The 54968-nt window shown below is 69.1% G+C and carries 52 protein-coding genes and 1 pseudogene (1 of these 53 running past the window's edge); 34 read left to right on the forward strand and 19 right to left on the reverse strand.

The annotated features are described in order from the left end of the window. The 3 genes from ACWEPL_RS13720 to ACWEPL_RS13730 all read left to right on the forward strand — a co-directional run. On the forward strand, positions 1 to 1439 hold the 3' portion of the coding sequence (locus ACWEPL_RS13720) for a tetratricopeptide repeat protein (RefSeq protein ID WP_452436287.1). It extends 34 nt beyond the left edge of the window; the window shows 1439 of its 1473 coding nt (coding positions 35-1473); its start codon lies beyond the left edge, outside the window; its stop codon occupies positions 1437 to 1439. After that, a complete protein-coding gene (locus ACWEPL_RS13725; protein ID WP_452436288.1) occupies positions 1436 to 1798 on the forward strand; it encodes an ASCH domain-containing protein in 363 nt (120 codons plus the stop codon). The genes ACWEPL_RS13720 and ACWEPL_RS13725 overlap by 4 nt, the downstream gene beginning before the upstream one ends. A 301-nt stretch (positions 1799 to 2099) precedes the next feature. Beyond that, positions 2100 to 2573 carry a hypothetical protein gene (locus ACWEPL_RS13730; protein WP_452436289.1) on the forward strand — a complete coding sequence of 158 codons (474 nt, stop codon included), beginning with the start codon at positions 2100 to 2102 and terminating at the stop codon, positions 2571 to 2573. Positions 2574 to 2695: 122 nt separating this feature from the next. Here ACWEPL_RS13730 and ACWEPL_RS13735 read toward each other — a convergent pair whose 3' ends face one another. Beyond that, the gene (locus tag ACWEPL_RS13735) at positions 2696 to 4609 is read right to left on the reverse strand and encodes an SUMF1/EgtB/PvdO family nonheme iron enzyme (protein ID WP_452436290.1); all 1914 of its coding nucleotides are present in this window, start codon (positions 4607 to 4609) and stop codon (positions 2696 to 2698) included. Positions 4610 to 5363: 754 nt separating this feature from the next. On the opposite strand from ACWEPL_RS13735, the gene ACWEPL_RS13740 reads away from it, so the two are divergent. The 4 genes from ACWEPL_RS13740 to ACWEPL_RS13755 all read left to right on the forward strand — a co-directional run bounded on the left by ACWEPL_RS13740 (position 5364) and on the right by ACWEPL_RS13755 (position 10420). Then, entirely contained in the window at positions 5364 to 8093 is a 2730-nt protein-coding gene (locus tag ACWEPL_RS13740) for a pyridoxamine 5'-phosphate oxidase family protein (protein WP_452436291.1), read from the forward strand. A 307-nt stretch (positions 8094 to 8400) separates the two neighbouring features. After that, positions 8401 to 9069 carry a wax ester/triacylglycerol synthase domain-containing protein gene (locus tag ACWEPL_RS13745; RefSeq protein ID WP_452436292.1) on the forward strand — a complete coding sequence of 223 codons (669 nt, stop codon included), beginning with the start codon at positions 8401 to 8403 and terminating at the stop codon, positions 9067 to 9069. Then, positions 8951 to 9415: a WS/DGAT domain-containing protein gene (locus ACWEPL_RS13750; RefSeq protein ID WP_452436334.1), complete on the forward strand. Its 465-nt coding sequence runs from the start codon at positions 8951 to 8953 to the stop codon at positions 9413 to 9415. Before ACWEPL_RS13745 ends, ACWEPL_RS13750 begins: the two co-directional genes overlap by 119 nt. 165 nt (positions 9416 to 9580) lie before the next feature. Continuing rightward, complete coding sequence (locus ACWEPL_RS13755) at positions 9581 to 10420, forward strand: universal stress protein (protein WP_452436293.1); 840 nt, start codon at positions 9581 to 9583, stop codon at positions 10418 to 10420. A gap of 156 nt (positions 10421 to 10576) precedes the next feature. On the opposite strand, the gene ACWEPL_RS13760 is transcribed toward ACWEPL_RS13755, so the two are convergent. Then, a complete protein-coding gene (locus ACWEPL_RS13760; RefSeq protein WP_452436294.1) occupies positions 10577 to 11254 on the reverse strand; it encodes a helix-turn-helix domain-containing protein in 678 nt (225 codons plus the stop codon). Between the two features lie 125 nt (positions 11255 to 11379). Here ACWEPL_RS13760 and ACWEPL_RS13765 point away from each other — a divergent pair, with 125 nt between their 5' ends. Together ACWEPL_RS13765 and ACWEPL_RS13770 are read left to right on the forward strand one after the other, a co-directional pair. Further along, entirely contained in the window at positions 11380 to 12225 is an 846-nt protein-coding gene (locus ACWEPL_RS13765) for a universal stress protein (RefSeq protein WP_452436295.1), read from the forward strand. A gap of 97 nt (positions 12226 to 12322) precedes the next feature. Next, entirely contained in the window at positions 12323 to 12979 is a 657-nt protein-coding gene (locus tag ACWEPL_RS13770; protein WP_452436296.1) for a CBS domain-containing protein, read from the forward strand. Here ACWEPL_RS13770 and ACWEPL_RS13775 read toward each other — a convergent pair. Next, positions 12957 to 13625 carry a response regulator transcription factor gene (locus tag ACWEPL_RS13775; RefSeq protein WP_452436297.1) on the reverse strand — a complete coding sequence of 223 codons (669 nt, stop codon included), beginning with the start codon at positions 13623 to 13625 and terminating at the stop codon, positions 12957 to 12959. The genes ACWEPL_RS13770 and ACWEPL_RS13775 overlap by 23 nt on opposite strands. Positions 13626 to 13812: 187 nt before the next feature. Here ACWEPL_RS13775 and ACWEPL_RS13780 point away from each other — a divergent pair, with 187 nt between their 5' ends. Continuing rightward, positions 13813 to 15483, forward strand: a complete 1671-nt coding sequence (locus ACWEPL_RS13780) for a GAF domain-containing protein (RefSeq protein WP_452436335.1) — start codon at positions 13813 to 13815, stop codon at positions 15481 to 15483. A 57-nt stretch (positions 15484 to 15540) separates the two neighbouring features. Here ACWEPL_RS13780 and ACWEPL_RS13785 read toward each other — a convergent pair whose 3' ends face one another. Next, the gene (locus ACWEPL_RS13785; RefSeq protein WP_452436298.1) at positions 15541 to 16221 is read right to left on the reverse strand and encodes a CBS domain-containing protein; all 681 of its coding nucleotides are present in this window, start codon (positions 16219 to 16221) and stop codon (positions 15541 to 15543) included. 249 nt (positions 16222 to 16470) lie between these two features. Here ACWEPL_RS13785 and ACWEPL_RS13790 point away from each other — a divergent pair, with 249 nt between their 5' ends. From ACWEPL_RS13790 to fdhF, 6 genes are all read left to right on the forward strand, one after another. Further along, on the forward strand, positions 16471 to 16758 hold the full coding sequence (locus ACWEPL_RS13790; protein WP_452436300.1) for a hypothetical protein: 288 nt from the start codon (positions 16471 to 16473) through the stop codon (positions 16756 to 16758). Positions 16759 to 16968: 210 nt separating this feature from the next. Next, positions 16969 to 17493: a hypothetical protein gene (locus tag ACWEPL_RS13795; protein ID WP_452436301.1), complete on the forward strand. Its 525-nt coding sequence runs from the start codon at positions 16969 to 16971 to the stop codon at positions 17491 to 17493. Between the two features lie 292 nt (positions 17494 to 17785). Then, entirely contained in the window at positions 17786 to 18559 is a 774-nt protein-coding gene (locus ACWEPL_RS13800; RefSeq protein ID WP_452436336.1) for an STAS domain-containing protein, read from the forward strand. Positions 18560 to 18909: 350 nt separating this feature from the next. After that, entirely contained in the window at positions 18910 to 21672 is a 2763-nt protein-coding gene (locus ACWEPL_RS13805; RefSeq protein ID WP_452436302.1) for a cation-translocating P-type ATPase, read from the forward strand. Positions 21673 to 22001: 329 nt separating this feature from the next. Beyond that, the gene (locus ACWEPL_RS13810; RefSeq protein ID WP_452436337.1) at positions 22002 to 23612 is read left to right on the forward strand and encodes an NAD(P)H-dependent oxidoreductase subunit E; all 1611 of its coding nucleotides are present in this window, start codon (positions 22002 to 22004) and stop codon (positions 23610 to 23612) included. Then, the gene (gene fdhF, locus ACWEPL_RS13815) at positions 23609 to 26284 is read left to right on the forward strand and encodes a formate dehydrogenase subunit alpha (protein ID WP_452436303.1); all 2676 of its coding nucleotides are present in this window, start codon (positions 23609 to 23611) and stop codon (positions 26282 to 26284) included. The genes ACWEPL_RS13810 and fdhF overlap by 4 nt, the downstream gene beginning before the upstream one ends. Here the strand turns inward: fdhF and ACWEPL_RS13820 are convergent. Then, on the reverse strand, positions 26279 to 27118 hold the full coding sequence (locus ACWEPL_RS13820; protein ID WP_452436304.1) for a universal stress protein: 840 nt from the start codon (positions 27116 to 27118) through the stop codon (positions 26279 to 26281). The genes fdhF and ACWEPL_RS13820 overlap by 6 nt on opposite strands. A gap of 149 nt (positions 27119 to 27267) precedes the next feature. Here ACWEPL_RS13820 and ACWEPL_RS13825 point away from each other — a divergent pair. After that, positions 27268 to 27465: pseudogene (locus tag ACWEPL_RS13825) on the forward strand (ATP-binding cassette domain-containing protein); the annotation flags it as partial. Between the two features lie 479 nt (positions 27466 to 27944). On the opposite strand, the gene ACWEPL_RS13830 reads toward ACWEPL_RS13825, so the two are convergent. From ACWEPL_RS13830 to ACWEPL_RS13870, 9 genes are read right to left on the reverse strand one after another with little or no spacing between them, the layout of a single operon-like run. Then, the gene (locus ACWEPL_RS13830) at positions 27945 to 29417 is read right to left on the reverse strand and encodes a hydrogenase large subunit (RefSeq protein WP_452436305.1); all 1473 of its coding nucleotides are present in this window, start codon (positions 29415 to 29417) and stop codon (positions 27945 to 27947) included. Beyond that, positions 29414 to 30862, reverse strand: coding sequence for a proton-conducting transporter transmembrane domain-containing protein (locus ACWEPL_RS13835; RefSeq protein ID WP_452436306.1), 1449 nt, complete (start codon positions 30860 to 30862; stop codon positions 29414 to 29416). Before ACWEPL_RS13835 ends, ACWEPL_RS13830 begins: the two co-directional genes overlap by 4 nt. Further along, positions 30862 to 31521, reverse strand: coding sequence for a hypothetical protein (locus ACWEPL_RS13840; protein WP_452436307.1), 660 nt, complete (start codon positions 31519 to 31521; stop codon positions 30862 to 30864). Before ACWEPL_RS13840 ends, ACWEPL_RS13835 begins: the two co-directional genes overlap by 1 nt. A gap of 14 nt (positions 31522 to 31535) precedes the next feature. Then, positions 31536 to 32480, reverse strand: coding sequence for a respiratory chain complex I subunit 1 family protein (locus ACWEPL_RS13845; protein WP_452436308.1), 945 nt, complete (start codon positions 32478 to 32480; stop codon positions 31536 to 31538). Next, positions 32477 to 34510 carry a proton-conducting transporter transmembrane domain-containing protein gene (locus ACWEPL_RS13850; RefSeq protein WP_452436309.1) on the reverse strand — a complete coding sequence of 678 codons (2034 nt, stop codon included), beginning with the start codon at positions 34508 to 34510 and terminating at the stop codon, positions 32477 to 32479. Before ACWEPL_RS13850 ends, ACWEPL_RS13845 begins: the two co-directional genes overlap by 4 nt. Next, a complete protein-coding gene (locus tag ACWEPL_RS13855; protein WP_452436310.1) occupies positions 34507 to 34989 on the reverse strand; it encodes an NADH-quinone oxidoreductase subunit B family protein in 483 nt (160 codons plus the stop codon). Before ACWEPL_RS13855 ends, ACWEPL_RS13850 begins: the two co-directional genes overlap by 4 nt. A gap of 50 nt (positions 34990 to 35039) precedes the next feature. After that, positions 35040 to 35408: a helix-turn-helix domain-containing protein gene (locus ACWEPL_RS13860; RefSeq protein WP_452436311.1), complete on the reverse strand. Its 369-nt coding sequence runs from the start codon at positions 35406 to 35408 to the stop codon at positions 35040 to 35042. Continuing rightward, entirely contained in the window at positions 35405 to 35752 is a 348-nt protein-coding gene (locus ACWEPL_RS13865; protein ID WP_452436312.1) for an ArsR/SmtB family transcription factor, read from the reverse strand. The genes ACWEPL_RS13860 and ACWEPL_RS13865 overlap by 4 nt, the downstream gene beginning before the upstream one ends. Next, positions 35752 to 35952 carry a hypothetical protein gene (locus ACWEPL_RS13870; RefSeq protein WP_452436313.1) on the reverse strand — a complete coding sequence of 67 codons (201 nt, stop codon included), beginning with the start codon at positions 35950 to 35952 and terminating at the stop codon, positions 35752 to 35754. Before ACWEPL_RS13870 ends, ACWEPL_RS13865 begins: the two co-directional genes overlap by 1 nt. A 199-nt stretch (positions 35953 to 36151) precedes the next feature. Here ACWEPL_RS13870 and ACWEPL_RS13875 point away from each other — a divergent pair, with 199 nt between their 5' ends. From ACWEPL_RS13875 to ACWEPL_RS13895, 5 genes are all read left to right on the forward strand, one after another. Continuing rightward, positions 36152 to 36520 (forward strand): STAS domain-containing protein, encoded by a 369-nt coding sequence (locus tag ACWEPL_RS13875; RefSeq protein WP_452436338.1) that lies wholly within the window; start codon positions 36152 to 36154, stop codon positions 36518 to 36520. Positions 36521 to 36631: 111 nt separating this feature from the next. After that, a complete protein-coding gene (locus ACWEPL_RS13880) occupies positions 36632 to 37003 on the forward strand; it encodes an STAS domain-containing protein (protein WP_452436314.1) in 372 nt (123 codons plus the stop codon). A gap of 276 nt (positions 37004 to 37279) precedes the next feature. Further along, on the forward strand, positions 37280 to 37768 hold the full coding sequence (gene crcB, locus ACWEPL_RS13885; RefSeq protein ID WP_452436315.1) for a fluoride efflux transporter CrcB: 489 nt from the start codon (positions 37280 to 37282) through the stop codon (positions 37766 to 37768). Next, on the forward strand, positions 37765 to 38127 hold the full coding sequence (locus tag ACWEPL_RS13890; RefSeq protein WP_452436316.1) for a DUF190 domain-containing protein: 363 nt from the start codon (positions 37765 to 37767) through the stop codon (positions 38125 to 38127). Before crcB ends, ACWEPL_RS13890 begins: the two co-directional genes overlap by 4 nt. Next, a complete protein-coding gene (locus ACWEPL_RS13895; RefSeq protein ID WP_452436317.1) occupies positions 38124 to 38489 on the forward strand; it encodes a fluoride efflux transporter FluC in 366 nt (121 codons plus the stop codon). Before ACWEPL_RS13890 ends, ACWEPL_RS13895 begins: the two co-directional genes overlap by 4 nt. Positions 38490 to 39241: 752 nt before the next feature. Here ACWEPL_RS13895 and ACWEPL_RS13900 read toward each other — a convergent pair. Further along, a complete protein-coding gene (locus ACWEPL_RS13900; RefSeq protein ID WP_452436318.1) occupies positions 39242 to 39946 on the reverse strand; it encodes a universal stress protein in 705 nt (234 codons plus the stop codon). Positions 39947 to 40205: 259 nt separating this feature from the next. Here ACWEPL_RS13900 and ACWEPL_RS13905 point away from each other — a divergent pair, with 259 nt between their 5' ends. Continuing rightward, on the forward strand, positions 40206 to 42797 hold the full coding sequence (locus tag ACWEPL_RS13905; RefSeq protein ID WP_452436319.1) for a GNAT family N-acetyltransferase: 2592 nt from the start codon (positions 40206 to 40208) through the stop codon (positions 42795 to 42797). Positions 42798 to 42805: 8 nt separating this feature from the next. On the opposite strand, the gene gap is transcribed toward ACWEPL_RS13905, so the two are convergent. Beyond that, a complete protein-coding gene (gene gap, locus ACWEPL_RS13910) occupies positions 42806 to 43789 on the reverse strand; it encodes a type I glyceraldehyde-3-phosphate dehydrogenase (protein ID WP_452436339.1) in 984 nt (327 codons plus the stop codon). 186 nt (positions 43790 to 43975) lie between these two features. Here gap and ACWEPL_RS13915 point away from each other — a divergent pair, with 186 nt between their 5' ends. Further along, entirely contained in the window at positions 43976 to 45361 is a 1386-nt protein-coding gene (locus ACWEPL_RS13915) for a bifunctional aminoglycoside phosphotransferase/ATP-binding protein (protein ID WP_452436320.1), read from the forward strand. Positions 45362 to 45372: 11 nt separating this feature from the next. Here ACWEPL_RS13915 and ACWEPL_RS13920 read toward each other — a convergent pair whose 3' ends face one another. Continuing rightward, positions 45373 to 45642, reverse strand: coding sequence for a DUF1876 domain-containing protein (locus ACWEPL_RS13920; protein ID WP_431934547.1), 270 nt, complete (start codon positions 45640 to 45642; stop codon positions 45373 to 45375). Positions 45643 to 45841: 199 nt separating this feature from the next. Between ACWEPL_RS13920 and ACWEPL_RS13925 the strand changes: the two genes are divergently transcribed. The 10 genes from ACWEPL_RS13925 to ACWEPL_RS13970 all read left to right on the forward strand — a co-directional run bounded on the left by ACWEPL_RS13925 (position 45842) and on the right by ACWEPL_RS13970 (position 54170). Further along, positions 45842 to 46786: a universal stress protein gene (locus ACWEPL_RS13925; RefSeq protein ID WP_452436321.1), complete on the forward strand. Its 945-nt coding sequence runs from the start codon at positions 45842 to 45844 to the stop codon at positions 46784 to 46786. 48 nt (positions 46787 to 46834) lie between these two features. After that, positions 46835 to 47269: a hypothetical protein gene (locus tag ACWEPL_RS13930; RefSeq protein ID WP_452436322.1), complete on the forward strand. Its 435-nt coding sequence runs from the start codon at positions 46835 to 46837 to the stop codon at positions 47267 to 47269. Positions 47270 to 47412: 143 nt separating this feature from the next. After that, positions 47413 to 48144, forward strand: a complete 732-nt coding sequence (locus tag ACWEPL_RS13935) for a hypothetical protein (RefSeq protein WP_452436323.1) — start codon at positions 47413 to 47415, stop codon at positions 48142 to 48144. A 34-nt stretch (positions 48145 to 48178) separates the two neighbouring features. Next, the gene (locus ACWEPL_RS13940; protein WP_452436324.1) at positions 48179 to 49444 is read left to right on the forward strand and encodes a V-type ATPase 116kDa subunit family protein; all 1266 of its coding nucleotides are present in this window, start codon (positions 48179 to 48181) and stop codon (positions 49442 to 49444) included. Beyond that, a complete protein-coding gene (locus tag ACWEPL_RS13945) occupies positions 49429 to 49770 on the forward strand; it encodes an ATP synthase subunit C (RefSeq protein WP_452436325.1) in 342 nt (113 codons plus the stop codon). The genes ACWEPL_RS13940 and ACWEPL_RS13945 overlap by 16 nt, the downstream gene beginning before the upstream one ends. 6 nt (positions 49771 to 49776) lie before the next feature. Then, positions 49777 to 49989 (forward strand): V-type ATP synthase subunit F, encoded by a 213-nt coding sequence (locus ACWEPL_RS13950; protein ID WP_452436326.1) that lies wholly within the window; start codon positions 49777 to 49779, stop codon positions 49987 to 49989. Positions 49990 to 49994: 5 nt separating this feature from the next. Further along, positions 49995 to 50498, forward strand: a complete 504-nt coding sequence (locus ACWEPL_RS13955; protein WP_452436340.1) for a V-type ATP synthase subunit E family protein — start codon at positions 49995 to 49997, stop codon at positions 50496 to 50498. After that, positions 50486 to 52162 (forward strand): V-type ATP synthase subunit A, encoded by a 1677-nt coding sequence (locus tag ACWEPL_RS13960; RefSeq protein WP_452436327.1) that lies wholly within the window; start codon positions 50486 to 50488, stop codon positions 52160 to 52162. Before ACWEPL_RS13955 ends, ACWEPL_RS13960 begins: the two co-directional genes overlap by 13 nt. Continuing rightward, on the forward strand, positions 52159 to 53532 hold the full coding sequence (locus tag ACWEPL_RS13965; RefSeq protein WP_452436328.1) for a V-type ATP synthase subunit B: 1374 nt from the start codon (positions 52159 to 52161) through the stop codon (positions 53530 to 53532). The genes ACWEPL_RS13960 and ACWEPL_RS13965 overlap by 4 nt, the downstream gene beginning before the upstream one ends. Further along, the gene (locus tag ACWEPL_RS13970; RefSeq protein WP_452436329.1) at positions 53529 to 54170 is read left to right on the forward strand and encodes a V-type ATP synthase subunit D; all 642 of its coding nucleotides are present in this window, start codon (positions 53529 to 53531) and stop codon (positions 54168 to 54170) included. The genes ACWEPL_RS13965 and ACWEPL_RS13970 overlap by 4 nt, the downstream gene beginning before the upstream one ends. On the opposite strand, the gene ACWEPL_RS13975 is transcribed toward ACWEPL_RS13970, so the two are convergent. Further along, complete coding sequence (locus ACWEPL_RS13975; protein WP_452436330.1) at positions 54118 to 54660, reverse strand: pyridoxamine 5'-phosphate oxidase family protein; 543 nt, start codon at positions 54658 to 54660, stop codon at positions 54118 to 54120. The genes ACWEPL_RS13970 and ACWEPL_RS13975 overlap by 53 nt on opposite strands. A 2-nt stretch (positions 54661 to 54662) precedes the next feature. Next, on the reverse strand, positions 54663 to 54968 hold a 306-nt coding region (locus ACWEPL_RS13980), incomplete at its 5' end, for a BON domain-containing protein (protein WP_452436331.1).

Here is a 54968-nt window from a genome sequence, read left to right on the forward strand (position 1 = left end):
AGCGGATTCGCTCCACATTGGCTGTCCTGCGGCCGAATCGATGGTCATTGTTCCGAAATGAGCCCTGTGCGGCAGTCGGTGGAGGACGACAATCAAAGACGGCGAGGGCACGCAAGGTGATGACCATGGACTGGCCGGCACGCATCCGGGATGAGCGTCAGGCGCGTGACTGGGACGTGCACAGCACCGCCCGGCGCCTACGGGAGGCCGCCGGAGACGAGTCCCTCCCCGATCACGATTCGCTCGTCCGTGCCATCCGCCGCTGGGAGTCCGGCAAGGTCGCCACGATGACCGAGCGCTACCGGCTGCTGTACGGCCGCATCTTCTCCCGTGATGTGAGAATGCTGTTCGGCCCCCGTGAGAACAATCAGGAAGAAGACACTTCGCGGGAAGAGGCAGAACCCACGAACCGACGTGACGCACTCAAACTGGGCCTGGCCGCCACGCTCGGTCAGGTGCTGGGTGAGGCTGCCGACGAGGCGTTGGAGTTCACCCGCCGTGCGAACACCTCCGCCGTCGGCCGCGGCACCCTGGACCACCTCCACACCGCGGTCTGTGACATCGCAGGTAGCTACTTGCGGCGTTCCCCGGCGGCCCTGTTCCCTGTGGCCCGCCTGTATCGACGCAGGGTGGACCAGCTCATCGCGGGCCCCCACACCCTCAAGGAGCAGCGGGAGCTGTTCGTTTACGCCGGGTGGTTGTCGGAGATCCTCGCTTGGCTCGCCCACGACCTGGGCGACCCCATGACCGGCGAGGCGTACGCCATTGACTGCTTCGAGCATGCCGACCAGGCGGGACATGACGAGCTGTGCGCCTGGGCGGCCGACGCGATGGCCTCCATCGCCCTGCACGCCGATCAACCGTCACGCGCCGTCTCGGCCGCGCTGCGCGGCCTCGACCGCGTGCCCACCGGTCACCCGCTGGCGGTACGGCTGCACGCCCAGGCATCCCGCGGCCATGCCCGGCTCGGCAACCGCGACGACTTCCAAGACAGCTACCAACAGGCCAACGACCTGTGGAACGCCCTGCCGGCCCGCACTCCGACCCGGCCGGACGGCATCGACACCGGGCCTCTGGCCGCCTACGCGATGACCACCTACACCGCTTCGTCCTACCTCTGGCTCGGCGATTACGAACAGGCACGTCACCATGCCGAGCGTGCAGTCCGGGCCCACGAGGCGACACCGGCCGGCCAGCGCTCGCTCAGCCGCGAAGCGATCGCCCGCCTGGACCTGGGCATCGCGCTGGCACACCTCGGCGCTCTCGACGAGGCGGTCGCGCACGGGGTGCGTGCACTGGGGTCACCTCGGATGGTCACTTCGGTACACGCGCGGGCGGCTGACCTGGATACCGTCCTTGTCGCGAAGTATCCCGGAACCGGCCAGGCCGCGGAGTTTCGGGCGGCTCTGGTCGCCACGCGGGTAGGAACGACACCATGAGCGAGCCTGACGCCGCCCCCGCCCGGCGCGAACTCCGTATCCGTAAGCCGTACTTCGATTTGATCGCCTCAGGGGTCAAAACCGTGGAGGTGCGGGTCGCGTACGCCAGGATGCACAAGATCCAGCCCGGCCAGGACCTCGACTTCGTCTGCGGTGAAGAGCGGTTGCCGGCGCAGGTCGTCCGGGTGGCACGGTACACCTCCTTCGAGGAGATGCTGGAGAACGAGGACCCGATTGCAATCGGCGGCGACCTCGGCAAGAACCCTCAGGAACTGCTCGCGGTCATCCGGAGCATCTACCCACCGGAGAAGGAACGCCTTGGCGTCCTCGCCATTGGCGTGCAGAGGTCCGTCCTTTAACCCCGCAGATCGGCATGATCAAGCTGTTCTGCATTCGTGGAGAGCGCTTGACGGACAGTCCTGCCTGGGAACTTCTCTGTCCCTGTGAGGACAAGGGCAGGTCGGGGTCGTGTCCGTGAGTGTCCGGCATTGCCATCCTGCCGTCCGGGAGCAGGGCCGCTTTGCTAGACGAGATGCTTTCACCATTGCGCGAACCCACACCCTGTCTCGTTTCCACTTCGAGCGAAGAATCGATAACTCCGCGTAGCGGAGCCTGTCTCATTGCCGTCATTCGAGCCGCCGGAAACGGGCGGTGAGCAGCATGTACTCGGAGATCGGCAAGCGGGTGACGATCGCAGACGCGTTCCACAGTCATTGGCAAACCCGCGCTTACAAGGATCAGCTCGTCGGACGCGAGGGCGTGATCGTCGCAGTGCTGCGCGATGGGAACGTCGCTTTGGTGGAGCTGGACGAGGATGGGCTGCCCTTCCCCGCAGGCGTGCGCCGATGGTCCTTCCGCTGGGATGACCTCCACGTAGAGAGTGCGGCGACCGCGCCCGATCGACCTGCCATCAAGTACAGGGCAGGCTTCACCTGGAAGAGGCGGCAGGCCGTCCAGCACGCAGTGCCATCAGGGAAAGAGATTGCCCTGTGCGGGCAGACCGCTCGTCCGCTGCCGATCTGCGGTTGGTCACTGACTTTCTCGTTGACCGTGGACCGGGCATGCCCGATCTGCGTCCAAATGGCGGAAGCGGCTGGTCAGCGCGATGATGCGAGAGACGTCCTAGTCTCTTAAGGAGGTCCGCTCGGTGACAGCCGCACGGTGGTGACCTTGTACTGCAGGCACGACGTGACCCTGTCCGCGAGGCCGGAGGTGAGGGTTGGCACCGGACAGGCAGCCGGCGGGCGGCAACGCGATCATCGCGCTGGAGCGCTGGCCCCAGTGGTGTTCGTGGCCAGTTCGGCGCCGAGCTGCTTCACGATGGCGCGCGCGGCGGATTTGCGCAGATTGGTGTGGACTGGGTCGTATCTGATCAATCGGATGCCCACGTTCCGCCGAGAGCTCGAATGCGGGATCAGCGGTCTGAAGTGGGTGGAGTACGACCACTTCGGCGAGCTGCTGAAGCAGCCGCCCGCCAGCCGGAAGTCACCGAGGCGGGTGCCGTTCACCCGCCACTCCACGAGCTCGTGGACGTTGCCGCAGCAGTCGTGGACGTCGTGGCGGGACGCCCCGGGCGGCCGGCTACCGACGGGTTCGACCTGGTAGTCGGTGCGCCTGCCGCCGTAATAGAGGTTCGCCCGGTCGGGTGTGGGCCGTTCCGGTCCCCACGGGTAGTGCTTGTCCAGCGCCGCGCACCCGGCGAGGGCCAGCCATTCCGCCGGCGTGGGGACGGCCCACACCCACGGCGAGCCCGGGTCCAGCTCGACACAGCCCATGATCAGCTCGTGCAGGAATGTGCGCAGTTCGGCCTCGGTGCTCCGGCTCCCGGTGCGGGGGAGATCGATGATGTACGGCTCCTTGAGGGCGGGTAGGCGGAGGGACCGATTTGGGAGGACGGTGGCGGCTTCCGCGTTCTTGAGGGGGAAGCACATCGCCTCGAATTCGTAGGGGCACACGCCGTCGATCTTCGGAATCGGGACGATTTCGGTCTGGAACGCGGTTGGTGCCGGGGCGAGGCGATGGGACGCCAGGGACTTCGCCTTCCTCACCGCCACCCGCATGTCCCAGGCCGTCTTGGCGGGAAGGCCTTGCTCGTGGGCTTCCACAGCGTGGCGGATGGCGGACCAGAGGGACAGGTCATGGGGGACGACCTGCTGTAGCCAGCGCATGAACGTGTGGAATCGGTCGGCGTGCGTCCCCGCCCATTGGGCGAAGTGATCGAAGATGTTCTCGACCGGCCACGCGGAGGCCTCCGCATCGTGCTCACGCAGGAACTCCTCGAAGAGCACCTCCCAGGTTCGCCGAACCAGTTCCAGGTTCGACGATGGGTCCATCAGGATCTGTCCAGTCTGCTTGACGAGCCACTGAAGGTCGCCGGGGCGTGCCCGGTAGAGGGTCATGTCCGCGGCCAGCACCGCCCAGAAGTCGGTGGCGGAACGTACTGGTATGGAGAGTCCGCGGAAGGCGGTCACCAGCTCGGCGGTTATCCCGGATTCCGTCAGGTAGCCCAGGGCCGACGGCAGAGCGGACAGGCCCTTGTCTGACCGGACGGGACCCAGGCCGCGAAGGATGAGCTCGGAGGGGCCGAGGCTCTTCTGTGGCTCCTTCTCCGTGTCCTTGGCGTGGGTTCTGGTGCGCGGCTGGTCGAATTCGATCACCCATGTGTCAAGCTTGATGCGCAGGTCCGCGGCTTGGGTGCGATGAATCCCCGGCGTGCTGCCGACTCCATTACGGAAACCTCGGGAAGGTGCTTCGGGTTTGGGGGCGAGAACTTCGGTGGTGGGCAGTTCGGGGAGAACTGTCGAGTCCGCGGTGGCCTCGTCCTGCATGGATGTCGGCGAGAGCATCGCAACGGAGGTGCCGGATCTGGCGATCCGCTTGGCTCGGGCCACGTTCTCCCATGCATGCATCCACTGGGCGATGTAGTCGGGCGGCACGCCGCAGCCTACGACGAACGCATGGAAATGGCGCTTGCTCGGCACCACGGCACCGCTAGCGATCTTGTGCGTGTGCGATTTGGACATCTCGTACCTGACGTGGCTGTGGATCTCCCTGACCGACCTTCCCGAGACGGTGTAAAGCTCGACCTGGAGGCGCTTCAACGCGTCCTCGGAGGTCACGGCCGCGGGATCGAAGTCCAGTTCGGTCTGCAATTTGTCGCTGTCGTCCACGCGGTTTCCTGTCCACGATCGTCCACGGGAATCCACAGACTAGACAAAAACGCCCACATGCGCGTCAGTGTCGTCCAAACCACTTCCAGGCCGGCGGTGGCCGCGGCTTCTCTGGAGGCGTCACTTCAACGACAAGGAGGCGATATGACCGAGCAAGGCCCGGACGCGGCACGCTACTGGCGGATTCGGATCGTTCTGGAGGTCCTCAAGACGGGGTTCTGGCTGCTGTTTTACGCAGCGCTCTGGAACGGCTGAGAGCGGATTTGGGGAGCAAGGTCACGCGGGCGGCAACCTAGTTGACGAAAAATACGTGGTAAACAGCCACGTGGAGCGATGGCCTACCTGCCCCTTTGACAGCCTCACATGGCGCACCGCCGAGCGCCTGGCCTTACGGGCGCGGCGCGGTGTCAGAGGCTGTCCGAATAGGGTTTCACGGTCGCCGATCTCGGCGAGGCCCAGGTCAAGAAGGCTGTCATCGACCATCACGACGCGTCGTGATGGTCGATGCGCCACAGCAAGCTCGGCAGCCGCCAGTTTCGCCAAGGTGTGCCGCCACCATCAGGCGCAGAGCTGCCGCAGGCCTCCTGGCCTGGGCATCAACCCGCCATCCCGCTGGAGCCTGCCTACCTGGGCATATAAGCGGAGTTCTACGCTTCAGCGGCAGTGCGTTGGGCCTGGCCGGGGAGGGCTGGTCAGGGCTCATGTGGGTAGCGGCCTGGATGCGAGCGGCTTTGACCTCGCCTGTGGGGTGGTGATGAACGCCTGGACGCTCGTATACGACGGTCTCGATCTTAGCCGAGAGGGGCTGAGAGAGGCGCTGTGCACGCTCGGCAATGGCAGGTTCGCCACCCGGGGCGCCACCCCGGATGGTGAGTCGCGCACGCCGGGCACGTACGTGGCGGGCTGCTACGACCGCCTCGACTCCGAGGTCGCCGGACGCACGGTGACGAACGAGGACATCGTCAACCTGCCCGACTGGCTGCCGCTGACGTTCGCCACGCCAGGATCGGAGTGGTTCCGGCCCGAGCGGGCCATGCTGCTGGCCTACCGACACGAGCTCGATCTGTGGCACGGTGTGCTGGTGCGCGACCTGCGCTGGCGCGACGGCGAGGACCGGGTCACGCGAGTGCGGCAGCGCCGCGTCGTGTCGATGGCGGACCCGTACCTGGCGGCCCTGGAGACCACGTTCACCGCCGAGAACTGGTCGGGACCGATGCGCGTGCGCGCCACCCTGGACGGCCGGGTGGCGAACCAGGGCGTGGCCCGCTACCAAGACCTGCGCGGCGACCACCTCACCGGGCACGCCACCGGCTCCGAGAACGACGTGGCCTGGCTGACGGCGAGCACCCGGAGCTCACACATCACCGTGGGACTAGCCGCCAGGATCGACGCGGATGTACCTGGCGCGCAAGTATGTCCAGGCCTCGACCACGTCTCCTCCGAACATGTGCTCAACCTGGCTCGAGGCGATCCCACTACGCTCACCAAGATCGTGACGTTGACAACCTCGCGCGACCCTGCCAGCCACGATCCTCTCTCGTCGGCGCTCAGTCGTGTATGCCACGCGCCATGCTTCGAGGAGCTTCTGGCCCGTCACGCGGCAGCGTGGGAGTGGTTGTGGGGGTGCGCCCGGCTCGACGTGAGCAGCGCAAGAGTGTCGCAAGCCGTCCGCCTGCACATTTTCCACTTGCTCCAGACGCTCTCCCCGCACACCGCCGACCTCGACGTGGGCGTGCCCGCCCGCGGCCTGCACGGGGAGGCGTACCGGGGGCACGTGTTCTGGGACGAGCTGTTCGTGCAGCCGTGGCTGAGCCTGCGCTTCCCCGAGGTCTCCCTCGGCCTGCTGCGCTACCGCTGGCGGCGGCTGCCGGAGGCCAGGGCCGCGGCCAGGGCGGCCGGGCACGAGGGCGCCATGTTCCCGTGGCAGAGCGGCAGCGACGGCCGGGAGGAGACCCCGGCCCTGCACCTCAACCCGCTCTCCGGGCGCTGGCTGCCCGACCGCTCGCGCCTGCAGCGGCACGTCGGCCTGGCCATCGCCTACAACGTGTGGCAGCACTTCCTGGCCACCGGCTCCATGCCGGCCTGGTGCGCGGAGCTGCTGATCGACATCGCCAGGTTCTTCGCCTCGCTGGCCGTGCCGTACGGCGATCGCTACGAGATCCGCGGCGTCATGGGGCCCGACGAATACCACGACGCCTACCCCGGCGCAGATGTGCCAGGGCTGGCCAACAACGCCTACACCAACGTCATGACCGCGTGGCTGCTTATGCGCGCCCGCGACACCGCCGCGCTGGCACCGGACCTGAGGCCCACGGCGGACGAACTGGCTCGCTGGGACGACGTCAGCCGACGCCTGCGGGTGGACTTCCACGACGGCGTGATCAGCCAGTTCACCGGCTACGGGGACCTGCTGGAGCTCGACTGGGAGCGCTACCGCGGCGTGCGGCGCCTGGACCGGGCGCTGGAGGCCGACGGCGACGACGTCAACCGCTACAAGGCCTCCAAACAGGCCGACACCCTCATGCTCTGCTACCTCCTGACCGGCGACGAGCTGACCGGCCTCCTGGAACGGCTCAGCTACCCGGTCGGACGCGGGCTGATCTCCCGTACCGTCTCCTACTACCTGGCCCGCACCAGCCACGGCTCGACGCTCAGCGCGGTCGTGCACGCCTGGGTGCTGGCCCGCTTCAACCGGGCGCAGTCCTGGAGATTCTTCACCGAGGCCCTCTACAGCGACATCAAGGACGTCCAGGGCGGCACCACCGCTGAAGGCATCCACCTGGGCGCCATGGGGGGCACCTTGGACCTCCTGCAACGCTGCTACCTGGGCCTGGAGCTGCGGCCGGACGGGCTGCGGCTGGATCCGCTGCTGCCCGGCCGGCTCGGGGTACTGTCCATGCCGATCCGCTACCACGGGCGCCAGATCTTCATCGACGCCGACCACCACGAGGCACGCGTGAACGGCACCGTGCGCCGTACCTACACGCGAGGAGACACGATCATGACTGGCACCGGAGATCTCGGACGCGGCGACCAGGACCGTCCGCCCGCGCAGGGTCCCGCGATGGCCAACCCGACGATGGAGGCGCTGGACCCGGAGGAGTGCCTGCGGCTGATCTCGCCGGGCGGGATCGGGCGGGTGGCGTTCAGCGGCTCGCGCGGGCCCACCGTGCTGCCCGTCAACTACAAGCTGCACCACGGCGTGATCGTCTTCCGCACCGCGTCCGGCGGCCCGATGGATCAGGACCTGCGTTCGGGGCTGGAAGGGGTGGACATCAAGATCGCGTTCGAGGTCGACAAGATCGACGAGGCCAACCGCGAAGGGTGGAGCGTCCTGGTGCAGGGGCCCGCCCATCACCTGACGGCGGAGGAGGTTGAGGAGGTGGCCGACGCGGGCGTCACGCCCTGGGCGGGCGGCGAACGCCGCCTCTACATCCGCATCGTCCCCCATCAGATTGCGGGCCGCCACATCCACGGCATGTAGCCACTGACCTGAACGGGGCGCGCCCGCCTAACGCTGGGCGGAGAGCCAGGTCCTTGGCCATGCCCGCTGGGGACTTATGGCCCTGGGGTCGTCAATGGCGCTCAAGGTGGGATGAGGAGAAGAGAGGAGACCGACGTCACACTGCTGGCTGTCAGCTGGCACAGGCGCGGGGGCATCTGTTCGCCTTAGCCAGCTAAGGATTTCCCGTCATATTGTGCCGTGGGGCGTGGTGCGGGAGTGAAAGATCTGCCGCCTGGCTGCGAGCCATCAGCTGCAACAGAGAGTCCGGCCGGCCTGAGGTGGAAACATGCGGCAGCTCAGCGCGTTGGACGCGCAATTCCTCAACTTCGAGACCACCACCAACGTCGCGAACGTCGGCGGACTGGCCGTGCTTTACAAGGACCTGTCCAGGGAGAAGGTCCAGCACAGGCTGGCGGAGCGGATGGCCGGGGTTCCGCAGCTACGGCAGCGCCTGGTCCGCGTGCCTCTCGGCCTGGACCACCCGTACTGGGCTGACGACAGTGAGGTGGACCTGAACTATCACGTCCAGGAGCTCACGCTGCCCCCTCCTGGTGACGATGTGCAGCTGGGCAAGCAGGTGGCCCGCCTGCACGAGGGTCGGCTGGACCGAACTCGCCCCTTGTGGGAGATGTGCCTGATCCACGGCCTGGCTGGCGGCCGCTGCGGTATCTATACCAAGGTCCACCACGCCGCCGTCGACGGGCTGACAGGGGCGGAGGTGCTTGCCGCGCTGATGGATGGCCCATGCGGCCCTGCCGGAGATCCCTTTGGTCGCAGGCGTGCCGTTTTCCGTGCGCAGCCAGGAGGGCATGAACGAGGGCAACCAGGTCACCATGATGATTACACAATTGCCCACGCACGTGGACGACCCCTGCCGACGGCTCGAACTCGTGAGCGAGGCGATGCGGCAGATCAAGGAACGGTTCGCGCTGACGCCCGCATGCTTGCTGCGTGACCTGAGCGAGAGCCTGCCCGCCGCCCTGAACGGCCTGGCCGACCGCGCTGCGCTTGATCTTCTGGGGCGTACGGTGCCGCCTGTCAACGTGGTCGTATCCAACATTCCGGGCCCGCAGTTCCCGCTACGGATCGCCGGAGTCAGGCTGCTGGCGCACTACCCGGTGTCCGTGGTCACCGACGTGAGCGGCGCCGTGAACGTCACGGCCTTCTCCTACAACGGGCGCCTCGACGTCGGGTTCACCGCCTGCGCGGAACTGGTTCCCGACGTCTGGACCTTTCCCGGCTACCTGCGCGAGGCCCTGTACGAGCTCAGTCCAAGTCCGAGGAGGGCAGGGCGGGCCTGAGTCACCGATAGGCATGGCTCGACGGGGTCGACGCCGCACCCGATCGGCGAGCCGACGTGTCTGAGGACCAAGGTCACCCCCATCCGGGACTTCGTGCCCGGGTGTGGTGAGTTCCGCTGTCGCGAAGGTGGAGTGGAGAAACCTGACACGTGAAGGTGAGGCGTGATGGCAAGTCACATTGTGGTCGGTGTGGACGGGTCCGCACCCGCGACCGCGGCGGTGGAGTGGGCCGCCGCCGACGCGCAGCGCCGAGGTCTGGCTGTGCGGATCGTGCACGTGTGCGAGCAGTGGCCGCACAGCGAGAGCACCGAGTACTGCGCCGGTGCGCTGGAGGCCGCCGCTGGACGAGCCCGTGAGCTCGCCAGGAGCATGCAGGTCACGACGGAGATGCTCAAGGGCAATGTGATCGATGATCTGATCGCGGAGTCGAGGTCGGCGGACAGCCTGGTGGTGGGCAGCAGAGGGCTCGGCGGGTTCGCCGGGATGGTGCTCGGCTCGGTCAGCATGGGCGTGGCCGGGCACGCCGCCGGACCGGTCGTCGTCGTCCGCGCCCGCAGCACGCTGCCGCATGACAGGGTCGTGGTGGGCTACGACGGCTCCGGGCACTCGGAGGCGGCCATGGCTTATGCCATCGAGCAGACCAGGGCTCGAGGGGCGCAGCTGCATGTGGTGTCCGCGTGGCAAGTGCCGGCGTTCTCTTCGTACGCGGTCACGTACAGCAGTCTGCTCGAGGACATGGTGCGGGAAGAGACGCGCACGGCGCGAGAGCGGGTGACCCCCTGGCGCGAGGACAATCCCGATCTTGTCATCACCGACGAGCAGCCGTGCGAGCACCCGGTCAAAGCGCTGACGGATGCGGCCCGGACAGCCGATCTAGTCGTGGTGGGCTCACATGGGATCAGTGGGTTCGCCTCGGCGGTGCTGGGTTCGGTCAGCCACGGCGTGCTGCACCATGTGACCTGCCCAGTCGCGGTGGTACGGCCGCGCACGAAGGAGGAACCATAGCCGTCGAATCGCTTGCCGCCGAACAAGCGATGAGCGATGTCCTGATGGTGGTCAGGCCGGACGAGTCGCCGTTGATCGCCTGGGGCCGGGTACGCCGCACTGACGCTCGGCGTTTCCGGGCCACTGAAAGGCCGCTGAGGTGATCATCGGATCCCCTCAAAGACCGTGGATGCGGCGGCCCGTGATCTGGTGCGGGACGATGCGGATGTAGAGCTGACGCTCGCCGCCCGCCCATGAGGTGACATCGGCCTGGGTAGCCTTCTCCACCTCGTCCTCAGGCACGTGGTGGGCGGGGCCCTGGATGAGGACACTCCAGCCCTCCCTCTGGGCTTCGTCGATCCGGTCGATCTGGAAGCCGATCTTGATCTCCACCCCTTGCAGGCCGGTGCGCAGGTTCTGGTCCATGGGGCCGCCGTTGGTGGTGCGGAAGACGATGGCGCCGTCGTGGAGCTTGTAGTTCACGGGCAGCACCGTGGGCCCGTCCGGGCTGTTGAACGCCACTCGGCCGATGCCACCCGGGGCGACCAGTCGCAGGCACTCCTCGGGTTCGAGGACCTCCAGGACCGCGTCGGCCGAGCCAGATCCGGGGCCGGGCGGGCGATCGCGCCCACCGCCCAGCAGGTCCTCGATCGTCGTTTCAAGGGCGATGGCCAGGCGGGTCACCGTACCCGTGTCAGGAGTGCCCAGATGGCCTTCGAGGTGCTGGATGTATTCGGCGGACATGTCCGCCCGGTCGGCCACCTGCTCGGGAGTGAGGCCGAGCCGGTGACGGTGATAGCTGATGCGACGTCCGAAGTCTCCGGCGCCTGCCATGAGCGTGTCCTCCCTGGTCATGTCCAGGAAGCTACCCAGCAGCCCGTTCGGCGGACAGGGTCCTTCGGCCCTTACGGGACCAACCTCCGGCCCTGCTGTGGACAGGCGCAAGAGGGTCAGATGGAGAATGACGAAGGAGGCGCGTCATGATCATCGTAGGAGTGGACGGCTCCGTGAACTCGCGCGCCGCGCTGGAGTGGGCGGCCGACGATGCGTTCCGCATGCGGGAACCGCTGCGGATCGTTCATGCCGTGGACCGCTCGCCGTACCAGATCCGCAAATTCCCCCATGACACTTTCATGGATGTGCTGCAGCGCGAGGGGCAGAGGATCCTGCGTGAGGCGGAGGAACTCGTGCGCGAGCGCCAGCCCACCGTAGAGGTCACGACCGATGACATCGAGGGCGCGCCCGCCGAGGTCCTGCGCGAGCAGGCCAAGGACGCCACCGAGATCGTGGTCGGAAGCCAAGGGCTGGGCGGGTTCGCCCGCGCGCTGCTGGGCTCCGTCAGCCTGCACGTGGCCGGCCACGTGCTCTGTCCCGTCGTGGTCGTGCGCGGCGAGCAGCGGCTGGTGTACCGGGAGGTCGTGGCCGGGGTCGACGACTCACGGCAGTGCGAGCCCGCGCTCGCCTACGCCTTCGAGCAGGCGAAGCTGCGCGGGAGCACACTGCGGGTGGTCCACGCCTGGCAACTGCCGGTGCACGCCTTCGCACCAGAGCTCAGCAGCTACGACATGGACGCGGTCCGTACGGCGCAGCATCAAATCGTCCGCGACCGGGTGAAGCTCTTCAGCGAGGACTACCCAGAGGTGAAGCTGGTCGAAGATGTGCACTGCGCGCATCCGGTCAACGCGCTCATCGACGCGTCCCAGCAGGCGGACCTGCTGGTAGTGGGCTCGCACGGGCGCGGAGCCGTGGGCTCGATGCTGCTCGGCTCGGTCAGCCGGGCTGTCCTGTCCCACGCGCACTGCCCGGTGGCGGTGGTCCGCGCCTAGTAAACACAGGTCAGGACCTTGGTAACCCGGCATCGAGGACGTTCGCCACTGCTGAAAGAGGCCGCGCCAGCGGATTGTGAAAGGGGAGGTGGATGTCATGCCACTCGAAGTCAAGGACATCATGGGGCGCGTGGCTATCGCCGTGCTGAAGGAGGCCTCCTTCGCCGAGATCGTGGACGCCATGGAGCGGTTCGCCGTAGGCGCGGTGACCGTGATCGATGCTGACAGACGGCCCGTGGGGGTGGTCTCCGAAGACGATCTGCTACTGAAGGAGGCCGACACGGTCAGGCACAGTGTGTCGAGCTTCGAATCTCGCCAGCAGCAGCAGGAGCACCAGAAGGCTGCGGGCGTGACAGCTGCTCAGCTCATGACCTCCCCGGCGATCACCGTCACGCCGACCACCTCCGTGCGGGACGCGGCCCGCTTGATGCATGCCAAGCACGTCAAGCAACTGCCCGTGATCGACATAAAGTCTGGACGCATCATCGGCACCCTGCACCAGCATGATGTGCTGCGTGTCTTCATCCGCCCGGTCGAGGAACTGGCAGCGGACATCAGAGCCGTCCTGCCGAATCCCGCGGCCTTCACCATCGACATCCACCAGGGCGTGGTGACGATTAGCGGCATGGTCGAGTGGAAATCACAGGCCCTCGTATTGGCGGAGCAGATTCGGTTGATCGAGGGAGTCGTGGACGTGAGATCCGAGGTGGCCTTCGACAAGGACGACCTCCTCATCGTCCCTTCCGGGATGTAGAAGGCCTTTCGCGACGGTCGTCTTGCAACCGCGCCGCCAGCGCCGCCGCCTGGGTGCGGCGCTGCAGGCTGAGCTTGGCCAGCAGGTTGGACACGTAGTTCTTGACCGTCTTCTCCGCCAGGAACAACCGCTCGCCGATCTGGCGGTTGGTCAATCCTTCGCCGATCAGGTCGAGGATGTGCCGCTCCTGCTCGGACAGTGCCGCAAGGGGGTCCTTGCGGGCGGCCTGGTCGCGCAGGCGCTGCAGCATGGCGGCGGTGGTCTGAGGGTCGAGCAGCGACTGCCCGGAGGCGACGGTGCGGACCGCGCCGACCAGGTCGGAGCCGTGGATCTGCTTGAGCACGTAGCCGGAGGCTCCGGCCATCACCGCGTCGAACAGCGCGTCGTCATCGGCGAACGACGTCAACATCAGGCACGCCAGCCCCGGCACCCTCGAACGCATCTCCCGGCACACGTCCACCCCGCTGCCGTCCGGCAACCGCACGTCCAGCACCGCCACGTCGGGCTTCAGCGTCGGGATGCGGGCGACCGCGGACTCGGCCGTGCCGGCTTCCCCGATGACCTCGATGTCGTCTTCGGACTCCAGAAGCGCGGCCACACCTCGCCGGACGACCTCGTGATCGTCGACGAGGAACACACGAATCATGCATTCGACGCTATCCGACCGCCAGCAAGACCGAAAGGAAGGAAGTCCCAACGCCTACAGTGTTGCCCTCCGACTTCTGGACCACCGGAGGTCCGCTAGGAGGCGCGCCTTCGCGGGTGCCGGATATGGGTGCCGTGGGTTATCCGGTGCAACACTGATAGACGTGGATGGCGAGCGTCCTACGGTGATGCCGCACATGCCGCTCGACGAGCTGCTGACCGAGCTGCAGGTACGGCTCAACGCCGTGCTGGCCACCCGGGATCGGGTGCACCTACTGCTCGAGGCCGTGGTGTTGGTGGGCAGCGAGCTCGATCTGGAGAGCGTGCTGCGACGCATCGTGGAGACCGCGACCAAGCTGGTGGACGCCAGCTACGGCGCGCTGGGCGTGATCGGCCACGAAAACACCCTCATCCAGTTCATCCCGGTCGGGCTGACCGAGGAGGAGATCGCCAGGATCGAGCACTGGCCGCACGGCCTGGGCCTGCTCGGCCTGCTGATCAAGAACGCGCGGCCGCTCAGACTGGGCCGCATCGCTGACCATCCGGAGTCGTACGGCTTCCCGGCTGGCCATCCGCCGATGGGCACCTTCCTCGGCGTCCCGATCCGGGTGCGTGACGAAGTTTTCGGAAATCTTTACCTGACCGAGAAGCGTGGCGGCGGCGAGTTCGATGAGGAGGATGAGGCCATCGTCGTGGCGCTGGCCACCGCGGCCGGCGTCGCCGTGGACAACGCCCGCCTGTACGAGGTGTCACGGCGGCGGGAGACCTGGCTGCAGGCGTCGTCCACGGTGACCACCCGCCTGCTGTCCGGCGCCGACCCGCGTCAAGCGCTGAGCCTGGTCGCGGCCTGCGCCCGCCAGATGACCGACGCCGACCTGATCGAGGTGCTCATACCTGAGCCGACGAGGCAGTCGCTGATCGTGGAGTTCGCAGACGGCGAGGGTGCGCAGGAGCTGCTGGGCGCCGTCTATGTGGTGTCGGAGACGCTCGCGGGCGACGTGTTCACCCAGGGCGAGTCGATGTCCGATGCGGACATGCAGAGTGGCCCCCGCCCTGGCTCGCCGCTGCGGCGGCTGGGTTACGGGCCGGTGCTGATGGTGCCGCTCGGTGGCGCGCCGGACGTGCGCGGGGTGCTGGTGCTGGCCAAGCGGAGCGGGCGGTTGCCGTTCACCGGGGGTGACGAGCAGGTGCTGCAGGCGTTCGCCGGTCAGGCGGCGATCGCGCTGGAGCTGGCCGAGGCGCGCAGGGACGCCGAGCGGCTCGGCCTGCTGGAGGACCGCGATCGCATCGCCAAGGATCTGCATGATGTGGTCATCCAGCGGCTGTTCGCCACCGCGATGACGTTGATGAGCACGATCCGGCTGGTGGAGCGGCCGGAGGCAGCCAAGCGGGTGCAGCATGCGATCGACGAGCTGGACAGGACGATCCGGCAGATCCGCTCGTCCATCTTCGCGCTGCAGGGCTCCGGCGACGCGGCCGCGCCCAGCCTGCGGACGCAGATCGTGGAGCTGGTGGAGGGCGCCGCGGGCCATCTGGGTTTCATGCCGGGCCTGCGCATGGAAGGGCAGATCGACGCGCTGGTGCCCGAGCCGGTCGCCGATCATCTGCTGGCCGTGTTGCGCGAGGCCCTGTCCAACGTGGTCCGCCACTCCCGCTCCACCCGCGCCGACGTCCTCGTCGAGGTCACGGACTCCGAGCTCGTTCTGGTGGTCACGGACAACGGCATCGGCCTGGCGGAGACGGGACGCCGTAGCGGCCTGCGCAACATCGAGGAACGCGCCGTCCAGCTGGGCGGCACCGCGGAGCTGCAGGCGCCCGAGGAGAGAGGAACGCGGCTGCGCTGGCGGATCCCACTGTGAGGTCGAAGCCTCCAAGGTTGTGCGACGACGTGATGCGGCTGGCCTGGCTCAGTGCTGTTAAAGGTCGTCCTCGTCCCACAGCATTTCGTCGCGCACGTCCACGACGCCGTTGACTCGGATTGCGGAGTGGGCGATGAGCACGGCATCGGAGCGGGTACGCGTACGCCCCCGGAGGGTGACGATGCCGTCTTCGACCTTGGCCTGGACACGGGACGTGTCGACCCAGGCGAAGTGGTCGAGGTCATTCTGGATCTCGTCTGAGAGGTCCTTGTCCGTACGGACGAGCACCTCGAGCAGGTCATGGCGGCTGAGGACGCCGACCAGGCGGCTATGACCGTCGACGACGGGCAGGAACATGACGCCGTTCTCGTCCATCAGCCGAATAGCATCCACCACGGTCTGCTGCGGCCGGATGGTGATGGCGGGCGTGGTCATGAGGTCGGCCACCGTGCTCGCATACCTCTTGTCCATGATCCGGCCGCCGCTCGGCGATAGGCGCCATCGCAAGCGGGCCCGGATTGGCGGCTGGTAGCCCTCGCGGGTGCACTGCTCCTTGAACTCCTCCTTGGGCAGCAGATCGGCCTCGGACACGATTCCGACCACGCGCTTGTCATCGTCGAGTACAGGCAGCGCACCCACTCGGCGGCGGATCAGTGTCTCGGCGACGTCCTTGAAGGATGTGCCAGGGGTGACATATGTGACATCTTTGGACATGACGTCATGCACTCTGATCTGCATCGATAGCTCCTTGAACTCTCTTCCATGACAGTCCCGGATTTCCGGCCGTGAAAGTGCCGTTGGTCCTTGAAACGCGAGGTCGAACGATCGGCATGTATGTCCGCTCTGCGGACGATCGGTCCCGTCTGGGGCAGGTCGAAAGTCCCAGGGAGGCAGCTGACCAGGCGGAAGGCTCCAGGTGTCGAGCGGCTCTGGGCGCCCTTTCACCGGCCGCCAGCGCGCTCCTGCAGGAGGGGCGTCGATGTCGCGGTGATCCTCAACGCGCTGCGCGGTCCGCGCCCGGCAAGGGGAATCTCTTGCACGTCGACGCTCACCAACGCCTTGCTGCACCGCTTCGACCGCGAGCACGTCGCGCCCTACGCCAGCGGGCTGCTTGGCGACGCCGAGGTGACCGTGACCATGAACAGGGCATATGCCGAGACCACCAGGCTCGCGACCCGGCTTGGCCGCCATGTCGAGTTCGCCGCGGAGGACGGGCTAAAGCCGGAGCAGATTGACGACCTGCGGGCTGCCCTTACGGGCTCCATGGCGTGCTGACCTTGCACTTCGCGCAAGAAGAGGAAGCCTACTTCTCACTGGCCGGCCGGGCCGAGTGAGGAACGTACCGGACGACGCGTGGAGTGTCGCCTGGCTTTGGCGGGACAAAGGTCCCGGCACCGCAGGCCGTACGGCACTGCCGGGAAGAGGACACAGGCGGTGTGCTTGGTGCGTGCAAAGGACGACGAATCCCCGCTGAAAGGTGCCGCCATGGCCACCACCGTCAAAAAGTCCATCGTGGATAACGGCGACGCCACCGCACGCCGCCCGGTCAACTACATCTGGGCCATTGCCCGGATCTCGATCGGCTGGATCTTCCTGTGGGCGTTCCTGGACAAGACCTTCGGCTGGGGCTTCGCCACCCCGGCCAACCGCGCCTGGATCTCCGGCGGCAGCCCGACGGCCGGGTTCCTCAAGGGCACCGGCGAGAACGCGCTCGGCGGCATATTCTCCAGCCTGGCCGGCCAGGCGTGGGTGGACTGGCTGTTCATGGCCGGCCTGCTGGGCATCGGCCTGGCGCTGATCCTGGGCGTCGGCACCAGGATTGCTGCGGTCACCGGCAGTCTGATGCTGGTCCTCATGTGGGCGGCCGAGCTGCCCCTGGCCAACAATCCCTTCATGGACGAGCACATCGTGTACGCCGTCGTCCTGGTCGGCCTCGCCCTCGCCAACGCCGGTGCCACCCTTGGACTCGGCAACCTTCCCATCGTCCGGCGCAACCCTTACCTCAGGTAGTCGGCAAGCCCACGCCCACCCTTTCGCAAGGGTGGGCGCAGACCTCGTACATCCAGCAACCCGTGGATGCCGGACAGCCGCTCGTCCGAGTCGGGACTGCAAGGACGATGGACGGCGGCTTTGTATCGCACACCCGCGCCAGGGCGGGCCGGATCCCTGCTTGATGAAGGGGCAGTCAGCCAGTCCCTGGTCGTTTGGATGCCATCATCGGGACCTTCGGCCCTGTGGGCTCTCCTGTGCGAAATGTCAGCATTCTTGTAGTTCAATCTCGATACCGGGGGCTCTCATGAGAATGGAGCGAGGAAAACGGGGCGGTAACCTGGCGCCCAATATTCGGTCTTTGCCGCAATCGTGCAGGCCGCTTCGTGTGACCACGCAGGCGTCTGACGGCGTGACCGTGATGGAGATCGCGGGTGAGTTGGACTTGGCGACTGCCGAGCCGCTCAGCACGCTGGTCAACGCCGTGGTAGCGGACGCATGTTCGCAACTTGTGCTTGATCTGTCCGGCATCAGCTTTTGCGATATGTCGGGCCTAAGGGCGCTGCGTATCTGTGGCGAGACGGCTCACGCTTCGGGGGTGGCGCTCGAGCTGATCGGTCTGCCCGATCGAGTGCTACGTCTGCTAACCATCAGCGGGCTCATGCCGGTGTTCGCGCCGGTCATATCTGCGGAGAGCCGATCCACTGACAGAGGATTATCAATCAGTTCGCGCGCCCCAGTTGACGAGGTTCGGCGAGTTCACCTAGCTCCTTCGTCCGCGACACAACCAGACCCCTCAGGCTCAGGCAGTGGGATCCACATCGTTCCCTGCCTTGGGGGCTCTGCGCGGATCGAGCCGGTGCCCTCGAAGTGGTGGCAGTCTTTGGTCGCTCTTTTGGTGAATCCAGGAAATGGGACCAGAGTTCGGAGTAGCCGCACCGGCAATACCACAGATTGCAACACATCAATACGGTATGTAATCGAGGCGGATGGCGTTATGTGCGAGCCGATGATCGTTGCTGCGCTGTTGATAGTGGATCGGATTGCCCTGCGAGACTGCCAGGGTCTGTCCAAAGCCCACTCTTGATGCCAGCCAAGATGTTCGCCTCTAGCTGGAGCCGGGCAAGCCGTGCCCGATGGACGCCATGCGCCTTGGTCCTGCGCCCACTCGTCAACAGCTTGTGCATCGCGGTCCAGTCGTTCTGCGCACAGCTCGAAGCCCTCGCAGGCCGCGAGTGTGGCAGCGTCCCGGCCGCCATCCTGGCCGATGCCACCATCACGAAGCGGCAGCGACGGGTGTTGATCGATGTCTACGAGTCATTCCACAGGCAGAGTTCGACAGGTGCTGCGCCTGGCGCAGCCCCTTCCATGCCGGAACCGCATGTGGGCGGAGAAGCGGGCAATTCGCCGTCTCTCACCTCATAGCCCACAGAGCCAATGAGGAGCCGGCATCAGCCGTGGGTCCAGCCCTTCGGAGTAGATCCGGAAGAGGCCGCTGAGCTGCTTCTGCGCGATCTTCGTAGTTCGCGTCGCGGGTTGTCGAGCGCGGAGGCGCAGCGGCGGTTGCTGCAACACGGCCGAAACGAGCTGCGCAGACGGGGTGCGCGGCGCTGGCCGGGCGAGCTTGGCCGTCAGTTCACCCATCCGCTCGCCCTGTTGCTCTGGGTCGCAGCAGGGCTGCTGCTGATCGTCGGCTCGCTGGTTGTTGCGGTCGCCGTCATATTGATCATCGTGCTGAACGCCGCCTTCGCGTTCGTGCAGGAGATCCAGGCCGAGCGAGCGGTGGAGGCGCTGGCGGAGTTCATTCCCCAGCGGGCGAAGGCGGTTCGTGACGGCTCCACCCGGGAGATCGACGCGGCCGAGTTGGTGCCCGGCGACATCGTCGTCATAGAAGAAGGTGATCGGGTCGCGGCCGATGTGAGACTGCTGGCCGGTGCCATCGAGGTGGATATGTCGGCGCTGACAGGGGAATCCGTCCCCACCTTGCGATCGGCTTCCATCCTGGACGTCGACGTACCCGTGCTGAGGGCGCACGAGCTGGTCTTCAGCGGCACGAACTGCACCGGCGGCGAAGCGCAAGGTGTCGTGTTCGCCACCGGCATGACGACCGAACTTGGACGCATCGCGGCCCTGTCCGAGCGTGTCAGACAGGAGCCAAGCCCGCTGGAACGGCAGGTCAGGCGGATCGCATGGCTCATCGCCGCGGTGTCGCTGGCCTTGGTGCTGGCCTTCATCCCGGCGGCCGTGTTCGGCGCCCACCTCTCCCCGGTCGATTCTCTCGTCTTCGCTGCCGGCCTGCTGGCCGGGATGGTCCCGGAGGGTTTGCTGCCTGTCATCACTCTGGCGCTCGCGGTGGCCGTGAGGGCGCTCGCGGTACGTGGCGCGCTGGTCAAACGGCTGAGCGCGGTGGAGACCCTCGGATCGACGGATGTCATCTGCACCGACAAAACGGGCACGCTCACCGAGAACCGCATGCGTCCGGTGGCCGTGTGGACGGCGGCGGGCCGTTGCGATCTGGACGGCACGCAGCCGCGTTCAGTGGAAGCATCGCCCGGCTCCCCTTTGCGATCGGCGGGGCACATCGCCGCCGCGTGCAACAACGCACAGTTTCAGGTAGGCAAGGAGCCGAGCGGCGATCCGACCGAAGTAGCCGTGCTGCTCGCGGCACAGGCTCTGGGGGCCGACCCGGACGTGACCACGCGAGAGGCAGCGCGTCGCTGGCAGTTCCATTTCAATCCCGAGCTCAAGTTGATGTCGACCATAGATGAGCGCGACGACAGGCTCGTCGTCCACACGAAGGGAGCACCGGAAACGCTCTTGCCTCGCTGCACGAGGTTCCTCGATCGGCAGGGCCGCATGGCGCCCCTCGAGGCTCGTGATCTGGACGTCATCACGGCCCAGGTCAGCGCCTTCGCCTCCGGCGGTCTTCGTGTTCTCGCTCTGGCCGAACGCGCCCTGCCGGCAGATGCGGCACCCCCACGCCGGCGAGACGACGCCGAGCGTGATCTGTGCTTCGTCGGGCTGGTCGCCATGCTGGACCCGCCGCGTCCCGAGGTGGCCGAAGCCGTCTCACGCTGCCGGACCGCAGGGATCCGCATCATCGTGATCACCGGCGACCATCCCTTGACCGCGACCGCCATCGCCCAGCTCGTCGGCATCGTCGGCGACCAGCCCAGGGTCGTCACGGGAGAAGAGCTCGACCAGCTCACCGAAAACCAGATCGGCGACCTGGTGCGCGACGAGGCCGAAATCATCTTCGCCAGAGCATCGCCAGAGGCGAAGCTGCACATCGCCGAGGCGCTGTGCGAGCAGGGGCACGTCGTGGCGATGACGGGTGACGGCGTCAACGACGCCCCAGCCCTGCACCGCGCCGATATCGGAGTCGCCATGGGACGGTCGGGAACGGACGTCGCCCGGGAAGCCGCCACGATGGTGCTCACCGATGACAACTTCGCTTCGCTCGTGGCAGCAGTGGAGGCAGGACGCCGCATTTACGACAACGTCCGCAAATTCATCGTGTACATCTTCGCGCACGCCACTCCCGAGGTCACGCCGTTCCTCATCTTTGCGCTGAGTGGAGGGATGGTGCCGCTGCCCTTGACGATCCTTCAGATCCTCGCCTTCGACGTCGGCAGTGAGACGATGCCGGCCCTCGCCCTGAGCCGCGAGCCCGCCGAACCCGGTCTCATGACGCGTCCGCCACGGCCCCGGGCGGAAGGCGTGATCCGCCGGGTCATGTTGCTGCGGGCTTGGCTCTTCCTCGGAGCCATGGTCAGCGTTCTCCAGATGGCCGGCTTCTTCTACGTGCTCATCCGAGCGGGCTGGCACCCCGGCGCCTCGACTGGCGCGGGCCATCCCCTGCACCACGCCTACCGGCAGGCGACGACGATGACCTTTCTCGGCATGATCGCCGGGCAGATCGGCACGGCCTTCGCGGTACGCACTGAGCACGCTTCACTGCGGTCTGTCGGAATCCTCTCCAACCGTTACCTGCTCGCGGGCATCGCCGGTGAACTCGTCCTTGCGGCGCTCCTCGTCTACCTCCCTCCGTTCCAGACTCTCTTGGGAACGGCCGCCCTGCCTCCAAGCGACCTTCTTCTCCTGCTTCCTTTTCCGTTCATCGTGTGGGGCGCGGACGAGTCACGCCGCTATCTGATTCGACGCCGGACCCGCAAACGAGCCGGGATGGGCGCCGAGTAACCCTGTAGCCGCCACTGATGTCCGCTCTTCGCCCGATGAGGCACGTTAAGCAGGGGCCTTGGTCATGGTGTCGTTGACCTAAGGTCCTGGGGATGGGCCTGGGCGACGGTTACGCTGCCGCGGCGCACAGGCGGCCGACCGTCTGCACGTTCAGAACTTCCAACCCTGCTGTGAGTTGGTCCCTGACGCGCGGTCGGCGGAGAAACCGCAGGTAGGGGCAAGGAGGTGTGTGTCTGTTATCCGGGAAATGGGCAGGAAGAAGTTCGTGAAGCGACCCTTTCGATGGATTTCGCGCCCTTGCTGAGCGGCGCGGGCGGCCCGGTATCCGCCTGATCGAGGCTCTTGCCGAAGCCGCCGCGGAGCACGCAGCGGAGCCTGAGAGCTGGGCACCGGAGGTGGCCAGGCGGTTCGGGCTGCCTGCGGCGGCAGGGCTGGGCCCCGCCAGCTTCTACGCGGATTTGGCGGTCCCGCATGGAGGACGTCACGTGCGGGTCTGTGGCGCGACCGCGTGCTTCGCGGCGCAGGCGGGCCGACATCTGCCTGCCATCCAGGACGTACTCGGTGTCACGGCTGATGACGATCTCAATCGTGACGCTGACGTCTCCCTGCAGACGGTCCGTTGCCTCGGCTACTGCTACGCGGGCCCGGCCTGCCTGGACGGCGAGACACCCTGTGTCGGTCCGGACGTCGTCGATCAGATGGCCGGTCGTGTTCCGCCGCATGCCCCGCCGATTCCGGCGGCTGATGTCACCGGGGATCCGGTAGTGCTGGCCGGGATCGTGGCAGGTGAGGTCGCGTGGCGGACGTGGGTGGATATTGTCGGCCGGCGGTCGCCGGAGCTGGTCCAGTCCGAGGTCGCGGCCTCCGGGCTGCGCGGCCGGGGTGGCGCGGGCTTTCCCGTAGCGGCCAAGTGGGCGGCGGCGGGCGGCTCGCCGGACACGGTGGTCATCGCCAACGGCGACGAGGGCGATCCCGGCTCGTACGCCGACCGGCTGCTGATGGAGGCCGATCCGGGGCGCGTGCTGGAAGGGCTGGCGCTGGCCTGCTTCGCCTGCGGGGCCCGCCGTGGCCTGGTGCTGGTGCGTTCGGAGTATCCACGGGCGCTGGCAGCGATGAGGCAGGCCGTGGAGCAGGCCCGCACTGAGGGGCACCTCGGCCGAGGAGTGCACGGTAGCGACGTGGACCTGGACATCGAGGTGGTGGCGGGCGCCGGCTCCTATGTCGCCGGCGAGGAGACGGCGCTGATCGCGGGGCTGGAAGGTGGTCGTGGTTGTGCGCGGGCGCGCCCGCCGTACCCGACCAGCCAGGGTCTGTGGGATACGCCGACGGTGGTGAACAACGTTGAGACGCTGGCCGCCGTCCCGTGGATCGTCAGCCGCGGTGGCGATGCCTACGCCCGCCGAGGGACGCCCGGTGAGACCGGTACGAAGCTGGTCTGCCTGTCGGAGCGGTTCGCCCGGCCCGGCTGCTACGAGGTCGAGCTCGGCGTGCCGGTGCGGTGGATCGTCACCGAGCTGGGCGGCGGCTTGCGCGAGGAGGTCGAGCTCGGCGTGCTGCAGGTCGGTGGCCCGCTGGGTGGGTTCCTCTCAGAAGAGGATCTTGATGTGCCGCTCACGGAGGCGGGGCTGGCGGGTTATGGTGCCGCGCTGGGTCATGCCGGGTTGGTGGCCGTCGAGCGGCGGCTGGAGCCGCTGGACGTGCTGCGACATGTGTGGGCGTTCGCCGCGGCGGAGAGCTGTGGCGCCTGCTCGCCTTGCCGGGTCGGCTCCCGTCGCGGACTGGAACAGGTCAGGTCCGGGCTTCCGCCCGGCGACGCGTACGCCGGCATGTTGAACGTGATGGGCGAGGCCAGTTTGTGTGCGTTCGGCCGTCGGCTGCCGCATGCGGTGCGGAGCCTGGTCCGCGCATACGGGGATCGTTTGCGGGGGTGGGGCGGATGAGGGTCACAGTGGAGGGCGCCGTCGTCGATCTCCCGGAGGAGGCCTCGGTGCTGCTGGCGGTGCGGGTGGCGGGTCGCGATCTGCCCACGCTCTGTCATGACGACCGGCTGACGCCCGTGGGCTCCTGCCGAGCGTGCCTGGTACGGCTCGACGGGCGGGTCGTGGCGGCCTGCGTGACGCCAGCGGTGGACGGCGCCCAGGTGAGCGTCGAGGAAGAGGACCTGCGCCGGTTGCGGCATGACGCCGTGGAGCTGATCGTCTCAGCGCTTCCACCCGAGGCGCTGGACGGGGACGGCGAACTGGCGCGGGTATGCCGGACCCTGGGTATCGGGCCGGAAGCCGCTGAAGGCGGCGCCGGAAGAGGCCAGGACCACACGCATCCGTTCGTCCATCTTGACCGGGATCTGTGCATCGCTTGTGGCCGCTGCGTGCGCATGTGCGCCGAGGTTCAGGGCACGTTCGCGCTCACGCTGGTAGGGCGCGGCTCCGAGACCGTGGTCGCCCCCGGCACCGGTGGCCCCTGGGCGCAATCGGATTGCGTCGCGTGTGGCGGCTGCGTGGACACCTGCCCCACCGGCGCTCTCACCGAGCCGGGGCTGCCGATCGGCACTCACCTGGCCACGCTCACCCGAACGCGAACCACCTGCGGGTACTGCGGCGTCGGCTGCGCTCTGGACGTGCTGACCCGTGACGGCGAGGTCGCCGCGGTACGCCCGGCCAAGGACGGCCCGGTCAACCGGGGGCACGCGTGCGTCAAGGGCCGCTTCGCCCACGGATTCCTGCGTTCTCCTGAGCGGCTCACGCAGCCGCTGCTGCGCCGCCGTTCCGGCCTGGAGCCGGTGAGCTGGGATGAGGCGCTCGCCCACATCGCTCGCGGGCTGCGGGCCGCGGTGAGCGAGGCGGGCCCCGACGCGGTGGCGGCGATCACCTCGGCCCGGGCCACCAACGAGGAGAACTACCTGATCCAGAAGTTCATGCGGGTCGTCATCGGAACCAACAGCGTCGACAACTGCTCCCGGCTGTGCCACTCGCCGTCTGCCGCCGGGCTGACCGCCTCGTTCGGCCTGTCCGGCGGCACCGACGCCTTCGAGGACGTGGAGCGTGCCGACTGCCTGCTCGTGGTGGGCGCGAACCCCGTCGAGGCGCACCCGGTCGTCGGGGCGCGGCTGCTCCAGCGGGTGCTGCACGGCACGCGGCTGGTCGTCGCCGACCCGCGGGCCGTCGGGCTCGCGGGCTACGCCGACGTCCACCTGCGGCCCCGCCCCGGGACCAACGTCGCCCTGTTCAACGGCCTGGCCAACGTGCTGCTCACGCAGGGCTTGGCCGATGAGGAATTCCTGCGGTACCGCGCCACCGGCCTGCCGGAACTGACCGCGGTACTCGCCGACTACCCGCCCGACCGGGTGGCCGGGATCACCGGCGTACCCGCGGAGGATCTGGTCGCCGCGGCGCGCCTGTACGGGATGGCCAGGCGGCCGGCCATCGTCTACGGGCTCGGCGTGACCGAGCACCTGCACGGCACCGACGGCGTGCGCACCCTGGCGAACCTGGCGATCCTGCGCGGCGCGGTCGGCACCGGCCACGGGTTCGGCGTGAACCCCCTCAGAGGGCAGAACAACGTCCAAGGGGCCTCCGACATGGGCGCCCTGCCCGACCTGCTGCCCGGCTACGGCCGGATCACCGACCGCGTCGCGCGCGGGCGGGCCGAGCAGGTGTGGGGCACGCGGCTGCCGGACCACGACGGCCTGCGCATCCCGCAGATGTTCGCGGCGGCACGCTCAGGGGCCCTGCGCGCCCTGTGGATCATCGGAGAGGACGTGTGCGCCACCGACCCCGACACCAACCGGGTCATCGAGGCCCTGGAATCCTGCCCGCTGGTCATCAGCCAGGAATTGTTCCTGTCCGAGACCGCCCGCCACGCCGACGTGGTCCTGCCCGCCGCGTCCTGGCTGGAGAAGGACGGCACCTTCGTCAACTTCGACCGGCGCTTCCAGCGCGTACGGCCCGCTCTCGCCCCGCCCGGCCAGGCCCGCACGGACTTCGCCATCGTGCACGCGATCGCCGCCGCCTACGGCGCCGACCTGGGCTGCCCGACGCCCGACGAGGCGCTGGCCGAATGCGGCCGGGTGGCGCCGGTGTTCGCCGGGGTGTCCCACCGGCGGCTGGACCGCGAAGGCGCCATCCCCTGGCCGTGCTCCGATCCCGAACAGCCCGGGCAGGCCAAGCTCTACCTGGACGGATTCGCCACGCCGGACGGGCTGGCGCACCTGGCCGCCCGCCCCTACCTGCCGCCGGGCGAAAGCCCTGACGACGACTACCCTCTGATCCTGATCACGGGCCGCCGGTGGGCGCACTACAACTCCGGCAACATGACCCGGCGCTCCGGCACCATCGAGCTCGACCCTTCGGATCACCTCGACCTGCATCCCGCCGACGCCGCCCGTCATGCCGTCCGCGACGGCGACACGGTGTTGGTCGAAAGCCGGCACGGGCAGGCTACCTTTCCGGCACGGATCACCGAGGAGGTCACGCCGGGCCAGCTTTTTTGCACCTTCCACTTCTCGTCCAGCCGGGCGAACGCCCTCACCTCCGATCATGCCGACACCGTGACCTCGTGCCCGGAGTACAAGGTCACCGCCGTACGCCTGCGCGGCATTCCCGGGTGCTCATGACTTCTTGCCACGTGGCCGTACCACGGCGACCGGGCAGTGAGCGCGGTGGAGCACGCCGTGACTCACCGAGCCGAGTACTGCGGAGGCGAAACCGCCCAGCCCGCGCGAGCCGACCACGACCAGGTCCGCCGTGGCGGAGGCTTTGATGAGCGCTGGTACCGGGTGCTCGCGCACCTGCTGGTCTGTGATCTCGATATCAGGGTGGTTCTTCTGCCATCGGATCACCCGCTCCTGAGCCGTGCGGGCCTCCTCTTGGAACGAGTCCTCCAGCAGGTTGCCGTAGTCCGGGGCGTAGGCCGAGACGATCGGTGCCTGCCAGGCGTAGACAGCGAGCAGGCGGGCGCGGCGGGCACGAGCCTGCTCGATGGCGTACGCCACGGCTTCCCGCGCGGCTTCGGAGCCGTCGTCCCCGACCACGATCTGGCCATGCTCGGCAGCGGCGGGTGCGCGGACGATGACGACCGGCCCGGCGGCATGGCCCGCGACGCCCAGGCAGACTGAGCCGAGCATCAGTCCGGCGAATCCCCCCAATCCCCGGCTGCCCAGCACCAGGGAATCTGCCGACGCCGACTGGCCGATCAGTGCTTCGACTACGTTGCCGTCGAGCAGTTCAGAGCTCACCTCGACATCGCCGCCCACCGCGCGAGCGCTGTCAACAGCGGCTTCCAGTGTGCCGAGGCAGTACTTCCGGCCGTCGATGCCGTCCGGCCACCGTTCGCACACATGCACGACCTTCAGTGGCACTCGTCTGCACTGGGCATCGGCCGCAGCCCACTCGACTGCCGCGCTCGATGGCTTGGACCCGTCCACGCCGACCACGATTGGTCCGACCATCACCGGCCTCCTTCACAGAGTCTCCCCGTTACCTCCTGCTTCCCGAAGCGGACATCGGCGCACATCAATGCTCACCTGCCACGGGTCTGCCCTCGCTTGCCGGCGGGCTGCCGAGCGCTTTCAGGGTCCGGTGTAGAGATGCTGTAAATATTCCGGCCATAGCTGCACGTAGGCCATCAAGAAGGTCAAAACCTTCCAAAGGCCTGGACGGGCACGATCTCACCGTACGCACCGGTGAGGTGCACGGCTTCCTCGGCCCGAACGGCTCGGGCAAGACTACGACCCTGCGGATCTTGCTCGGCCTGCTGTGCGTCGACGTCGGGCATGCCGGGCTGCTCGGCGGCGACACCGGCTGATCCAGCCCCCGCTCGTCATTCGACGGGCATCCAGACGATCATCCGCCGTGCGGATCGCGCCGCATACAAGCACCCTCCTTCGCCCGAGCGGGGGCTACAAGCGATGTCGTCTCGCACGCTGCGGTGAGATGTTCGGATCGAGGGGACGGAACCGGCCCAACGTCTCGCCCAGGCGCGCCAGGCCGACGTCGATGTCCTGCCCGGTGGGGCTCGATCATGCTGCGCGACGAAGCGCCAACGCGCCCAGCGCTCCCCCGCGGAGACGGCTCACCTCTCGGGTCGCTGCGACTGGACGCAATGTTGCTCTGTGTAATGCACGTGACTGTTTGTATTCTCAGAAATGTGAGCAAGCGCCCTTCGGTCGCCACCGTGTACGGCATTCTCGCCGAGGTGGACGGCACGGCCTGAGGATCACGCACAGCTACCTTTCCCCGGGGACAGAGGCAGGAGTCCGGGGCCGTATGGGAGGGTCACAGGTCGTTGCCCGCGTAGGACAGGTTGAAGCTCTTGTTGACCAGGGGAAAGTCGGGGACGATCGCGCTGTTGAGCGCCACCGGGAGCGCGGGCCAGTTGAAGAAGGACGGATCGACGATCTTCACGCGGGTGAGCGTTCCGTCGGGTGCGAGCTCGATGCGGTGGGCGATCGTGCCGCGCCAGCCCTCGACGAGCCCGGCCCCCGAGGAGGATCGTTCGACCGCAGGCCGGTCCGCCAGCGTCGCGTCAGGCTTGTGGACCAGATGGGTGATCAAGGCGATGGACGTGGCGATCTCCTCGGCCCGGATCTGGAAGCGGGCCAGCACGTCCCCGCTCGTGCGGCGGGCGGGGATGAATTCGCCGAGGTCGGCGAACGGGTGGTCGCGGCGGGCGTCGAGGTCCAGGCCGCTGGCCCGGGCCACGTAGCCGAGCGTGCCGAGGTCGCAGGCGGCGTCGCCGGACAGGACAGCGGTACCGGCGAAGCGGTCGGCGACCACGGTATGCCCAAGGGCGAGTTCGACGATCGCGGCCACGTCCGTGCCGATGGCGTGCAGCCGATCGGGGTCGGGGAGGGTCCGCAGGTCGGCGCCGCCGAGGCGGACGCCGCCGCGCAGCAGCCGGTGCCCGGTGACCTCGGTGTTGATCCGAAGGAGCTGTTCGCGGATCCGCCCGGCCTGCGCGTGCAGGATGGCGAAGGCCACGTCGTTGCAGAGCGCGCCCAGGTCGGTGACGTGGTTGTAGAGGCGTTCCAGCTCCAGCAGCACGGCCCGGTCCCGCTGCGCCCGCCCGCTGACCGGAGTCTGGGTGGCCTCCTCCACGGCCAGGCAGTAGGCGAGCGCGTGGCCGACGGAGGTGTCGCCACTGACGCGCTCGGCCAGTTCCAGCCCGTCGGCGGGGTGGCGGCCCTCGAAGAGCTTCTCGATGCCCTTGTGCACGAACCAAAGCCTGGCCTTCAGCTTGATGATGGTCTCGCCGACCACGGAGAAGCGGAAATGCCCCGGTTCGATGAGGCCGGCGTGGACGGGTCCGACGGGGATCTCATAGACGCCCTGGCCCTCCACGGTGACGAACGGATAAGGCCCTTCGGGGTCGCCGAAGGAGGGCGGCGGCCCGGCATCGGCGCGCATCGGGTACCAGCCGCGCGGCCAGTGGTGGTGGCGCACCAGCCGCCGGGGGAGCGGGTGATCGAGCGGGGTGATCCCGTACAGGTCGCGGATCTCCCGCTCGAACCTCCCCGCGGGGAAGGACAGGTGGGCGAGGCTGGGCACGGCCGGTCGATCGAGGGGGAGGCGGAGGTGCAGCTCGGTACGGCGGTCCGGACCGCCGGCGACGAACAGGTACGCCAGGCCGAACCCGCCGGCCTCCTGGCGTGCGGAGACCAGCGCCAGCCGGTGGCCGTCGGCCAGCAGCCGGGCAGCGTGCTCGGGCAACTCGCCGGGGCTGATGTCGGCGATGGTGCGCATGCTCATGGGGTCGCTCCGGCGATGGTGGCGGCGGCCTGCAGCAAGGAGTGCAGCGGCCCGAGAGTGATGCCCAGGACGGCGCAGGCGGCCAGGCCCGCGACCAGCGGGGCGGCCACGCTGCGCGGCAACGCGATGGCCTCGCCCGCCCCGCCGCCCAGCAGCATCCGCCGGCTGTGGCGGCCGATGGCCGCCACGATGACCAGCATCAGCACCAGAGCCGCCGCGATCGCCCAGCCCAGCCCGGCGGCAAAACCCGCCCGCGCGATACCCAGCTCGCTGGCGAACAGGCTGAACGGCGGCAGGCCGAGCAAGGCCAGCAGCCCCAACGCGAACGCCCCGGCAAGTATCGGCGCCCTGGCTATGAGGCCGCGTACCGCGTGGATCCGGCTGCTGCCGAGCGCCTGGTGCAGCTGCCCGGCAGACAGGAACAACACCGACTTGCCGAGCCCATGCCCGAGAATGTGCAGCAGGACGGCGACCAGGGCGAGGGTGTTGCCGATCGCCGCGCCGAGGGCGAGCAGGCCCATGTGCTCGATGCTGGAATAGGCCAGCAGCCGCTTGTAGTCGCGCTGGCCGAGCAGCAGCGACGCGGCCACGGCCAGGGAGGCCAGCGCCACGATGACGAGCAGGGCCCGGGTGAACCCGGCGCCGAGCGCCACGTCGGCGATGACCTTGACGCGCAGGATGGCGTAGAAGGCTACCGACAGCAGCACCCCCGACATCAGCGCCGACACCGGAGCCGGGGCCTGGCTGTGCGCATCCGGCAGCCAGGCGTGCATCGGCGCCAGCCCGGCCTTGGTGCCGAACCCGAGCACGAGCAGCATGACCGCGATGCGCATCACGCCGGGGTCGAGCCGGCCCGCGTGCTCGGCCAGCACCGCCCAGTCCAGGGAGGCCACGCCGGCGTGGGTGCCGGCGTAGTGGACCATGACGATGCCGAGCAGCGCGAGCGCGATGCCGACCGAGCAGATGACCACGTATTTCCACGCGGCCTCGGTGGCCTGGCGGGTGCGCCGGTGACCGACCAGGAAGGCAGTCAGGATGGTGGTGGCCTCGATGGCGACCCACAGCAGGCCCAGGCTGGAGGCCAGGACGGCGAGCGCCATCGCGGCGATGAAGGACTGGGTCAGTATCCCGTAGCGGCGCATCGCGCGCGGGCCGGTGTGCCCGGCGGCGTGCTCGGCCGCCAGGTAGGCGGGGCTGGCGGCCATCGCCAGCAGCGCGACCGCGCCGATCACGAGCAGTATGAACGCGCTCAGCGCGTCGCTGAGTAGCAGCCCGCTGAGCGCGTCGCGCCGGCCCGCCGCTGCCAGCGCGATGGCGCAGGCCAGCAGCCCGGCCGCGGACAGCGCGCCCAGCCAGGCCGTGGTGCGGTTCCAGCCGAGCACGGCGTACGCGCACGCGGCGGCTACGGGCACCGCGACCGGAGCGATCACCAGCAGGCTGTCCATCAGTCGTGCAACTCCCGCAGCTCGTCGAGGTCGGTGCCGCCGAACGCGGCTCGCATCCGAGTGGTCAGCACCTGCAGCACCAGGACGGCCAGCAGGATGTCCAGGGAGATCCCGAGCTCGACGACGAGCGGGACCCCGCTGGTGGTCAGGAACGCGGTGGCGGTGATGGCGTTGTCCATCAGCAGGAATCCCACCAGCTGCGACAGCGCCCGCCGCCGGGTCACCAGGACGAAGAACCCGATCAGCAGCACGGTCAGCGCGATCGGCACGGCCTGCGTGGCCAGCGTAGGCGACAGCCGTACCAGCGGTTGGGAGACCGCGTAGGCCAGCATCGCGAGCACCGCCGCCACCAGTAGCGAGGTCGCCACGTTGACCAGCGGCTGCGTCTCGCGGCCCTCGCCGCCGGCGACGAGCGCGCGGCGCATCAGGTACGGCAGCAGCCCGGCGCGCAAGGCGCCCACCCCGAGACCGATCAGGATCAGCTCGAGGTCTGCCTGCTGGACCCCCAGGACGACGGCCAGCGCGGTCAGGGCCACTCCTTGCAAGGCGAACAGCCACACGATCGCCGACAACTCGCGCCGCCACAGCACCAGCACGCCCGTGAGCAGGAACGCCCCGCAGGCCAGGTCCAGCAGCTGGATGTACATCGCATCAGTCATGTCCACGCCCATGTTCACGCCAGGAAGAAGGAAGCGGCCACGGACAGCAGCGCCAACAGGAACGAACCGGCCAGCAGCTCCGGAACACGGAACAACCGCAGCTTGGCCATGAACACCTCACCGACCGCCAGCAGCACCCCCAGCAGCGCCACCTTCCCCGTGAGCGCGGTCACCGACACCAGCAGGGCCAGAACGCCCCCGTCCGTGGTCGCGATCCCCAGCGGGAAGAACAGGCTGGCCAGCAGGCCCAGCAGCACCGACAGCCGCATCGCCGATGCCCACTCGACCAGCGCCAAGTCCGGGCCGGCGTACTCCAGCACCATCGCCTCGTGGATCATCGTCAGCTCCAGATGCGTGGACGGATTGTCCACCGGGATCCGGCCGGTCTCCGCGATCGTGACGATCGCCAGCGCGACCGCGGCCAGCACGCTCACCGGCGAGATCACCGACAGCGGATTCTCCACCGTCGCCGCCACGATCGCCCCCAGGCTGGTGGAGCCGACCCTGATCGACAGCGCGAACACCGACACCAGGATCGTCGGCTCCACCAGGGCCAGCACGGTCATCTCCCGGCTGGCGCCCATCCCGCCGAACGCCGTCCCGGTGTCCAGGGCGCCCAGTGCGAGCGCCACCGACCCCAGCGCCAGCAGCGCGGTCACCGCGAACAGGTCGGCGACACCGTCCAGCGGCGAGGCCGTCGTCACCAGCGGCACCACCGCGGCCACCACCAGCGCGGTGCCGGCCAACAGCAGCGGCGCGGCGCGGAACACCCAGCCGGTGCCGTGCGGGGTGATCGCCTGTTTGCGCATCAGCTTGCGCAGATCCCGCCACGGCTGCCCGATCCCCGCCCCGGCGCGTCCCTCCAGCCGGGCGCGGACCTGCCGCATCACCCCGACCAGCAGCGGCGAGCCGACCCCGACGACGATCACCTGGAGCACCGCTCCGATCACGCCCGTCACCACAGCACCACCAAGACGATCAGCGCCGCGGTCAGCGCCCAGAACCCGTAGCTGAGATAGCGGTGCACGCTGCCGGTGGCCAGGGCGCGGGCGCCACGCCCGACGGCCGACACGGCGGCGATCAGCGGATCGTAGAGCCGGTGCTCGATCCGGTCCGGCACCCGCGCCTGGAAGCGCACGCGTTCCACCAAGTAGGCCGACTCCTTCACCGGAGTGACGTCCACATCGCTTTCGGGGGCCAGCACGTCGTCGAAGACCCGCTGCAACGGCTCGGCGAACGACGTCGCGGTGTACTCCATCCGGGCCGACATGGGTCCCGCGCCGCAATCCCACAGCCGGGCGGCGCGCCGGGCCCGCCGCGTCGCCGTCACCCGTACCAGGCCGAGCACGGCCACGACGGCGAGCACCAGGGCGACGGCGATCAGCAGCGGCGAGATCATCCCCGCCACCCCCGCCAGCCGCAGCGTCAGTTCCCCGCTGACCACGTCCCGTCCCGGGAACACCACGCCGACCGCCCGGCCGAGCGCGGGCACGACCAGCGTGGGGGCCAGCGCCAAGGCCACGCAGCCCGCCGCCGCGAGCGCCATCGCGCCGAGCATGGCCGGCGGGCTCTCACTGGCCCGCTCGGCCTCCGCGCTGCGCGGCCGGGCCAGGAAACCCACGCCGAACGCCTTGACGAACGTGGCGACCGCAAGACCCGCCGACAACGCGATCACCCCCACGGCCAGCGGCATCGTCACCGCACCCGCCACCCCGGAACCGGGCAGGGCATGGATCAGACTCTGCAGCAGCAGCCACTCGCTGACGAAGGCGTTGCCGGGCGGCAGCGCCGAGGCGCACAACGCGCCGACCGCGAACATGACGGTGGTGTACGGCAGCCGCGTGCGCAGCCCGCCCAGCGCGTCCAGATCACGGGTGCCCGTCGCGTGCAGCACCGAGCCCGCCGACAGGAACAACACGGTCTTGAACGCGGCGTGGTTGACCACGTGCAGCAGCGCCGCGGCCAGCGCCAACGTCGCCAGCACCGGAAGCTTGGACGCGGCGAAGAAACCCGCCGCGCCTACCCCGACCAGCACCAGGCCCAGGTTCTCCGTCGTGGAGTAGCCCAGCAGTCGCTTCAGATCCGAGGCCACCACCGCCTGCAAGATCCCGAACAGCGCCGACGCCGCGCCGGCCGCCAGCACCAGCAGCCACCACCAGGCCGGCCCGCCACCCAGCAGATCCAGCCCGACCCGGACGACGCCATAGGCACCCATGTTCACCATCGCCGCGCTCATCAGGGCCGAGACGTGGCTCGGCGCCTCCGGATGCGCCCGCGGCAGCCACACGTGCAGCGGCACGATGCCGGCCTTGGAAGCGAACCCGGCGAACGTCGCCAGGAACACGACGCTCTTCACGCCCGGCGACAGCTCAGCGGCACGCAACTGCTCAAAGCTCTCCCCATCGGCCCCGGCGGCGAACGCGACCAACCCGGCCAGGATCGTCACCAGGCCAAGATGGGTCATGACCGCGTACCACAGCCCGGCCCGCCCCACCGCCGCTCGCCGCCGGTGCTCGGCCAGCACCAGCAGCAGCGACGACACGGCCATCAGCTCCCAGGCGAGCAGGAACGTGCTCACACTGGCCGCGGCGGGCACCATGAGCATGGCCGCCACGAACAGCGGCAGCACGGACTGGAACACGCGACCGTCCAGGCCATGAGCGCAGTAGCCGATCCCGTAGATCGCCGCGCACACCGCCACCAGCCCGGTGACCGCGACGAACACCCCGCCCAGAGGGTCGACCGTCAGTCGTATCCCGGCCAGCGGCAGCAGCTCCGGCAGCCAGGCCGACCAGCCCTGACCGGCCCCACCTCCGGCCCCATCGCCAGCCACGGCCGCCACACCCGCCGCCACTCCCAACCCGCCCGCGCCTGCCGTGCACCAGCCCGCCAGATGCAGCCGCGCCCGTGGCGGAGCCAGCAAGGCGGCCAGCGCGGCGACCGCGCAGCCGGACAGCGCCACCACGTACAGCGTGCCGACCAGGTTCATCGGTCGGTCAGCCCTCGCAACGCCGCCACGATCACCTCAGGCTCCGGCGGGCACCCCGGCACCTCCACATCCACCGGCACCACGTCGCTCACCGCCCCGGCCACCCCATACGCTTCGGCGAACACCCCGCAGTTACGCGCGCAGTCACCCAGCGCGATCACCAGCCGCGGCTCAGTAACCGCGTCATGGGTGCGGCGCAGCGCCACCTCCATGTTGTGGGTCACCGGCCCGGTCACCAGCAGGGCGTCCGCATGCCGAGGTGAGGCCACCAGCCGCGCGCCGTATCGCTCGGCGTCGTACACCGGGCCGAACGCCGAGGCGATCTCCACCTCGCACCCGTTGCACGAACCCGCATCCACATGCCTGATCTGCACCGATCCGGCGAGCTCCGCAGCCTTCGCACAGGGCTCACCTGGTTCGCGCTCCGGCGCGGGCTCGGCCACCCGGCCCGTCTTGACGATCTTCCGCCACAACCCCATCGTTGCCTCTCCACCGCTCACCAGCCAATACCCCGACGATCAGCAGAAGATCACCCGGGTCGGGGGTGATGCGGTGGCTGCCGCAACTCGGCCAGGGGCCCGCTCGGATCGGCCAACACCTCGCTCAGCAGCCGCCGGGCCGCGCCCACGCGCTCGACCACCTCACGGCTGCCGAGCGCGTACAGCACGGCCCCGCCCTCCCGGGTCGCCGTCACCACCCCGGCCGCGCGCAACACGCACACATGCTGCGACGTGGTGGACGCCTCGACCTCGGCGGCGGCCAGATCGCGCACTGCCACGGTCGCCACCGTCAGCCTGGCCGGCAGGTCCCGGCGTGGGCGCTGGCCGGCGGCCAGGTCGGCGCGGGCGATCAGCAGGGCGCGCAGGCGGGCCCAGCCCGCCGAGGTCAACAGGATCACAAGGCGCCGCTTCCGGCTTTGTCCTCCAGCAGCTCGCTGAGCAACTCGTGCTGCCCGGACAGCTTCTCGGCCAGCAACTCGCGGGCGGCGCGCAGCAGCCCGGCCACCCGGCCGCCGGCCAGCGCGTAGACCATGGTGGTTCCCTCGCGCTGCGCGGTGACCATGCCTGACCGGCGCAGCACCGCTAGATGCTGCGACAGCCCGGTCGGCTCCACATCGATCTCGGCCAGCAGCTCCCGCACCGGCATCGGCCCGTCCTGCAGCAGCTCCAGCACCCGGATCCGTACCGGATGGCCCAGCAGCCGAAACAGCTCGGCCTTGGCCTCATACAGCGGTACCGACATCACGCCCCCGCCTCCCCCTGAGGGCCGGACCGGCCCTGCTCGATGGCGATCCCGTGCGCCTGGGCCAGCCGCCAGGCATCCTCCCACTCGGCCTCGGCCACCAGCACCGCGTGCGCGTCATCATCGTCGCGGGCGGCCTGCAGCGCCTGCCAGGCCAGGCCGGCCCGTTCCCGCACCGCAGCAGCAAACACCGTGCTCACCCGCACCTCTCATCCGCCCGCGCGACACAGCCCGCGAACCACGCTCGAAGCAATTACGCATCTTCGCAATTACGATAGCGTAAGGAGGTAGGTGGCCAGTGACCCGCAGCCCGTCCTGACGGCATCGGCCACCACGAGCGCCGGCCACCCCGAGCCAACGGCCCAGGACCGAACGCGATGAGGGAGAGCTCAGGTGAGCATGCCGCTGCTGCTCTCGCACCAGCATCTGCCCGGCGTGACCGTGATCGCCGTCGAGGGGGAGCTGGACGCCCACAACCACCACCAACTGGAGGCCTACATCCAGCAGCACCGCCAACGCCTGCCCGACCAGGTGGTCTTCGACCTGTCCCAGGCACGCTTCGTCGACAGCTGCGGACTTCGCGTCCTGGTCCAGACCCACACCCTCAGCGTGCGCATGGGCGGGGCGGTCCACTTAGCCGCACCCGCGGCCATGCCCGCCCGGCTGCTGGAGATCTCCGGGCTGGCCGACCACCTGCCCGTGTACGTCAGCCTCGATGAGGCGCTTCGCGCAGCGCTGTCGGCCGCCGCCGAACGGCAGGCCCGCTGAATCAGCAACCCGCCCGCCCAACCCGCCACCGGCCAGCGCCGGCCAGTTGAGACGCCGCAGAACCCCGCCGAGGGCGCGATGCCGGCACCACGCCACCGAAAGACACCTGACATGCAGATGACCATCGACGTCGAACCCGGCTACACGGTCATGACGATCGCCGGGCACATCAGCTGGGACGACGCTGAGGAACTGAGCCGGCGCATCAACCAGATGGCCGACAGCCCGGCTGGCTTCCCGTGCCTGATCGTCGACGTGAGCGGCCTCGTCCGGCCCGGATCGGCCGCCATCCACAGCGTCGCCCACCTGCTGCGCAGGCAACGCCACCGCGAGCAAGGACGCATCGTCGCGGTCGGCGTTCCCGACAACCTGCGCAGGCTCCTCCACCGCGCGGGGCTGCTCAACTACCTCGATCAGTGCCCCAACCGGCAGCAGGCCATCACCGCCCTACAGGCCGACACCCCGGTCGACGGCCCCGCCTAGCAGAGCGCGTTCGTCCCGGCCCCTGCACACCCGTGAGGTGGTAACCGTCTCAGCAGGAGGCAGGACGCCGCGCCGAGGCGCGCTCGCCAGGGCCGAGGCCGGAGGGCGGGTACCAGCCAGGATGTGGCTGATCGGTATACTCGCCGTGTCTCCCCATGGGGGATCGCGGTGGTGGGGCCCACCGCCTCGCTGCCATCCGGCGGCGGGTAACCGTGGTTTCACGCCGCCAACGGTCCCTGCCAGATGTGATGTCGTCATCCTGGTAGGAGGTTGATCGTGCCCCGTCCTGATATAGGTCGTCCCGTCGACGCCGACGTCGACCTGCACGTGCTCACTCAACGCGTGGAGCTGCGCCGTGCCCCGTGGACAACGCTGGCGGTGATCTCGCTGGGGGGCGTGCTGGGCGCGCTGGCGCGCTATGGACTGGGGGTGGCCTTCCCACGTCCGCCGGCAGGGTTTCCGTGGGCGACGTTCGCCATCAATGTGGCCGGCTGCCTGCTGATCGGGGTGCTCATGGTGGCCATCACCGAGATCTGGGACGCGCCCGCGTGGGTACGGCCGTTGCTGGGCGTCGGAGTGCTGGGCGGATTCACCACCTTCTCCACCTACATCGTCGACGTCGGCCAACTGCTGATGGCTGGCGCGCCGCGTACCGCGCTGCTGTACCTGGTGGCCACTCCGGTCCTGGCGTTGACAGCCGTCTGGGCGGGCAGCGTGGCCACTCGATCCGTGGCCCGCCGGGCCGCCGGCAGGAGGCAGGCATGAAGCTGCAAGGTTCCGCGCTTCGGTTGACCGTGTTCGTCGGCGACTCCGACACCTGGCATCACCGTCCGCTCTATCACGAGATCGTGCACCGGGCGCACGTCGCCGGCCTGGCCGGCGCCAGTGTCTTTCGCGGAATGGAAGGCTACGGCGCCTCCAACCGCATCCACACCACCCGCATCCTGTCGTTGTCAGAAGACCTGCCGCTGGCGATCGTCATCGTGGACGCCGGGGACAAGATCCGCGCCTTCCTGCCTCAGTTGGACGAACTGGTCACTGAAGGACTGGTCATCCTGGACCAGGTCGAGGTGATCCGCTATGTCGGCCGTCCCGTCCCCACTGACGACGGCGGCCGGTCGTGACGGCCGTGCTGCTGGTGGCGCTTGGCGCCGCGATCGGCGCACCACTGCGCTACCTGGCCGATCGCACCGTCCAGGCTCGCCACGACACCCTGTTCCCGTGGGGCACCTTTACCATCAACATCGCCGGGTCGGCGCTCCTGGGTTTCCTGGTGGCGCTGCCCGCCGCCACGCTGGTGATGGCCGCCGCCGGCATCGGGTTCTGCGGCGCGCTGACCACCTACTCCACCTTCAGCTACGAAACGCTGCGGCTGGCGCAGGAGGGAGCGCGCGTCGCCGCGCTGGCCAACGTCATCACGAGTGCGGCGGCTGGGCTGGGCGGCGGCGTGTGCGGGCTGGCCCTGGCCCGCGCCTTCACCGGATGACTCTCGTCGTAACCGGCCACGATCGCCCCCTTGGATTCCGCGACGCCTGAAAGAGCACGCGCTTGAGACCCGACCAGGACGACACCGACGACGCGGCAGAGGCAGAGGGCGGCGACACTCCACAGGATCGGTGGCTGACGCCCGGGGTGGCGGGGGGTCGGCATGGCCAGCTTCTTCTCCGACGCCGGCCACGAGATCACCACCGCGGTGCTGCCGTCCTTCTCACCTCTGGTTCTGTCGGTGACAAGTGGGTCTGGATCAAAGTCCGTGAAGTGGTCACGCCTGGTGATCAGGCCGGTTGCTCCAGCGGGCCAGTGATCGCGATTTCGTAACTCGATGTGCGCGAGGGTGGCCGCGTCGTCATGATCCGGTTCATCCCAGAACTGATCATCTCGAGCGGCCGCGAGGTCATCGTGCAGCGGTGATCCGCGCAGCGGTCTCGGCCAGCGCGGGCCCAGCACCGCGGCGCGGGCTCGGGTCCTGCGGCGACGAACGCGAGCCCGCAGCCCATCGACACACGCTGTAGCCCATCGGAGCGGCTCACGGCCACGCAGCGGCCAGTACGACCTCTCGCGCCGGACGACGGGGTTATTGGCTGCTCGAGCAATCCGCATGGAGGAAGCTGATCGCCGTCATCGTCGGCGTCACATGGTCGGCATGGTGGCCGGCGCTGGTCTGGGTCGAATTCTTGGCCATGCGTTGTTGCGGACGGACGTGGCTGCTGCCGACCAACCTTGGTGAGCGTCTGAGAATCATCCCTCGGACACCACCGCCACAGGGCAGGGAGCGTGCTGGAGGAAGGAGTCCGCCGCGTCGAACCAAGCGGCGCGTTTGCGCCCGACGACCATGAGCGTCGCGTGATCATGAGCCTCGCCCGGGTGGATGCGGACTTCCGGGTGGCGTTCTGCCCACTCGGTCATGTCCACCGAGGCGGACACCGGCACCTGACGGAGGGAGGCCTCGCCGAACGCGAATTCCAAGACGGAGGCGTCCGGCTCGCTGTCTGCAATGACGATCGGGCCTGGATCCGTCGGGGCGGGGAGGGGGCCCGGGCCGCGTACGATGATCACAGGGCAGTCGGCATGGGCGGCAACGTATCCGGCCACCGAGCCGACGACGGCTCTGGGCAGCGCGCTCAGCCCGCGGGAGCCCACCACGACGAGCGTGGCATCGCTGGACAGCTCGACCAGGTGCCGAGCTGCAGGGCCTTCGTAGAGGTCGGTCTCGACGCGTACGCCCGAACTGGTCGAGCGGGCGCACTCGGCGCCGTGCCACAACACGTGATCGGCCGCCTTACGCAGGTGGGCCTTGGCCTCCTCCTCCGCAGCGCCGTACGGCCACTGCCAGGCGTGTGTGAGCGTCAGCGGCAGCTTGCGAAGCTCGGCCTCGTCCAGTGCCCAGTCCAGAGCCTGCATTGCGAAGTCCGAGCCGTCGTAGCCGAGCACGATGTGGTCCATGTCCTCGGGCTCCTTTCGCGGGCAAGGAATCATCACCCTCAGTGTCGGAGCATTCCCGAAGTCCGCTCTAGGGCCGGGTGACCCGGCCCGCCGGGACCTTGGTCATGGCTGCCTCTCGCGGCGGCAGATGCCGGGGCCCTTCGGCCCTGGCCGGAGGGCCCTACGGCACTGCCGGGCGAGCCCTCCATGGGGAAACGTCGGGTTTAGACGGCCGAACTTGGTCCACGCGGCTGCCCTGCATCTGAACGGGAGACCCGGCATGCCTGACGGATACGACGTGCTGCTGCGCGATGGCGGCATCGCCCATGTGCGCCCGCTCCGCCCCGCCGATCGCGAAGCCCTGCACGAGCTGGTGGACCGCTCGTCGGAGCGATCGGCCTACCTGCGTTTCTTCACCGGCGGCCGCAACACCGCGCACGCCTACATCGATCGCATCACCAGTGACAGGTACGACGGCCGCGCGCGGGTCGCCAGCCTGCACGGTCGCCTGGTCGCAATAGCCGAGTACATCCCCATCGAGGACGGACGTGCCGACCTGGGCATCCTTCTGGACGACGCCGTGCACGGACATGGCCTGGGCACGCTGCTGCTGGAACACATCGCCGTAGACGCCGCCGAGCACGGCATGCGCGAGCTGGTCGCCGACGTGCTGGCCGAGAACCGGCCGATGCTCCGGGTGCTGCGCGATCTGGGCCTGAAGGTGGAGCAGCGCCTCGAGAGCGGCACGCTGCACGTCAGCATCGCCGCCGAACCCACCCCCAGGCTGATGGCGGCCATCGAGGCCCGCGACCACGAGGCCGAGCGGGCGTCACTGGCGCGGGTGCTGGCACCGCGTTCGGTGGCGGTGATCGGCGCCAGCCGCGACGAGCACGCCATCGGGCACAAGGTACTGCGCAACCTCATCGACGGCGGCTTCTGCGGGCCGATCCATCCCGTCAACCCCAACGCGACCGAGATCGCCGGGCTGGCCTGCCACCCCAAGGTGCCCGACGGCGTGGACCTGGCGGTCGTGGCAGTACCCGCCCGGCAGGTGCTGGACGTGGCGCGTGACTGCGCCGCGGCCGAGGTGGCCGGGCTGGTGGTGCTTACCTCAGGGTTCGCCGAGGCCGGCCAGCGCGACGCGGAGTCGGAACTGCTGCAGGTGTGCCGTGCGGCCGGGATGCGGCTGATCGGCCCGAACTGCCTGGGCGTGGTCAACACCGGAGCCTGGCTGAATGCCAGCTTCCTGCCGCATCGGCCCGTCCGCGGGCGGGTGGCGCTGATGTCGCAGTCCGGCGCCGTGGGGGCGGCGCTGCTGGACCGGCTGGACGTGTCGTCGTTCGTGTCGGTCGGCAACAAGGCCGACGTCAGCGGCAACGACCTGCTCGAATACTGGGAGGACGACGACGACACCGGCGTGATCGCGTTGTATCTGGAGTCGTTCGGCAACCCGCGCAGGTTCGCCCGTATCGCCCGCCGGGTCGGCAAGCGCAAGCCGGTGCTGCTGGTCAAGAGCGGCCGCGGCGAGGCCGGCGGCCGGGCGGTGCGCTCGCACACCGCCGCCGCAGCCACCCCGGACGTGGCGGTGGACGCGCTCACCCGGGCCGCCGGCGTGATCCGGCTCGACAGCGTGCACGAGCTGATCGACGTCGCCAAACTGCTGGCCGCCCAGCCGTTGCCGACCGGTCGCCGGGTGGCCATCGTGGGCAACTCGGGCGGGCCGCAGGCGATGGCCGCCGACGCCTGCGAGGCCCACGGCCTGACCGTCCCCGAGCTGCCGCCCGGACTGCTGGAGGCCCGTGCCGCCGCCGCGCTGGGCAACCCGGTCGACCTGACCGCCGACGCCACCGCCGCCGAGATCGGCGCCGCCGTCGAAGCCCTCGCCACCTCACCCGACGTCGACGTGGTCCTCGTCGTCTACACCCCGCCGTTCGGGGACGGACTGGAGACGACCCGCCAGGCCATCGCGGACGCCACCAAGAGATCGGCCAAGACCGTACTGGCCTGCGTCATCGGCCACGACGGCCTGATCGACGGCCGCGTGCCCAGCTACGCCTTCCCCGAACAGGCCGTCCAGGCCCTGGCCCACGCCGTGCGTTACGCCGAATGGCGCAGTCGACCCGTCGAACCCGTTCCCGTACCCCCGCCAGCCGACGAAAAGACCGCCCGGGAGATCGTCCACGCGGAGTTGAAGGCGCGCCCGGACGGCGGCTGGCTCTCCCCCGCCGACACGGCCCGGCTGCTCTCCTGCTACGGCGTGACGCCGGTGGAGTCCCTCGACGTGGACGGCCCTGAGGCCGCCGCCGCGGCGGCCTCACGCATCGGGCTGCCCGCCGTGCTCAAGGCCACAGGTCCCGTACACAAGAGCGACGTCGGCGGGGTGCGGCTGAATCTCCAGACGCCGGATGACGTACGGCAGGCGTATCACGACATGTCGGCACGTATCGGCGTGGAGATGGCAGGGGCGATCGTCCAGCGCATGCTGTCCGGAGGCGTGGAGATCATCGTCGGCGGTGTCAACTACCCGGCGTTCGGTCCGCTGGTCATGGTCGGCATGGGCGGGGTGATGGCCGATCTGTTGGCCGACCGCGCCTTCCGGGTGCCGCCCATCACCGACGCCCTCGACATGATCGGCGAGCTGCGCTGCGCCCCGGTCCTGTACGGCTACCGCGGTTCACCGCCCGTCGACGTCTCCGCCCTGGCCGATCAGGTCGTAAGGATCGGCCGGCTGCTCGAAGACCTGCCGCAGGTGGCCGAGCTCGACCTCAACCCGGTCATCGTCACACCAGGAGGCACCGCCACAGTGGACGCCCGAATCCGGTTGGCGCCCTGTGAGAAGCCGCCCTCGCCGCTGTTGCGGCGGCTGCGCTGACCAGCTGGTCAGGCCATCCGCTGGGCCATGTCGACCAGCCGGTTGGCATATCCCCATTCATTGTCGTACCAGCCGAAGACCTTGACCAGGTCCTCGCTCGCCTGAGTGAGGGCGGAGTCGAACACGCACGAGGCGGCATTGCCGATGATGTCGCGGGAGACGAGCGGCGCGGTGCTGTAGCGCAGGATGCCCCGCAGTTCCTCCTCGGCGGCCGCGGCAAAGGCATCGTTGATCTCCGGCGCGGTGACAGGCCGGGCGAGCTGGGCGGACAGGTCGGTGATCGAGCCGTCCTCGACCGGCACCCGGATGGCGACGCCGTCCAGTCGGCCGTTCAGCTCGGGCAGCACCTGGCCGACCATGCGGGCGGCGCCGGTGGTGGTGGGCACGATGTTCACGGCCGCAGAGCGGGCCCGGCGCAAGTCCTTGTGCGGGGCGTCCAGCAGCACCTGGTCGCCGGTGTAGGCGTGGATGGTGGTCATAAAGCCGCGTACCAGGCCGAATCGCTCGTGCAACACCTTGACCATGGGTGCCACGCAGTTGGTGGTGCAGGAGGCCAGCGAGACGATCTCGTGCCGGTCCGGGTCGTACGCGGCGTCGTTGACGCCCGGGACGATGGTGGCGTCCAGGCCCTTGCCCGGGGCCGAGAGCAGGACCTTGCTGGCACCGGCCTTCAGATGCGCGGCCAGCGCCTCTCTGGTCCTGAATCGACCGGTGGAGTCGATCACCAGGTCGACGTCGTGAGCGCGCCAATCGATGTCCGCAGGGTCTGCGCAGGCACTGACGGCGATCGTAGCGCTGTTGATCTCCATTATGTGGTCTGAAGCGGTCACAGGCACATCGAGGGGCCCGTAGGTGGAGTCGTAGCGCAGCAGGTGGGCCAGTGTGGCCGCATTGGTGATGTCGTTGACCGCGACGATGTTCAGATCTGTGCGCAACGCACATCGCATGACGGCCCGGCCGATCCGGCCGAACCCGTTGATTCCTATTCTCATGCCTTCATCGTCCGGCGCTGAAGGAACGGTGCTTAGAGGCGACGGTCCCGCGCGCAACGGGACCTTTGGCCTCTTGCCTGAAGTCAGCGTGAGATGGGTGACTTTTGACGTATTGCTTCCCAATTCAGGTTCTTTGCCTCTGGTGGCGGCCGCCCTTCCAGCCCTGAACTGGAAGGGGGTGGCGTCATGTTCAGCATGATCAAGGAGACGCAGGCTGCCGTGGTGTTCCTGCTCGGCGAGCACGCCTACAAGATGAAGAAGCCCGTCCAACTTGGCTTTCTCGACTTGACCACGTTGCGCGCCAGGGAGGATGCCTGCCGACGCGAGGTGGAGCTCAACCGCAGACTGGCCCCTGACGTCTACGAGGGTGTGGCCAGCGTGCTTGACCCGGACAGCATGGTCTGCGAGTACCTGGTCGTGATGCGTCGTATGCCCGGGGAGCGCCGCCTGGCCACGCTCGCGCGGGCCGGCAAGCCTGTGGAGAAGTACGTGCGCGCGGTTGCGCGGCAGCTCGCCGGGCTGCATGCCGAGGCCCGACGCGGCCCGCAGATCGACCAGGAAGGCAGCCGGGAGGGGCTGCGAGATCGATGGATGGCTGCTGTCGAGCGGGTCCGCGGTCTTCTCGGCGCCACGATCGAGCCTGCCGTCGTGGACGAGATCGAGCAGCTTGTGCTGCGCTTCCTTGACGGCAGGGAGTCCCTGTTCAAGACGAGAATCGCTGAAGGCCGCATCGTCGAAGGCCACGGCGATCTCGTGGCGGAGGACATCTTCTGCCTCGACGACGGGCCGCGAGTCCTGGACTGCCTGGAGTATGACGAGCGCCTGCGTTGCCTCGACGGGCTGGATGACGCCGCCTTCCTCGCCATGGATCTGGAGTGGCTGGGCGCGCCGCGGCTGGCCGATCTGTTCCTGCGGTGGTACGTCGAATCCAGTGGCGATCAGGCGCCGACTGCGCTGTGGCACCACTATGTCGCGTACCGGGCCTTCATCCGAGCCGAGGACGCTTGTGTGCGCCACTCGCAGGGCGACGTGGACGCCGCGTGGCAGGCGCGGCGGCTGGCAGAGCTGGCGCTGCGTCATCTGCACGCCGCAGCCGTCACGCTGGTCCTGGTCGGTGGCCCGCCCGCGAGCGGGAAGACGACCCTGGCCGGCGCGCTGGCCGACAGGCTCGGCTTCACCTTGCTGCGCAGCTCGGACGTTCCGCCCGAATCCGAGGTCTATGCCGAACTAGTTTCGCGTGCCGAGCGATTGCTCGGCCAGGGCGAGTCGGTCGTTCTGGACGCTTCCTGGGCCGATGAGCAATATCGCGCGATGGCCACGCAGGCGGCCGACCGGACCTCGAGTAATCGGGTCTCACTGCTGTGCACTGTCATGCCGCAACTCGCCGCCACACGGCTCGCCACCCGTGAGACACCGTCGTCTGCCCCGGCCATGTCACCGTGGCCGGACGCGATCGAAATCGACACGGGCATCCCCCTGGAACAGGCACTGATGCGCGCGCTGAGCGCCGTTCATCCCCCTGAGCTCAACATGCGCTGGCGTTTCCAGAGACCTCAAATGGAACCTGACTAAAAGCGGCCGGTTCACCATGAGCGGCCCGGGGCCGGGGAACTGGCGATCTCAGCGATGTCTCGTTGCGTGACGACGGCGAGCTTCCCGGCCAGATCGGCCAACGCCCGCGAAGCCGCCAACTCGTCTCCGATCTCGGGCACTGACGGATCCGCAGGGTTGCGGTGGGCGCGACCGGTGCCGGTCAGCCCTGTGCCATCCCTGGTGGTCAGTACGGCTCGTGCGCAGGTGTCGTCGCCTTCCTCGCTGATGTAGACCTGCACGGTCCACTGCTTGGCTTCCATGATCGCAACCTCCTTGATCGCAACCTCCTTCACGGCTCCATCTCATCGGCTTCTCGCGACGAACGGCAGAGGCGAAGGTCCGTGATCCGGCTGGACGAAGGCCCCTGATCAGGGGCTCCCTCGGACGTGTTGATCTTCCTTTCCCAAGGTTTGGCCGTCTGCCGGGTCTTGTACGTCCTCGGCGGGAAAGGCGTTCACCATGTCGACGTGGTCCGAAACAGAGGTCCCAGTGGTCAGGGCGGAAGAGCGGGTCATCGTTGTCGGCTATGACGAATCGCCGGGCAGCGAGCAAGCGCTGCGCTGGGCGGTGGAGGAAGCACAATTGCGCAAGCTTCCCCTGGCGGTGTGCCATGCCTGGCATTGGCCCTATCTTCGGCGTCCCGTTGACAAAGAGGTTCTGGGCCAGTTGAGGGCCACCGGCACCGCCGTGGTGGAGGAAGGCGTACGTCGCGCGCGAGAACTGGCGCCTGCTCTCGATGTCCGGCCCTTGTTGGGGAAGGGCGTGGCCACGGCGGTACTCCTGCAGGCGGCGCGCAACGCCGAGCTGGCAGTGCTTGGATCTCGGGGGCAGGGCGGCTTCGAGGAACTGCGGGTGGGATCGGCGGCCGTGCAGGTGCCTGCGCACAGCGTCAGGCCTGTCGTCATCGTCGGTCCTGGAAACGTGCCGGAGAGGGAAGGCAAGGCGCGGATCGTGGTCGGCGTCGACGGGTCTCCCGCTGGGCAGGGAGCTCTGGAGTTCGCCTTCGAGGAGGCGGAGCTGCGCGATGGGTCGGTGACAGTGGTTTGCTGCTGGCAGGATGCCGGTGATCTGTCCGGGCAGGACGGTCTGCCCTTCGTGGATCGCAGAGCGCTCCGGGTCAACGCGGAAGCCTGCTTCCGAGGCGCGGTCTCAGCGCTGATCTGCCGGCACCAGGACGTGCCGGTTACGACGGAGTTCGTAGCCGGGCGCCCCGAACGCGCCGTGATCGACGCGGCGCGGGACGCGACTCTGCTGGTGCTGGGCAGTCGCGGTGTCAGCTCGACGCCCACGACGCTCGTGGGGCCGGTCACCCAGGCCGCGCTCGCAACAGCCGGATGTCCCGTCGCTGTGACACCACCCCCGTCTGCTGACCCGTCGGTTGGCCGACATTCGGCCGTGAACTGACCGACTTTTGGCTTTGCCGGGGGCATTACCCAAGGGGGAGGTGGACTGATGGTCCGGCTGGGCGATTTCCTGGCACGATTCCGTCCCTCCGGCGTGCCCGGGGCAGCGGCGCCCGCAGGTGTCCCCGCCGACTATGTGGCCGACCAAGCCGAGGAACTGGCGCCGGTCTTCTCGGCACTCGCCGACTGCCAGGCCGCGTGCGCGAACGAACGTGAAAACGCCCAGCGCCGTGCCGACCGCATGCGGGCGCGCGCCCACGATCAGGCCGCGGCCATCGTCGCCTCGGCCCACGCGGAGGCGGATGCGGAGCGCGCACGGTCATCGGCTCTCGCCCGCCAGGACCATGATCAGGCGGTTGCGGAGCTCCTGCGGGAGGCCTCAGTCGCCGCTGAGGGCGTCCGCACGCGCTCGGCCGGCCGGATGCCGGAGATGGTGGCCCGGGTGACCGACATGGTCAAGTCCTTGGCCGACGACCGACCATGACCGCTTCGTGGGTCGCGGGGGCGACACGTGCCAGGGCTCTCGTCCGGCGGAGGGCGGGGACGGCATGTGCGCGGCGCATCGCGGCATGCGGGTCCGTAAGCGAGGCGGTGGCCCTGCTGGGTGACACGCCGTACGGACATGACGTGCGGCGCGGGCAAAGCCTGGCGGAGGCCCAGTGGGCGGTCCTGGCCACACTGCTCTGGCATCTGCGCGTTCTGGCCGGTTGGCTGCCTCGGGAGGGAGGCCAGATGGTCCGCGTGCTGGCCCGCTGGTTCGAGCTCGCCAACGCGGACGAGCTGATCTGCCGGCTCGCGGGAGGTGAGGCGGAGCCCGAGTTCGCCCTGGGCTCGCTCGGCACCGCGTGGCAGAGGCTGCGACTGTGCGGATCCCTTGCCGAGGTCCGGGCGGCCCTGGCTGCTTCCCCGTGGGGAGACCCGGGTGGTACGACCCCCCGTGAGATCCAACTGAGCATGCGCCTGGCCTGGGCCGAACGGGTCATCGAGACCGTTCCGCAGGTCAGGCCGTGGGCTTTGGGAGCGACAGCCCTGCTGCTCGCCCGTACGCACCTGGCGGAAGGCGCCAGGCCGCCCGAACGCTGCCGCGTGCTCGTCGGACAAGGCGCGCTCGACGCGTCCTCGATACGTGAGATGGCCGAGCAGCTCCCCACGGCGGCACGCTGGGTGCTCCACGAGATCGAGGATCCACGCGAGCTGTGGCGAGGTGAGGAGAGCTGGTGGCAGCGCGTGGAAGGCGAAGGGCGCGACCTCCTGGCCGGGGCGGGATTCACGGCAGGGCCGGTCCTCGGCGCGATCGCCGTCCTGGCGGCGGACGCCCGGCGGGTGCGCGCCGCCCTGGAACAGGCGGCATGGCGGTGACCGCGATGCGCTCACCCGATCGGGGACTGGCGCCATGAGCTGGCGAGAGGCACTGCGACCCGTCCGCATGGAGCGGGTGGCGATCGTCGCCCCCGCCCGTTCGCTGGACGACGTGCTGAGGATCGTGGGCGCGGCGGGGGTCGTCGAACTGGCCACACCACCTGACGCACAGCTGCAGGCGGTCTCGAGGACCGCCGTCGTCCGCGATGAGGTGGCGGCGCTCGCAGGCTGGATGCCCGCCAAAGTCGTCTCCGAACTCGCGGGCGAGGTGGCACCCGAAGGCGGGGCCGTGGTGCCGCTCGCCCGCCCCCGGGGCAAGGAAGCCCCGTCCCTGCTGCGCACTGAAGGGCTGCGCGGCAGCCTGGCCCCGCTCGTCAACACCTACGGGACGACGCCGTACGCCGACATCGACCCGACGCCCCTGGCCGTCGGCGCATACGTCCTGATGTTCGGCATGATGTTCGGCGACGTCGGGCACGGCCTGTTGCTGCTCGTCGCGGCGGTCGGGCTGTATCGCAAGCGCCCGCGATGGCTGTCCCGCCTCCATCGGGCGTGGCCTTTCGTCGTCGGCGCGGGACTGGCCAGCATGGTCTTCGGCCTGCTCTATGGCGAGTTCTTCGGTCCCACAAGCGTCGTCCCCGTGCTCTGGGTGCGGCCGCTGGCCGACCCGATCGGCCTTCTCGCTGCCGCTCTGGCCGCCGGCGCGCTGCTGCTCGCGGCCGCCTACCTGCTGGGCGTCGTGAACCGGTGGCGGGAGGGTGGCTGGCCGGCCGCGCTGTACTCCCCGGCAGGGGTCGCAGGTTCGGCGCTGTTCTTCGGGCTGGGACTCGTCTTGTTCGGCTGGTACGCGAGGCTCGGCTGGCCGGTCGCCGTCGGCAGTGTGATCGCCGTGGTGGGACTGCTCCTGGCTTTCACCGGGTTCTACGCCGAAGCGGGAGGTGGCGCCAGCGCAACCGCCCAAGCGATGATCCAGCTTTTCGACGCGGTCGTCCGGCTGGGCGCCAACGTCGCCTCCTTCGCCCGCCTCGCCGCCTTCGGCCTCACCCACGCCGCCATCGGCTCGATCGTCTGGAGCGCGACCGCCGGGCTGTGGGCCGCCACCCCCTTCGCCGCGACGGCGATATTCCTGCTGGGCAACGTGCTGGCGCTGACGATCGAAGGGCTCGTGGCCGGTGTCCAGGCGTTGCGCCTGGAGTACTACGAGCTGTTCTCCAGGGTCTTCCAGGCCGAGGGACGGCCCTTCCGCCCCTGGCACCTGCCGCCGACGTCCAAGGAGGCCACCCCATGTTCGTCTGGGTGAAACGAGGACTGCACGCGCTCAACGCGGTCATCGCACTCGCCGCGATCATCCTCCTCGTCTGCGCCGTGACCGCGGGCTCCGCTCAAGGGACGGCGACCGCTGACCCGGCCGACGGCAACTGGGCGGCCCTGCTCGGCGCGGCCATCGCGGTCGCCAGCTCGGCGATCGGCGCGGGCATCGCCGTCGCCTACACCGGAGCCGCGGCGCTCGCCGCGATGAGCGAGAGGCCCGAGCTGTTCGGGCGGGCCATCGTCATCGTCGGCCTGGCGGAAGGGATCGCCATCTACGGGCTCGTCATCGGCATCATCCTCATCGGACGGGCTTGACCGGCCATGGCGACCGTCGCCGTCATCGGTGAGACCGTTCGCGTGGCGGGCTTCCGGCTTGCCGGAGCGGTCGTCCTCCCGGCCGACACCCCGGGGGCCGCTCGTGCGGCATGGGGCTCCCTCGGCGACGACGTCGCCGTGGTGATCCTCACTCCGGAGGCGGCCGAGGCCGTCAGCGAACAGGCCGGTGAGCGGCTGACGGTGGTGATGCCGTCGTGACGACCATGCGGGATGCGCTGGCGCCGCTGACCGAAGCCCTGTCCAGGCAGGTGGGGATCGACGCCCGGGCGATCATCGCCGGAGCCGAGGAAGAGGCCGCCGAGCTGGTCGCCGCCGCCCGCCAGGAGGCCCGGACCGTCCTCGCCGACGCCCGCGCCGACGGAGCGGCCCAGGCCAAGGCGGATGCGGTCACCGAACGGATCCACGCTGAGCGCCGAGCCCGCGGCATGGAACTCGCCGCTCAACGAGAGGCCCTTGACGAGCTACGCGCACGATCAGCCGCTGCGGTCAGGGCCCTGCGTGACGATCCCTGCTACCCCAGGCTCCTCGATCGGCTGGGCGCCCTGGCCCGTGCCGCCGGGGGAGCGGACCTGACCGTCAAGGAGCAGCTTGACGGGGGCGTGCTGGCAGAGGGGCACGGCCGGCGCGTCGACTGCACGCTCGGCGCGCTGGCCGTACGAGCCGTGGACGCGCTCGGAGCGGAGCTGGAGCGGCTGTGGGCACCGTGACCCGGGTCAACGGCCCCTTGGTCGAAGTCGAGGACCTCGCCGGCGCGGCCATGTTCGAGCTGGTCCTGCTCGGACCCCACAAGCTGCCGGGTGAGATCGTCACGCTGGGAGGCGGCCGCGCCACAGCGCAGGCGTACGAGTACACCGGTGGGCTGGCCCCTGGCGATCCCGCCGAGCGCGGCGGATCTCCCGTCTCGGCTCTGCTGGGGCCTCACCTGCTCGGAGGGGTGTTCGACGGCCTGCTCCGGCCGCTCACCGGCGCGGGCCTCTGGCTGGACCCGGCCGTGCCCGCGCTCGCATCCGTCGCCCGCTCATGGCGGTTCACACCGCTGGTCGAGCAGGGACGGAAGGCGGCGCCGGGCACGGCCATCGGGCGCGTCGAAGGTGCGGGCCCGCTCGCCTATCTGGTCCTGTCGCCGGGGGGCGAGGTTTCCGCCATCGGGCAGACGGGCCGCTACCCTCACGACGCCGCGGTCGCGGTCGTCGGCGGAACCGAGGTCCGGCTGACCCGCCGGCAGCCGGTGCGTCGCGCACTGCCGTACGCGTCGCGGCTGGACGAGACGGTGCCGCTGGTCACGGGGCAGCGGGTCATCGACCTGCTCCTGCCCGTGTGCCTCGGGGGCACCGCGGCTGTGCCCGGAGGGTTCGGCACGGGCAAGACCGTGCTCCTCCAGCAGATCGCCAAGTGGTGCGACGCCGATGTGGTGATCTACATCGGCTGCGGGGAGCGCGGCAACGAGATGGCGGATGTCGTCGCCGAGCTGGCCGAGTTGCCGGACCCCCGTACCGGCGGGCGGCTCTCCGACCGGACGGTGGTGATCGCCAATACCTCCAACATGCCGATGATGGCGCGCGAGACCAGCATCTACACGGGAGTCACAGTCGCTGAACATTTCCGCGACATGGGCTACGCCGCGGTGGTCATCGCCGACTCGACCTCACGCTGGGCCGAGGCCCGCCGGGAATTCGCCTCCCGCAGCGGGACCCTCCCGGCCGAGGAGGGCTATCCGGCGGACCTCGCCTCCGCCCTGGCGGCGTTCTACGAGCGAGCCGGTCGGGTCATCACACTGGGCGGCGCCACCGGGTCGGTGACGATCATCGGTGCCGTCTCGCCCCCGGGCGGCGATCTGACCGAACCCGTCACGGCGCACACGGAGCGGTTCGTGCGGACGCTGTGGGCCCTGGACCGCGATCTCGCCTACGCACGGCACTATCCGGCGATCTCCTGGCGCGAATCCTTCTCCCGCGACGCCGATGCCCTGACGCAAGGCGCTCCCGAGAACGCGGCCCGCCGCGGGCGCGTGGGCGGTCTGCTGGCTGAGGCCGACCGGTTGACCGCGCTGGCCGAGCTGGTCGGAGCAGGCGCTCTGCCCGCCCGCGAGCGGATCGGCCTGCTGGCCGGGCGCCTGCTGCGGGAGGGCTTCCTGCGGCAGAGCTCGCTGAGCAGGCTGGACGCGTACTGCCGGCCCGAACGGACCGCCCTCATCGCCGACGCGCTCCTGGCGATCCTGGCGCGCTGCCAGGACCTGGTCGAGCATGGCGCGCCCGCCGCCGCAGTCGAAGATCGCGACTTCTCTCCCCTCCTGCGTGCCAAGGAGGCGCCGGAGGAGGAGATAGCGGCACGGCGCGACATCGTGCTGAACGATCTGGAGACGCTGCGGTGACCGCGTGGGCTCCGGTCGAGTACACCGGCGTGGCGGAGCTACGCGGGCCCCTCATCGTCGTCCAGGGAATCCAGAACGTCGGCTGGGACGAGTACGCCACGATTGTGCTGGAGTCCGGCGAGCGCAGGCACGGCCTGGTCCTGGACGTCGACCGGGACCTCGCCGTCGTGCAGGTCCTCGAGGGCACCGGAGGACTCAGGGCGGAGACGACCCGGGTCACCTTCACCGGAAGCCCGCTGCGCATCCCGGTCGGCGCCGGATGGCAAGGACGCGTCTGCAACGGGCGCGGCCGGCCACTGGACGGCGGCCCCCCGATCTTCGGCGACGGCAACGCCCTGGTGGCCGGCCTCCCGATGAACCCCACGGTGCGAGAACCTCCCGCCGAACCCGTGATCACCGGCATCTCCGCCATCGACGCGCTGACCACCTTGGTCCGCGGCCAGAAGATCGCCGTCTTCGCCGAAACCGGCCTACCCCACCTGGAGCTCGCCGCCCAGGTGGCAGCCCAGGCCCACACCGGTGGCGAGCCGTTCAGCGTCATCTTCGCCGCCATGGGGCTGACCCACAGTGACGCGGGGACGGTGCGCGACATTCTGGAGAGACGTTCGTCGGCCGCGGAGCTGACGCTGCTGCTCAACCTCGCCGACGACCCCGTGATCGAACGGCTGCTCACACCGCGGATAGCGCTGACCGTCGCCGAGCATCTGGCGTTCGTCCTGCGGCGTCACGTTCTCGTCGTGCTGGCCGACATGACGAGCTACTGCGAAGCCCTGCGCGAGGTCTCCGCCGCCCGCGGCGAAATTCCGGCCCGCCGGGCCTACCCCGGCTACCTCTACAGCGACCTGGCCTCCATCTACGAGCGGTGCGGCCGCATCCGGGGACAACCCGGCTCCATCACCGTGCTGCCGGTGCTGAGCATGCCCGCCGGAGACATCACCCATCCCGTGCCCGACCTCACCGGATACATCACCGAAGGCCAGATCCTGCTGAGCCGCGAGGTGACCTCGTACCCGCACATCGACCCGCTGTCGTCCCTGTCCCGCATGATGCGCGCGGGAGTCGGCGCGGGACGGACCCGGCCCGAGCATCTGGACCTGGCCGCGCAGATCCAGGCAGGACTGTCCCGCGCCCGGCAGGCCGGCGAACTCGCCGACCTGGTGGGGGAGAGCGCGCTGAGCCCGGCCGACCGCCGCTACCTGGCCATGGCCGAGGCCTTCAGGACACGCCTTCTGGCCCAGAGGCCCGACGAGGCCCGGACCTTGGCGGAGACCTTCGAGCGGGCTTGGCACGTGGTCTCCGCGGTGCCGCGAAGCGAGCTGTCGATGCTCAGCGAGGAAGCACTGGAGGCCGGATACAGGGGAGAGCCATGAGACTACGGATCCCGCCTGGCCGGGTGGGGCGGATGTGGCTCCGCCGCCGCCTGACCTCGGTCCGGCACGGACTCGGCGTACTCAACAGGAAGCTGCGGATATTGCGGTGCGAACAGGACCGGCTCGCTCAGAATGCGGCACGGACCCAGGCTGAATGGACCGTGGCATGCCGGGCCGCCGACGAATGGCTCCTCCGCGTGACTCGGCTCGGTGGACAGCGGGCCGTGCGCCTCGCGGCCGACGGCCGCCTCGCCGACGTCCACGTGTACTGGGCCGACGCCGTGGGAACCAGCTATCCGGCCCGGGTCTCCTGCGCGCTCCCCGACCTCGACGCGGCGGCTCCCCTCCCGATCACCGCCGCTCTCGTCCCGGCCAGGCATGCCAACCGCGCCGCCTTGCGCGCCGGGTTGGAGCACGCGATCGCCGCGGAGGCCGCACGCATCATGGCGGCTGAGGTCGCCTCCACGAACCGCAGGATCCGCGCACTCAAAGATCGCCTCCTTCCCCTGCTGGAGGAGGCGCTGGCCGCCGTCGAACTGTCGCTGGACGAGATGGAGCGAGCCGACAATGACCGCGTACGCCGTATCAGCGGCTCCAGACCACAGCCCCCGGACTGTCTGAACCGAGATCATCGATGATGCGGCGGCCGGACACCTGCTCGGCATCGACCACGATGTAGTGGTCCCGGCTCCCCGGCGCCCAGGCCGTCAATGGCAGCGCCATCAGGCGGTTGATCTCCTCCAGGTCGGTCACGGCCCGCGCACGTCCCACCGTGGTGACAGACCAGCCGGTACGGAGTTCGGGATCGAACTGGTCGACCTCGAAGGCAACTACGGCGTGCCGGGTGGCGGCCGCCAGCTTCGACCCGATCGAGGTCCGGATCACGATGGAATGGCCGTCGAGATGGAAGTTGACCGGCTGCACGGCTGGAAGGGCGTTGTCGGTGAACACGATCCGCCCGATCGGCACCGTGGACAGCAGGCTCAGGCACTCTTCCGGAGAGAGCTCCTCAAGCCCGGACGAGTCGAGTTGCGTACCCTCAACATCCCCGCTCGGGATCATCCGCGTGGGAGGTGACAATGTCTCGTATTCCCGCTGGCCCGCGCCAGGAAGTCGCGCACCGAGCATGGCTATCCGGCCTCCCATTCGGAGTCGTCGATTTCCCAGGCCAGTTCGTCGGCCACGCTAATGACGCCGTTGACGTTTCCGACCACGCGGACGGTAATGGCGGCCTCGGCGCGGTGTTCCAGCCGGCCGGACAACGTGACCACGCCTTCGTTCACCGAGACGGTCACGCCGGAGGTGTCGAACCACAGGATGCGGCCGAGGACGTCATCGCGAACCTCGGCAACGATCTCCTCGTCGCCACGCAGGAACAGCTTGACGAGGTCGCAGCGGCTGACGATGCCCTGCAGCCGGCCGTTGTAATCGATGAC

The sequence above is a fragment of the Nonomuraea sp. NPDC004186 genome, from assembly GCF_053603495.1.

Coding starts and splice junctions, on each gene's coding strand:
- ACWEPL_RS13900 (WP_452436318.1), bottom strand. CDS start 39,946: ATGGACCACATCGTGCTCGGCTACGACGGCTCGGACTTCGCAATGCAG.
- ACWEPL_RS13765 (WP_452436295.1), top strand. CDS start 11,380: ATGATCATCGTAGGAGTGGACGGCTCCGTGAACTCGCGCGCCGCGCTG.
- ACWEPL_RS13915 (WP_452436320.1), top strand. CDS start 43,976: ATGTTCAGCATGATCAAGGAGACGCAGGCTGCCGTGGTGTTCCTGCTC.
- ACWEPL_RS13835 (WP_452436306.1), bottom strand. CDS start 30,862: ATGGACAGCCTGCTGGTGATCGCTCCGGTCGCGGTGCCCGTAGCCGCC.
- ACWEPL_RS13750 (WP_452436334.1), top strand. CDS start 8,951: ATGATTACACAATTGCCCACGCACGTGGACGACCCCTGCCGACGGCTC.
- ACWEPL_RS13780 (WP_452436335.1), top strand. CDS start 13,813: ATGCCGCACATGCCGCTCGACGAGCTGCTGACCGAGCTGCAGGTACGG.
- ACWEPL_RS13950 (WP_452436326.1), top strand. CDS start 49,777: ATGGCGACCGTCGCCGTCATCGGTGAGACCGTTCGCGTGGCGGGCTTC.
- ACWEPL_RS13875 (WP_452436338.1), top strand. CDS start 36,152: ATGCCGCTGCTGCTCTCGCACCAGCATCTGCCCGGCGTGACCGTGATC.
- ACWEPL_RS13770 (WP_452436296.1), top strand. CDS start 12,323: ATGCCACTCGAAGTCAAGGACATCATGGGGCGCGTGGCTATCGCCGTG.
- ACWEPL_RS13880 (WP_452436314.1), top strand. CDS start 36,632: ATGCAGATGACCATCGACGTCGAACCCGGCTACACGGTCATGACGATC.
- ACWEPL_RS13865 (WP_452436312.1), bottom strand. CDS start 35,752: ATGTCGGTACCGCTGTATGAGGCCAAGGCCGAGCTGTTTCGGCTGCTG.
- ACWEPL_RS13850 (WP_452436309.1), bottom strand. CDS start 34,510: ATGAACCTGGTCGGCACGCTGTACGTGGTGGCGCTGTCCGGCTGCGCG.
- ACWEPL_RS13740 (WP_452436291.1), top strand. CDS start 5,364: ATGAACGCCTGGACGCTCGTATACGACGGTCTCGATCTTAGCCGAGAG.
- ACWEPL_RS13940 (WP_452436324.1), top strand. CDS start 48,179: ATGAGCTGGCGAGAGGCACTGCGACCCGTCCGCATGGAGCGGGTGGCG.
- ACWEPL_RS13955 (WP_452436340.1), top strand. CDS start 49,995: ATGCGGGATGCGCTGGCGCCGCTGACCGAAGCCCTGTCCAGGCAGGTG.
- ACWEPL_RS13725 (WP_452436288.1), top strand. CDS start 1,436: ATGAGCGAGCCTGACGCCGCCCCCGCCCGGCGCGAACTCCGTATCCGT.
- ACWEPL_RS13755 (WP_452436293.1), top strand. CDS start 9,581: ATGGCAAGTCACATTGTGGTCGGTGTGGACGGGTCCGCACCCGCGACC.
- ACWEPL_RS13795 (WP_452436301.1), top strand. CDS start 16,969: ATGGCCACCACCGTCAAAAAGTCCATCGTGGATAACGGCGACGCCACC.
- ACWEPL_RS13800 (WP_452436336.1), top strand. CDS start 17,786: ATGGAGCGAGGAAAACGGGGCGGTAACCTGGCGCCCAATATTCGGTCT.
- ACWEPL_RS13890 (WP_452436316.1), top strand. CDS start 37,765: ATGAAGCTGCAAGGTTCCGCGCTTCGGTTGACCGTGTTCGTCGGCGAC.
- ACWEPL_RS13855 (WP_452436310.1), bottom strand. CDS start 34,989: ATGGGGTTGTGGCGGAAGATCGTCAAGACGGGCCGGGTGGCCGAGCCC.
- ACWEPL_RS13975 (WP_452436330.1), bottom strand. CDS start 54,660: ATGCTCGGTGCGCGACTTCCTGGCGCGGGCCAGCGGGAATACGAGACA.
- ACWEPL_RS13745 (WP_452436292.1), top strand. CDS start 8,401: ATGCGGCAGCTCAGCGCGTTGGACGCGCAATTCCTCAACTTCGAGACC.
- ACWEPL_RS13970 (WP_452436329.1), top strand. CDS start 53,529: ATGAGACTACGGATCCCGCCTGGCCGGGTGGGGCGGATGTGGCTCCGC.
- gap (WP_452436339.1), bottom strand. CDS start 43,789: ATGAGAATAGGAATCAACGGGTTCGGCCGGATCGGCCGGGCCGTCATG.
- fdhF (WP_452436303.1), top strand. CDS start 23,609: ATGAGGGTCACAGTGGAGGGCGCCGTCGTCGATCTCCCGGAGGAGGCC.
- ACWEPL_RS13820 (WP_452436304.1), bottom strand. CDS start 27,118: ATGGTCGGACCAATCGTGGTCGGCGTGGACGGGTCCAAGCCATCGAGC.
- ACWEPL_RS13930 (WP_452436322.1), top strand. CDS start 46,835: ATGGTCCGGCTGGGCGATTTCCTGGCACGATTCCGTCCCTCCGGCGTG.
- ACWEPL_RS13830 (WP_452436305.1), bottom strand. CDS start 29,417: ATGAGCATGCGCACCATCGCCGACATCAGCCCCGGCGAGTTGCCCGAG.
- ACWEPL_RS13775 (WP_452436297.1), bottom strand. CDS start 13,625: ATGATTCGTGTGTTCCTCGTCGACGATCACGAGGTCGTCCGGCGAGGT.
- ACWEPL_RS13905 (WP_452436319.1), top strand. CDS start 40,206: ATGCCTGACGGATACGACGTGCTGCTGCGCGATGGCGGCATCGCCCAT.
- ACWEPL_RS13785 (WP_452436298.1), bottom strand. CDS start 16,221: ATGCAGATCAGAGTGCATGACGTCATGTCCAAAGATGTCACATATGTC.
- ACWEPL_RS13945 (WP_452436325.1), top strand. CDS start 49,429: ATGTTCGTCTGGGTGAAACGAGGACTGCACGCGCTCAACGCGGTCATC.
- ACWEPL_RS13920 (WP_431934547.1), bottom strand. CDS start 45,642: ATGGAAGCCAAGCAGTGGACCGTGCAGGTCTACATCAGCGAGGAAGGC.
- ACWEPL_RS13805 (WP_452436302.1), top strand. CDS start 18,910: ATGAGGAGCCGGCATCAGCCGTGGGTCCAGCCCTTCGGAGTAGATCCG.
- ACWEPL_RS13840 (WP_452436307.1), bottom strand. CDS start 31,521: ATGACTGATGCGATGTACATCCAGCTGCTGGACCTGGCCTGCGGGGCG.
- ACWEPL_RS13760 (WP_452436294.1), bottom strand. CDS start 11,254: ATGACCAGGGAGGACACGCTCATGGCAGGCGCCGGAGACTTCGGACGT.
- ACWEPL_RS13730 (WP_452436289.1), top strand. CDS start 2,100: ATGTACTCGGAGATCGGCAAGCGGGTGACGATCGCAGACGCGTTCCAC.
- ACWEPL_RS13925 (WP_452436321.1), top strand. CDS start 45,842: ATGTCGACGTGGTCCGAAACAGAGGTCCCAGTGGTCAGGGCGGAAGAG.